This is a genomic window from Micromonospora sp. NPDC049060, assembly GCF_040649055.1.
GTDB lineage: Bacteria > Actinomycetota > Actinomycetes > Mycobacteriales > Micromonosporaceae > Micromonospora > Micromonospora reichwaldensis.
Genome location: NZ_JBEZEV010000051.1, coordinates 1 through 42391, shown reverse-complemented (window position 1 = coordinate 42391; position 42391 = coordinate 1). Strand labels below are relative to the sequence as shown.

Below are 42391 nucleotides of genomic sequence, written 5' to 3'. Positions count from 1 at the left end.
GGCGGCGGGCGGCGCGAGCAGGCCGGGCGGCCCGCGACGCCGGCCCCGACCCGTCAGCGCCGGGCCGACGCGGGCGTCTCGTCGGTGCCACCGGCCGGGACCGCCGGGGCATCGACGACCGGTTCCTCGGCCGCCGGGCGCACTCGGCGCAGCAGCAGCGCCGAGGCCACGGCCAGGCTCACCGCGATCACCGCGCTGACCAACCCGGCCATGTTGAACCCGCTGGTGAACGCCGCCCTGGCGGCCTCCAGCAGGGCGCTGCCGGTCTGCTCCGAGAGCTGCCCGGTCACCGCGCTCGCGCCGGCCAGCGAATCGCCGGCCGTCTCCCTGACCTGCGCGGGCAGGTCGGCGGAGAGGGCCGGGGCGATCTCGCTGCGGTAGACGGCGGTGCCGACGCTGCCCAGTACGGCGACGCCGAGCGCCACCCCCAGCTCGGTGCTCGTCTCCGACATCGACGACGCCGAGCCGGCCCGTTCGGGCGGCGCCGCCCCGATGATCAGGTCCGTGCCCAGCACGGCACCGGGACCGAAGCCGAGATAGACGATCACCAGACCGGTCACCGCGAGGCCGAGCCCACCGGCGGTGCCCACCTGGCTCAGCAGCGCGAAGCCGACCGCGGCGATCGCCATGCCGCCGGCGACCACGTAGCCCGGGGCGAACTTCTGCGCGATCATCGGCGCGAGCATCGAACCGACCAGCATGGACACCGCGTACGGCAGCATCCAGAGCCCGGCCCGCAGCGGGGAGAGGCCCTCGACCAGCTGGGCGTACTGGGCGAAGAGCAGCGCGATGCCGCCGATGGTCGACCCACCGAGCAGCATGATGCCCAGGGCCGCGCTGAAGGTCCGGTTGGCGAACAGCCGCACCTCGAGCAGCGGGCTGGTGAGGCGGCGCTGCCGCGCCACGAAGATCACGCCCATCACCACACCGGCGACCATCGCCAGGACCGGCCGGACGCCGAAGCCGTCCTTCGCCAGCTCCTTGAGACCGTAGACGAAGGGCAGGATGGTGGCCAGCGACAGCACCACGCTGAACAGGTCGAGCCGCCCGGCCTCCGGGTTGCGGTACTCGGGCAGCAGCAGCGGCGCGGCCACCAGCAGCACGACCATCACAGGTACGCCCAGCAGGAAGACCCCGCCCCACCAGAACGACTCGAGCAGCACGCCGCCGACCAGCGGTCCGATGATCGCGCCGATCATGAAGCAGCTCATCCAGAGGCCGATGGCCATGGTGCGCTGCTGCGGGTTGCGGAACATGTTGCTGATCAGCGACAGCGTGGAGGGCATCAGGGTCGCCCCGGCCACGCCCAGCAGCGCCCGGGTGGCGATCAACATCTCGGCGCTGCTCGAGTAGGCGGCGATCACCGACGCCACGCCGAAGGCCGCCGCGCCGATCATGAGCAGCCGGCGGCGGCCGATCCGGTCACCGAGGGTCCCCATGGTCACCAGGAATCCGGCGATCATGAAGCCGTAGATGTCCATGATCCAGAGCAGCTGGGCGGCGTCCGGCGCCAGGTCGGCGCTCAGCTGCGGTAGCGCCAGGTAGAGAACGTTGAGATCCAGCGACAGCAGCAGGGTGGGCAGCGTGAGCACGGCCAGGCCGATCCACTCGCGCCGGCCCGCTCTCGGTTCCGCCTCGCTCGCGTTCACATCCATCGTGGTCCTTCCTCCGTGTCGGTGCGGCGCCTAGTTGTCGTACTCGTCGTGCAGCCGCCACCAGCCGTACGGCTCCTCCTGCGGGCGTCCGTCCGGGGTGTCCTCCCAGGTCTCCTGGCGGCCGAGCGGGGTGAGGTCGAGCAGCGACCAGTTGCTGCCGAGCGCCTCGACGCCCCGCTCCGAGGTGAAGTAGGTGCGGTACACCTCGTCGCCGTCGCGCAGGAAGACGCTCAGCCCGAACGCCTCCCCCGCCTTCGTGGTGAGCCCGAGGTCGGTGTTGAAGTCGGTGCCGTGGGACGAGTACCAGGGCAGCGTCCAGCCCATCCGCTCCTTGAGCGGGGTGATCTCCGCCAGCGGCGCCCGCGAGATGAGCGCCAGGGTGGTGTCCCGGGCGTTCAGGTGGGCGGGGTGGCCGAGGTTGTCGACGAACATCGAGCACCCCTCGCAGTAGTGCGACTCGCCCGGCCTGAGCATGAAGTGGTAGACGATCAGCTGACGCCGGCCGTCGAAGATGTCGGCCAGGTTGGCCTTGCCGCCCGGGCCCTCGAAGACGTATTCCTTGTGGATCCGTGTCATGGGCTGCCTGCGGCGCTCCGCGGCCAGCGCGTCCCGGGCCCGGGTCGCCTCCTTCTCCTTGGCGAGCAGCCGCTCCCGGGCGGTGTCCCATTCCGACTGCGACACGATCGTCGGCAGGTTCATGCTGTCTCTCCATTCGTGGTCACGGACGCTCCCCTGTCCGGAAGCGGTGGCGACGGGCGCGGGCGTTCCGGCGTACCGAGGTGACGCGGGCCGTCGGCACGGACGCCGACCGGCGCCCTGGGCACGCTCCCGCGCCCGCGTCGCCAGCCCTTCCGGCCGCCTCACGGCGGTCGACCGTGACCGGCCGACCGGGGCGCGCATGCCGTCGCGTCGCGACACCCGGTGTGCCTCCCTCGCCTCGCCGGGCCGGATCCGTCGCCGGTCCCACTCTGCCGCCCACGGCTCCCGGTCCACTCCCGGTCTTCTCCCGGTGCGCTCCCGGTCGCCGCGCCGCCGCGCCGTGCCGTGACCGCCCGTCGTCGGTGCGCTGCGCTACGGTGACGCCATGCGTTTCGGGCTCCTCGGTCCGTTGGCGGTCTGGACGACGGACGGCGCACCGGTCACCGTGCCCGATCTGAAGGTTCGTGTCCTGCTCGCCGACCTGCTGGCGCACCAGGGCCGCCCCGTCCCCGTCGACCGGCTGGTCGAGGACCTGTGGGGCGAACGCCGGCCGGCCAATCCCAGCGGGGCACTACAGACCAAGGTCTGGCAGCTGCGGCGGGCGTTGAACGACGCGGAGGCCGGCGGCAGGGACGCGGTGGTGTCCCGACCGCCCGGATATCTGCTGCGCACCGCACCCGGGCAGACCGACGCCGACCGGTTCGGCGCGCTGGTCGAGCGGGCCACCGGCACGGCCGCCCCACCCGCCCGGGTCGCGCTGCTGGACGAGGCACTGGCCCTGTGGCGTGGCCCGGTGCTGGCCGACTTCGCCGACGAGCCGTTCACCCGCCCGCTGGCCGCCCGGCTCGAGGAGCAGCGCCTGGTGGCCGTCGAGGAGCGGGCCGAGGCCCGACTGCTTCTGGGCGAGCACCAACTGCTGGTCGGGGAGCTCGCCGACCTGGTGGCGCGGCACCCGTTTCGGGAACGGGCCCGCGCCCTCCAGCTGCGTGCCCTCTACCGGGCCGGACGACAGGGCGAGGCGCTGGAGAGCTACGCCCGCTTCCGCCGGCAGCTCGCCGAGGAGCTGGGCCTGGACCCGGGCCCGGAGCTGGTGGCGCTGCACCGGGCGATCCTGGCGCACGACCCGGCGCTGCTCGCCGACCAGCTCGGCTCGGGCGACCGGAGCGGCCCGAGCGGTGCAAGCGACCAGGGCGGCCCGAGCGGTGCAAGCGACCAGGGCGGCCCGAGCGGCGGGAGCGACCAGGGCGGCCCGAGCGGCGGGAGCGGCAGAAGCGGCGGGAGCGGCAGGAGCGGCCCGGGGGATCCGAGCGGCGCCGAGCCGAGCGGCGCGGACGATCCGCTGGCCCCGCCGCGCCCGGCGGGTGCGGGACGGGTGATGCCGAGGACCAACATGCCCGCCCCGCTGACCCCGCTGGTCGGGCGCGCGGAGGCCGTGCGGCACGTCCACGAACTGCTGCGCGTCGAACGGCTGCTCACCCTCGTCGGGCCGGGCGGAGTGGGCAAGACCCGGCTGGCGGTCGAGGCGGCGCACCAGCTCGTCGAGGCGTACCCGGACGGGGTGTGGCTGGTCGAGCTGGCCTCGCTGCGCCCGGACGACCCCGCCGCGCTGGCCGGGTCGCTGTTGGCGGTGCTCGGCATCCGCGAGGCCACCGGGGCCGACCGTGGGCCGACGGGCGCCCCGGCCACCCCCGCCGACCGCCTCGTCGACGTGCTGCGCGGCCGGTCCCTGCTGCTGGTCCTGGACAACTGCGAGCACGTCGTGGAGCCGGTCGCCGAGCTGGCCCAGCGGATGCTGCCCCACGCCCCGGGCGTACGCCTGCTCGCCACCAGCCAGGACCCGCTCGGCGTGGCGGGTGAGCGGGTCTGGCCGGTCCCCCCGTTGGAGCTGCCCGACCCGGAGGTCACCGAGCCCGAGGTGCTCGCCCGTTCCAGCGCGGTGCAGCTCTTCGTCGCCCGGGCAACCGCCGCCGCCCCCGGATTCGCCCTCGACGCGGCCAACGCCCGCGACGTCGCCGAGCTGTGCCGCCGCCTCGACGCGGTGCCGCTCGCGCTGGAGCTGGCCGCCACCCGGGTACGCGCGCTGGGCGTGCACGGGCTGGTCACCCGGCTGGACGATCGGTTCCGGCTGCTCTCCGGCGGCCACCGGGGCGCCCCGCCGCGCCAGCAGACCCTGCGCGCGATGATCGACTGGAGCTGGGAGCTGCTCTCCGACCCGGAGCGGGTGGTGCTGCGGCGGATCGCCGCGCACGCCGACGGCTGCACCCTGGAGGCCGCGGAGGCGGTCTGCGCCGACCCGGACCTGCCCGCCGACGAGGTGCTCGGGCTGCTCGTCCGGCTGGTCGACCGCTCGCTGGTGGTGATGACCGAGGGCGCCGGTGAGCCGCGCTACCGGCTGCTCGAGTCGGTCGCCGAGTACTGCCTGGCGCGGCTGCGCGAGGCCGACGAGGTGGCGGTGGTGCGCCGCCGGCACCGGCGCCACTACCTCGAGCTGGCGCGGCGGGCCGACGACGAACTGCGTGGGTCGGCGCAGCGGCGCTGGCTGGCGCGGCTGGACCAGGAGACGGCCAACCTGCGCCGCGCGCTCGACGGCGCGCTGGCCGACGACGACGCGGCCGGCGCGCTGGAGCTGGCGACCGCGCTGGCCTGGTACCGGTACCTGCGCGGCCGGCTGCGCGAGGCGCGCCGGTCGATCGAGGCGGCGCTCGCCGTGCCCGGTTCGGTGCCGGCCTCCGTACGGGCGGCGGCCACCTGTTGGCGGGCCGGGCTCGCCCTGCTGGAGGCCGGTGGCGACCACGCCCCGCTGGTGGCCCCGGCGTTGGCGGGCTGGCCGCCGGACGAGGACCCGGCGGGGCGGGCCCGGGCCACCTGCTTCCTCGGCCTCGCGCTGCTCAACACGGGGGACGTCACGACCAGCCAGGAGCTGGTCGACGACGCGCTGGCGCAGTTCGAGAAGCTCGGCGACCGGTGGGGGGTGGCGACGGCGCTGAGCCTGCGGGCCGGGCACGCGCAGTCCCGGGGCGACCTGGAGGCGGCCAGCCGGGACAGCGCGCGCAGCGTGGCGCTCTTCCGCGAGTTGGGCGACCGGTGGGGCCAGCTCCAGGCGTCCTTCGCGCTGACCACGCGGGCGGAGGCGACCGGCGACTACCCGGAGGCGGCCAGGCTGCACCGGGAGGGCCTGCGGATGGCCGAGGAACTCGGGCTGTGGCTGGAGGCCTCCGACCGGCTCTCCGGCCTGGGCCGCATCGCGCTGCTCAGCGGCGACTACGACCGGGCCCGGGAGTTCCACGAGCGGGCGCTGCGGCTGGCCGCCGAACAGAACTTCAAGCCCGGGGAGCTGTACGCGCAAATCGGCCTCGGGCTCGGGGCCCGCCGCGAGGGCCGGCTGGACGCCGCCGAGGAGCTGCTGCGCGGCGTCCTGGCGTGGACCCGCCAGCCGGGCCTGGACGCCGACGTGGTGCGGGCGCTGCTCCTGGCCGAGCTGGGCTTCGTCGCGGAGCAGCGCGGCGCCGCCCGCGACGCGCACGAGTTGCACGCCGAGGCGTTCGAGGTCGCCACCGCCATCGGCGATCCCCGGGCGCAGGCGCTCGCGCTGGAGGGGCTCGCCGGCACGGCGACGCTCGACGGCCGGCACGGCGACGCCGCCCGGCTGCTCGGCGCGGCGGCCATGGCGCGGGCCTCGGTGGGCGCGCCGCTGCCGGCCGGGGAACGGGGCGACGTCGACCGGATCACTCAGGCCGCGCGCGACGCGCTCGGCCCGACCGCGTTCACGGAGGAGTTCGACCGGGGCACCGTGCTGACCCCCGCCGAGGCCTACCGCTCGCTGGTGGCCGGCCTCCCCCGCCCCGCCTGAGCGGGCGGGGCTCAGCCCGGGCGGCGGTCACCCGGACGCACCCGACGCACCCCGCACCGCCCGGGGGCGGTGCGGGGTGCGGTCGGACGTCAGGCGACCCGCCGCCGCGTACGCGTCGTCAGCGGTTGGCCGTGCCCTTGGAGTTCTGGTAGGCGGCGATGCTCCACCCCCCGTCCACCCGGACCACCGTGGAGGTGGCGAGGAAGGCGCGCTCGGCGACGAACTCGGTCTCCCCCTCCAGGAGCACGCTGCCCTGGGTCACCAGCAGCGCGATGTCGTCGGTCAGGAAGCGGACGTCGAGCGGCTCGACGAGGACGTGGGTCCCCCCGTACGGCCCGGCGAACCCGGCGGCCATGTAGGAGCGGATCTCCTCCCGGCCCTTCATGTAGGCGTCACCGATGAGCGTGCCGTCCTCGACGAAGATCGCCGCGAACGCGTCGGCGTCGTTGGCCGCCCAGGCCGTCACGATGCGCCGCGCGACGTCCCGTACGGCCGTCTCGTCGCTCACGACAGCGGCATTGCCTGCGGACATGTCGTTCCTCCTCCTCGTGTCACCGGTACGCCGCGGGCGTCCGGACGTGCGGGCCGCGTGGGCGGGTCAGCAGGTGATGCGGACCTCGGGAGAGGTCACGTAGGCCATCATGTTCGGGTCCCAGACGACGGACCGGTAGCTCCGGGTGCCGCTGCCGTGGCACGGAAGTTCGAGCCGGGTCACCGACCCGGGTTCCATGTAGCGGTCCAGCACCGTCCGCCAGCCGGTGTCGGTGGATTCGTAGCGCATCAGCCAGAAGACCGCCAGGACCACGCAGTCGTTGGTCGCGACGCTCCGGACCATCACGCCGCTGGGGCTCTTCTCCGGGGTGCTCGGCGCGCTGATGCAGCTCGGCGGTTCCGCAGCCGCCGCCGCGGCGGCGACCGGGGCCGAGCCGACCGCGCCGACCGCGAGGACGACGGCCAGCGTCAGCGACAGCCATCTCGATATCGTTGCCATGTTCCTCCTCCTGTCCGGCCGGCCGGCTCCCGCACCGGGGCGCGGGAGCGGCGGCCGGCCTGCCCGTGTCGTACCGGATCACCTACTGAACCGGTACGCGTCGACGATGGTCTGGTCCAGCCGGTTGCCGTGCGAGTCGACCAGGGTGGCGCGCAGCGACACCGTCCGGGTCCCCTTGGGCGTGTGCACCACCGCGCGGTAGCCGCCGTCACGCGCCGGCACCACCGGGGCCTTGCGCCAGGTGCGGCCCCCGTCGACGGAGATCCGCACGGTGAGCTGCCGGACGCGACCCACGCGGGCCTCCGGCTGGGACATCACGGACACCGGCAGCAGGGTCACCGGCGCCCAGCGGGCGACGTTGTGGTCGTCGACCGTCGGCTTGTACCGGACGAGCCACAGCGGGAAGATCTCGTCGGCGGTGTCCGACCGGAACGTCCACGTCGCGTCCACCCGCGTCGACAGGGGGGAGTACGACGGACGGCTGGTCCGCTTCTCCACGCGGAACGTCGCGGGCCCCGGCGGCACCTCGCCCTCCAGGTTCCCGGCGCCGGAGGACGCCACCAGCCGGCCGTCGCGGTACATCCGGGTCGTCGCCGCGTCGGTCAGGGAGCCGGCCCGGTGCCCGTCCTGGTCGGAGTACATGGGGACGCCGAACCAGACGGTGTCGCCGCGCCGGCCGGCGTGACCGGCGAAGTCGAACATCGGCCCGAGCACCGACGCGTTCCACCGGTCGGCGTGCCGCTGCCCGACCTGGTACGACTGGTTCGCCTGGCCGAAGGCCGTGATCTCCTTCGGTAGCCCGTCCTCGCCCGGGACGTTCTCGCCGAAGGCGGCGCTCCACACGGTGGCACCGCCGTCCAGCAGGTGCGTCGTGCGCGCCGGCAGCCGGTACGGCAGCAGCGGAGTCAGCACGCCGACGACGCCGGGCACGGTGGGGAACATGGCCTTGGTCGCCGCGCGGCCGGTCACCTGGGCGACCATCCGGCTGTCCACCGTCGCCAGGTCGCGATCGGCCACCTTGCGCTGGAAGCCGGTGAAGAAGCCCCCCGGGCGGGTGTCGAGCAGCCCGTAGGTGTACGGGGTGTCACGGAAGTCGCCCGCCGGGCCGGGCACGGCCCAGGTGGAGTGCAGGTAGCCGGTCATCCGCTCGGCGGGCAGGTCGGGGCCGATCTGCCCGGAGCGCAGGCCGTCGAAGCCGTTGAGGGCCAGGGCGAGGGCGAACCCGGTGCCGTCCTCGGCGCGCCGGTCGAAGCCGAGGTCGACCACGGCTGTCCGCGCCTCGGGGCGGGGCACGGTGGTGCGTACCGGGGCGGTCCGCCGGGCGTCCACGGTCACCGTGGCGTCGGCGTCGAGGGCCAGTTCCGGCTGGACCAGGCGGTGCCAGGTCGAGCCGGTGTCGCCGAAGTCGACCACGTCGCCGACGAGGACGTAGCTGCCCTTCGGCAGCCGGGCGGTGGCGGTGCCGTCCTCGCCGTACAGCAACGCCCTCAGCTCGCCGGTGAGGTCCAGCACCATCGTCTCGGCCCGGCCGGTGGGCCGCCCGTCCGGCCCGAGGTGCCGGACGGTGAGCGTGTGGCTCTCGACCTCCTTCTCCACCTCGACGCGCGAGCGCACGGCCAGGTCGGGCGCGCCCGCCGGGGTGGCGGTGACGGTGCCCTTGTAGCGGCCGTCGGGCCCGTCGTGGCGGGTGTCGGCGGTGACGGTGACGCCGGCCGACCCGCCCGCCGGCACGGTCACCGTGGTCGCGTCGAGCCGCAGCGCCCCGGCGGGGGCGGGCGCGCCGTCGGGGCCGGTCAGCGCGACGTCGAGCCGCAGCTCGACGGGCCGGTCGCCGTGGTTGTGCCAGGTGAGCGTCCGCTGTTGCGGGCGGTCGTCGGCGTGTGGCCACTGCTGGACCCCGAAGGCGAGCGAGGCCGTGGCCGGGAGCACGTTGCGCCGGGCCAGCGCCGCCGCGTCGAGCGCACCGTCCACCGCGGAGGCGGCGAGGGCGGCGCGGAGCCGGTCCACGGACCAGTCCGGGTGACGCTGGGCGAGCAGTGCCGCGCCCGTCACCGTGCCGGCCGGCAGCCCGGTCGCACGCCCGGCGGCCCTGTCGTGGGTGGCGGTCGCTCCGGCAGCCCCGTCCGCTGCGGGGGCCAGCACGAGGGCCCCGGTGCGGTCGCCGATCCGTTCGATCGCCCGGCCGAGCGGGCCGGTGCCGAACTGCTCCGCGCCACCGACGCCGAGGTCGACGACGTCGGCCCGGCCGGCAGCCCACTCCAGGCCGGCCAGGATCGCCGACTCCGGGCACCGGCCGTCGTCGTCACAGACCTTGCCGTCGAGCAGCGTCGCACCGGGCACGGCGGCGGCGGTGCGGGTGCCGTGTCCGTGCCGGTCACCGGTGCTCGCGCCGGCGAAGACCTGCCGACGCGCCACCCGGGCGGCCGGCCTGGCCCGCTCGGCGTCGACGCCGGTGCTCAGCACGGCCACGGTCGGCGCGGCGCCACCCGCCGACAGAGCCGGGGGCAGGTCGGTGGGCGGCGCCGGCACGGGCGCCGGGGTCAACGGCCTGTCCAGCCAGATCCTCTCGATGCCTGCCCGCTGCTCGCGAATCGCCGACCAGGCCGAGGCGGCGTCCGTCTTGGCCACGGTCACCGCGCTCATCCCGGCTACGGCGAACCGGCCGGTCGTGCGCAGCCCCGGCCCGGTCAGACCGGCCGCGGGATCGGCGCCGCGTCGCGACACGATCAGCGGCAGCCCGGGGCTGCGGGCGTCGTCGTAGCCGGCCCGGACCAGCGCCGTGACGTCGAACAGGCGCCGGTCCAGCAGCCCGGCGGAGACCAGCGGGCGGGCGTCCTCCGGGAGGACCGTGCGGTGCCCGCCGGCGCGGTGGCTTGTGAAACGGGTGCCGGCGCGGCCCGGGGCGGCGGTCACGGTGACCCGCGCGCCGTCCGGGGAGACGGTGACCCGGTCACCGGTGATCAGGGTGACCCGATGGTCGGACTGGCTGGCGGGCGCCGGCGCGGGTTCCGCGTCTCCGCCCGCGACCGCGGGGGTCTGCTGCCCGGTGATCACCAGTACTGCCGCCAGGGCCGCCACGCCCCCGACCGCGACGGCCCTTCGGCCGCGCCCTCCGCTACCGGTTGCCGCACGTTTCTCGCCCACCCTGTGTCCCCTCCGCCGCTTCGGTCCGCCGCACGTGCGGCGGTCATCGGTGGTGCCTGGTCATCAGGGATCGTCGTCCGGCCCCTCCGGGCCCCGCATCTCCCGTCGTGCGCTCATCCCGTCGCCGGGCGCGGGGTTGCGCACGGTGGAAGGTGCGCCGGGTCCGGCGGAGCAGCACGATCCGACAGTGGAGCGGACGGACGCGCCGGGGCGCCCGGTTCTGCCGAGGCAAGGCTCAACAGATCCTTTTCGGACAGTACGGGCGCGTGAGGAGCGGACGATGACATCAGTGCGAGGGGACGCGCCGGGGGCGACATCCGCCACCGGCGAGCGGGCCCGACCGAGGATCTTCTTCCCCGAGCTGGAGGGCATGCGCGGGGTCGCCGCCGTGATGGTCATGCTGACCCACATCGCGCTGACCACGGGCTTGATCGCCTCCGACATGTACGGCGCGGCCGGCAACCCGGTCGTCGGACCGATCTTCAACACCATGGACGTCAGCGTGCCGATCTTCTTCGTCCTCTCCGGACTGGTGCTGTACCGGCCCTTCGCGCTGGCCACCCTCACCGACCGGCCGCCGATGGCGCTGAAGCCGTACTTCTGGCGGCGGGCCCTGCGGATCCTGCCGGCGTACTGGGTGCTGACCGTGACGGCGCTGCTCGTGCTCAACGCCGACGCCGTCACCGGGCTGTGGCACGTGCTGCGCTCGCTGCTCGTGCTGCACGTCTACCAGCCGAACGCGATGCCCACGGGCATGGAGCAGACGTGGAGCCTCGCGACCGAGGTCGCGTTCTACGTCACCCTGCCGCTGCTGGCCTGGGCGTTGCGCCGCTGGGCGGTACGCGCCGCCGACCCGGGGGCCCGCGCGAGGCGGCTGCTGGTGCCGCTGGGCGCCCTGGTGCTGACCGGCGCCGGCTTCGCCGCGTACCACCACCTGCCCTCGATGGGTGCCTTCCCGATTCAGCACCTCTGGCCGACCGAGTACGTGGGCTACCTGGCGGTCGGCATGATCCTGGCGATCCTCTCCGCCGTCGCCGAGGTGGCGCCCGAGCGGACGCCGGCCGCGTACCGGTTCCTCATCCGGCACCCGGGCGCCGCGTGGATCGGCGCGGCGCTGGCGTACGCGGCGGCCTGCTCCCCCCTGGGCGGCCCGAACGAGATGAACTACCCGCCGCTGGGCTCGGCGATGGTCGACCACGTCCTCTACCTGGCCATCGCCCTGCTGCTGGTGGCGCCGCTGACCCTGCCGGCGGGCCGTCCCGGCTACATGCGGGCGGCCCTGTCCAACCCCGTGCTGCGCTTCCTCGGCCGGATCTCCTACGGGGTCTTCCTCTGGCACGTGTTCTACCTGTGGATCTACTTCGGAACGACCGGCACGCCGCTGGGCACCGGCAACTTCTGGCTCGTCACCGCGGCGGTGGCCGGTGCCAGCGTGGTGACGGCGACGCTGAGCTTCTACCTGTTGGAGCGCCCGGCGATGGGGCTGCGGCCGTGGTTGGGTCGGGCGCCCGTGGACCCGGGGGCCCAGGCGCCGAGCACGGTACGCGAGCAGCTCCCGGCCGGCCGCGAGGCGGCGCAGCGGGAGCCGCGCGGCACCGAGCCGGCCGCCCCCGCAGTAGCGGCCGAGTGAGAGCGACCGCAGACCGGCACCCCCTGTACCGGGCGGGAGGTCCGCCCGGCGGCGAACCGAGAGGAACCACACGATGAGCGACACCGCGAGAGGCCGGGCCGTCGTCCTCGGCGCGAGCATGGCCGGGCTGTTCGCCGCCAAGGTGCTCGCCGAGGCGTACCGGGAGGTGGTCCTGGTGGACCGGGACCGGCTCGCCGACGCGACCGAGGTGCGCCGCGGGGCACCGCAGGGGCGGCACCTGCACGGCCTGCTCGCCCGGGGTCAGCAGGCCATCGAGGAGCTGCTGCCCGGCTTCACCGACGAGGCGACCGCGGCCGGCCTGCGCTCGGGCGACCTCGGCACCCGGATCCGCTGGTACTTCAACGGCCACCGGCTGAAGCCGGCGGAGACCGGCCTGCTGGTGGTCGGGGGTTACCGGCCGGGCATCGAGGCGCTGGTGCGGCGCCGGGTGCTGGCCCTGTCGGGGGTGCGGCTCGTCGAGGACGCCGACGTCGTCGCCCCGGTCGCCACCGCCGACGGCAGCCGGATCACCGGCGTACGGATCCACCACCGCGGCGCCGACGCCGCCGAGGTGATCGACGCCGACCTGGTGGTGGACGCCACCGGCCGCGGCTCCCGGACGCCCACCTGGCTGACCGAGCTCGGCCACGGCCCGGTGCCGGAGGAGCGGATCAAGATCGGGCTCACCTACACCAGCGCGCGCTTCCGCTTCTCCCACGACCCGTTCCACGGCGACGTCTCGATCAATCCGGTGGCCACCCCCGCCCACCCTCGCGGCGCGTTCCTCGCCACGCTGGGCGGCGACACCGGGCTGCTCTCGCTCACCGGCATCCTCGGCGACGAGCCGCCGACCGACCGGGAGGGCTTCCTGGCGTACGCGGCTTCGCTGCCCGTGCCCGACATCATCGACGCCATCCGGGACGCCGAATTCCTCGATGAGCCGGCCTCGTTCCGGTTCCCGGCCAGCGTCCGGCGCCGCTACGAGCGGGTGTCCCGGCTGCCGGAGGGGCTGCTCGTGGTCGGCGACGCGGTCTGCACGTTCAACCCGGTGTACGGCCAGGGCATGACCGTCGCCGCCCTGGAGGCGCTGATCCTGCGCCGGCACCTCGCCGGCGGTGGGGCGCCCCGGCCTCGGGCCTTCTTCGCCGACATCTCCCGGCAGCTCGACGCGCCGTGGGAGGTCGCGGCCGGCGGCGACCTGGCGCACCCGCGGGTGGAGGGTCCGCGCCCGTTCAAGGTGCGGATGGCCAACGCCTACATCGCCCGGGTGCACGCCGCCGCCACCCGGGACAGCCGGGTCACGGACGCCTTCCTGCGGGTGGCCGGGCTGATCGACCCGCCACAGGCGATCATGCGTCCCTCGGTGATGCTGCGCGTGCTGCGGGCGGGCGGGCAGCCGGCCGGCTCCGTCGCCACCCCGTCCGGCCCGGTGGCCCGTCCCCCGGCGCGCGACCGCGGCTGAGGCGGGTCCGCGCCCGCGGAGGCCGCTCCCCCACACGCACTACGGCCCGTCGTGCCATGCACGCACGACGGGCCGCATCCGGTGGACGGAGGTGGGGACGCCGCCGGTGGCGCACCTGACGGGGACGCAGCCGGCGCGCGCACGTGCCGGGAAGCGCGAGAGCAGGGCCCGGCGCGGGCACGCGCACATGGCCGCGAGCGGGCGCAGGCCTGGTGGCGGACAGGGTCACGCGGTGACCACGACGCATCGACGTCGTGGTCACCGCGTTCGCGTGCTGGCGGGTGGCGACCCCGGGGCGGGTCAGCGGGACGACGCCTTCCTCGCCGCGGCGACCGCCTCCTCGTAGCGCGGGTGCTCGCCGACCTCGCGCACGTACTCGACGTGCACGACGCGGTCCTCGGCGTCGACCACGAAGACCGCCCGGGCGAGCAGCCGGAACTCCGCGATCACCACGCCGTAGGCAAGCCCGAAGGACAGGTCGCGGTGGTCCGAGGCCGTCCGGACCCCCTCGATGCCGGCGTTGCCGCACCACCTGGCCTGCGCGAAGGGCAGGTCCACGGAGACGGTCAGCACGCTCACCCCCGGCAGGGCGGCGGCCTCCTCGTTGAACCGCCGCGTCTGCTGGTCGCAGACGCCGGTGTCGAGCGACGGCACCACGGACAGGATCCGCACCGTACCGGCCGACGAGGCCAGGTCGACCGGCGAGAAGTCGTTGGCCAGCGCGGTGAAGGCCGGCGCGGGATCGCCCACGCGCACCTCCGGCCCGAGCAGCGTGACCGGGCGACCCCGGAACGTCGTGACGCCGGCACGTTCCAACGCGACTGTCATCAGGTTCTCCTAGCGTCCAGCGGGAGGTGGCGGGTCGGCCGGCACCGGCGTGACCCAGCGGGTACCGGCGGCCCCAGGGGCGCGGCCGGTACCGGGCGGTACGCCGGCCCGCGCCGCACTCAGCATCGTCCGCCGCGCCCGACGGCCGCACCTTCGCACGTGCCGCCTCGCGCCGGGTCAGCGCACCGCGTCGGCGTGCTCGGGGGCGGTGGCCGACGCTTCGGCCGGCGGCCGGCGGCGCAGCATCGGCACCGGGATCAGCGAGACGACCCCGGCGGCGACCGACAGCACCACGTAGTTGGTGGTCGCCAGCACCACCCCGGCCACCACGCTGGCCACGGCCGAGGCGGCCCACACGAGGGCGTCCACCCGGCCCTGCACCGCCCGGCGCGCGGCCGGGGTCAGCGCCTGGGTGAGCAGGGCGCTACCGCCGACGAAGGTGAGGTTCCAGCCCCAACCGAGCAGGAAGAGCGAGACCACCAGGCGGGTGAGGCCGCTGCCGTGGGCCGCCGGCCACGACGCCACCACGACGGAGGTGACCAGCAGGCCGATGCCCATCAGGATCGCGGCCCGACCGCCGAACCGGTCCGAGAGGTAGCCGGAGAGCGGCGCCAGCGCGAACATGCCGATCATGTGGCCGCTGAGCACCACGCCCACCGCCGTGAGGCCGTGGTGGTTGCTGCTCATGTGCAGCGGCGTCATGGTCATCAGGGCGACCATGGCCAACTGCCCGGCGATCATGGACACCAACGCGACGGACACCACCGGGTGCCGCCACACCTGCGCCGGGGTCGGATCGTTGGCGCCCTGCCGGGCCGCCGTCCGCGACCGGGGCATGGCGGCGGAGGCGAGCACGCAGACGCCGGCCGCCAGCAGGGCCACGAGGAACGGCCCGGCCAGGTCCGGCAGCCCCAGCCGGTCGGCGACGTCGGCGCTCGGATCCATCAGGTTGGGCCCGAAGACCGCCCCGACGGTGCCCGCCCAGACGATGATCCCGACGGCCAGCCCCTGCCGGCGGGGCGGGTACAGGTCCGCCGCGCAGTACCGCGACAGCTGCGCCCCGCCGTTGCCCACCCCGAGCAGCACCATGCCGAAGATCAGCAGCAGCACCTGCCCGGAGGCCACGGCGGCGCCAGCCACCGCCGCGCCCACGATCGCGACCAGGTAGCCCAGCGACAGCGCGGAACGGGTGCCCCGACGCGCCATCAGCGCGGCCAGCCAGAGCGTGCCGGCGGCGGTGCCCAGCACGCCGGCCGCGTTCGGCACGCCGCTCCAGAGCTCGGTCAGTTCCTCCGCGCCGATAAGCGTGGACGCCGTGCTGGCCCCCACCATGGAGGTGTTGGTGGCGGCCACCCCACCGAGCAGGGCCGCCATCGACCGTCGCCGGCCGGTGGTTCCCACGTCGACGCTCATGATCCTCTTTTCTTGACGAGCAGTGCCACCGGCAGGCGGCCGAACAGGTCCTCGACGCGGGGCGCCGGCGTACGGACCGGCGCGCCGGTGAACACGTCCACCCAGCCGTCGGCGTCACCGGGCAGGGGCACCACGGTGTCGGCCCAGCCGCCCCGTTCGGCGAGCCCCACCGGCAGCCGGGTGGCCAGCGCCACGACGCCGTCGTCACCGCCGCGCGAGAAGCCGATGAGGTGCTCCGCCGCGCCACCCTCCGCACGGACCGGGCGGTAGCCGCGGAACAGCCCCGGACTGTCCCGGCGCAGCCGCAGCACCCGGGAGGTGACCAGCAGCTTGGCCGCCCCCGTGTCGTCGACCCGCGGCGTCCGCCCCGCGTCGATCTCCGCCAGCAACCGCCGGCGGGCCGCGAAGTCGACCGGACGGCGGTTGTCCGGGTCGACAAGCGAGTAGTCCCACAGCTCGGTGCCCTGGTAGACGTCGGGCACCCCGGGACCGGCGAGCTGGAGCAGCTTCTGGCCCAACGAGTTCGACCAGCCGGGCGGCGCGATCCGGTCGACGAAGGCACGGACCTCCGCCGTGAGGGCCGCGTCGGCGAGCACCCGGGCGGGCCAGCTCGTGACGCCGTCCTCGTAGGCGAGGTCGGGATCGTGCCAGTTCGTGCGCACCCGCGTCTCGCGGGCGACCTTTAGCAGGTAGGCGGAGAGCCGCTCGGGGCCGATCGGCCAGGCGCCGAGCAGGGTCTGCCACGCCAGCGGTTCGAGCAGGGGGTCGCCCAGCGGCTGCCGGGCGGACCAGCGGCGGAAGCGCTCGGCGTACGCCTCCGGCAGCTCGCTGAGCACCGCCAGGCGGGCCCGTACGTCCTCCGAGCGCTTGGTGTCGTGGGTGGACAGCGTGGTCATGGTGGCGGGCCAGCCGGCCTCCCGGGCCGCGTTCGCCGCGTGCAGCTCACCCGGCGACACCCCGAACCGGCCCGGGTCGACGCCCACCTCGTTGACCGCGACCAGGCTGTTGTGCCGGTAGATCGCGGTGTCCTCGACGCCCTTGGCCATCACCGGGCCGGTCGCCTGCTGCACCCGCACCGCGAGCGGGCCGGTCGGCCGGGCGACCATCTCGTCCCGGACGGCGGTGAGGATCCCCCGCAGCGCCGGCCGACGCCGGGCTGCCCGCTCGACCGCCTCGTCCAGCGCCCAGCGGTGCTGCGGGAGATAGGACCGGTAGACGGGAAACTCCACCAGCAGGGCCCGGACGGCGGCCGCGCGCTCGGCCGCCGGGCAGCGGGGCAGCAGCGCCGCGACGAGCGCCTCCACCCGTCGCGCCTCGGCGACCAGCATCGTCGCGACGACCTGCTCGCGCGCCTCGCGCACGACGTCGGCCAGCGCGGTGCCGGTCAGGCCGGCCGCCTCGGTCAGCCGCTGCCGGCCCGCCGGGGCCACGAAGACGCCCGAGATCTCGGCCAGCGCGTCGTAGCCCGTGGTGCCGTCCACCGGCCAGCCCGCCGGCAGCTCCTCGCCGGCGCCCAGCACCTTCTCCACGACGATCCACGCTCCGGGCGCCGCGGCCCGCAGCCGTCGCAGGTAGCCCGAGGGGTCCGCCAGGCCGTCCGGGTGGTCGACGCGCAGCCCGGTGACCTGCCCCTCCCGTACCCAGCGCAGCGTCTCGGCGTGCAGCGCCCCGAACACCTCCGGGTCCTCCGTGCGCAGGCAGGCCAGCGTGTCGATGTTGAAGAACCGGCGGTACGTCAGGTCGGCCGCCCCCCGGCGCCAGGACACCAGCCGGTAGTGCTGCCGGCCGTGCACCTGCGCCACCGTGCCGTGCCCGGTGCCGGGCGCCAGCGGGAAGCGGTGCTCGTGGTAGACCAGCGAGTCGTCGGCGAGCTTCAGCTCCCCCTCGGCCGCCGCGCCGCCGTCGCCGTCGTCGCCCAGCACGGGCAGCAACAGCGGCCCCGCCGACCAGTCGACGTCGAAGAACCGGGCGTAGCGGGACTCCGGCCCGTGCCGCAGCACGTCCCACCACCACGGGTTGGCCGCCGCGTCGGCGACGCCCATGTGGTTGCAGACCACGTCGACCACGAAGCCGAGCCCGGCCTCGGCGAGCCGGCGGGCGAGCGCGAGGCGCGCCCGCTCGCCGCCCCGGTCCGGGTCGGCGCGCGTGGGGTCGACCAGGTCGTAGCCGTGCGTCGAGCCCGGCGCCGCGGCGAGCAGCGGGGAGGCGTAGAGCGCGCCGGCACCGAGGTCGACCAGGTAGTCGGTCAGCGCGACGGCGTCGGAGAGGCCGAGATGGGGGCCGAACTGGAGCCGGTACGTGGAGCTCGGGCCCGCCATCAGCCGGTGAACCCCCTGGCCCGTCGCGTGGACGCCCGCCGGTCCCGGCCGTACGTCTCGGTCAGCCGGCGCAGCCGGAACTCCAGGCCCGGGGTCAGCGCCTCCGCCCGGAACCGCCACCGCCAGCTCCCCTCCGCCTGCCCCGGGACGTTCATCCGGGCCGCCGGGCCCAGCTCCAGCACGTCCTGCAACGGCAGGACGGCGAGCTCGGCCACCGACGCGAAGACCGCCCGCGCCATCGACCGGCAGATGCCGTCCGGCACGCCCCCGAGGTAGCGCTCCACCCGCAGCCGCTGGTCGGCGCTCGACTCCTCCCACCAGCCCAGTGTGGTGTCGTTGTCGTGGGTTCCCGTGTAGGCCACGCAGTCGGTCGGGTAGTGGTGCGGCAGATGCTGGTTCTCGTCGCCGGCGAAGGCGAACTGGAGCAGCCGCATGCCCGGGATGCCGGCGTCGATGCGCAGCTGCTGCACCTCCGCCGAGGCGGGCCCCAGGTCCTCGGCCAGCATCACCACCTCGCCGAGTTCCTTGCGGATGGCCTGGAACAGCGACGGGCCCGGCCCGTCGCGCCAGCGCCCCGCACTCGCCGGACGGCCCACCGGCACCGCCCAGTAGCGCAGGAAGCCCCGGAAGTGGTCGAGCCGGATCATGTCGTACAGCTGGGTCATCCGGCGGATCCGGTCGACCCACCAGGCGTACTGGTCCTGCGCCATCAGCTCCCAGCGGTAGAGCGCGTTGCCCCAGACCTGGCCGTCGGCGCTGAACTCGTCGGGCGGGAACCCGGCCACGGCGGTCGGGTGGCCCCCCGCGTCCAACTGGAACAGCTCCGGCGCCGCCCACGTCTCGCAGCTGTCCGTGCCGGCGAACATGGCCACGTCGCCGATCAGCTCGATGCCGAGCCGGCGGGCGTGGTCGCGGACGGCGGTGAAGTGCGAGGCGAACAGGTACTGCTCGAACCGGTAGTAGTCGAGGCGGTCCCGCTCGGTGTCGTCGAGCCGGGCCAGCGCGTCCGGGTCCCGCCGGGCCAGCGGCGCCGGCCAACTCGTCCACGGCCCGCCGTGCCGCTCCCGCAGGGTCATGTAGCGGGCGTAGTCGTCCAGCCACCACGCCTGTTCCCGGGCGAACGCCTCGCTGTCGGCAGTCGGCGTGAAGGCGGCGTACGCCCGGGCCAGCAGGTCGGCCTTGACAGCGCCCGCCGCCGGGTAGTCCACGGTGTCCGGCGGCAGCGCCGGCACGTCCGCGAGGTCGGCGGCGGTGAGCAGGCCCTCGTCGCGCAGCCGCTCGACGCTGACGTAGAGCGGGCTGCCGGCCAGCGTGGAGCTGGCCTGGTACGGGCAGCCGTCCGCGCCGACGGGGTTGAGCGGCAGCATCTGCCACACGCTCTGCTCGGCGGCCGCGAGGAAGTCCAGCCACTCGATCGCGGCCGGCCCGAACTCACCCACCCCGAACCGGCCCGGTAGTGAGCTGGGATGCAGCAGGATCCCGCTACGTCGGTTGACCGGCACCCGAGTCGTCCTCCCGTCCTGTCCCGTGCGCCGGCGCGCGCACGTACAACTGCTCGTACCGCTCGGCGGCCTCGTCCCACGAGAACCGGGCCCGCATGCCGCGCTCCCGCAACCGCGCCCACGCCTGCCGGTCGGCCCAACGCGCGACCACCTGCGCGATCAGGTCGACCAGGTCCGGCGCGCGGTAGCCGTCGAACGAGAAGCCGAGCCCCGTCGCGGCGACCGTCTCCGCCATGCCGCCGACCCGCCGCACCACGGGCACCGACCCGTAGCGCAGCGCGATCAGCGGCGCCAGCCCGCACGGCTCGAACCGGGAGGGCGCCAGGAAGGCGTCCGAGCCGGCGTACGCCAGCCGGGCGATCGCCTCCCCGCTGTCCGGGTGGTAGGCGACGTGCGGGTAGTAGCGGGCGGCGCGGCGGAACGACCGCTCGTACTCGGCCCCGACGCCGACGACGACGAGTTGCAGGCCGAGGGCGGCGATCTCGTCGATGCCCTCCAGCAGCAGGTCGACGCCCTTCTGGTCGACCAACCGGCCGACGAAGGCGAACAGCGGTATTTCCGGATCCGTCGCCAGGCCGCTGCGCTGCTGGAGCGCGCGCTTCGCCACCGCCTTGCCCGCGAGGTCGTGCACGTCGAAGCGGGCCGGCAGGTGCGGGTCCGTGGCGGGGTCGAAGTCGTCGTAGTCGACCCCGTTGCGGATCCCGTGGTAGTCCCCGCCCCGGGCCCGCAGCAGCCCTTGCAGCCCGACCCCGTGCGCGGGGGCGAGGGTCTCGTCCCGGTAGCGGGCGCTGACGGTGGTGACCGCGTCGGCGTACCGGATGCCCTGGGCCAGCAGGTTGCCGGTGCCGTAGCGGGTCAGGTCCAGCTCGTCGGCCTTGTCGTGCGGGAACAACCCCTGGTAGGCGAGGTTGTGGATGGTCATCACGGTCCGTGGCGACGCGTCGAGGGCGCGCAGGTACGCCGGGACGTGCCCGACGTGCCAGTCGTTGCAGTGCACCGCGTCGGGCGGGCTCGCCGACCGGGCCGCCAGCTCGGCGACCGCCCGGGAGAACAGCACGAAGGACGACAGGTGCTTCTCCACGTACCCCTCGGGCCGCTGCCAGTCGGGATGCTGCGGCGTCCGCAGGGTGAGGTACCGGACGCCGTCGTGGTCGCCGAGGTCGTCGACGGTGAACTCGGCGCGCGCCGAGCCCGCCGCGACCGCCACCGTGCCGACCCGGCGGCCGTCCGGCAGCCCCGCGTAGCCGGGCAGGAACAGCCGTACGTCGTGCCCCCGGCCGGCCAACGCCCGGGGCAGGGCCCGGGCGACGTCCCCGAGACCACCCACCTTGACCAGGGGCGCCACCTCGGAGGTGGCGAAGAAGACCCGCAGCGGGCGGCCGGCGCTCACGCCCGCGTCCCCGACAGCGTGGCCGGCCCCGCGACCGTGGACAGGCTCGCGATCGGGGCGCCGGCCAGGCGCAGCTCGACCGCGCCGGCGGCCCGGGCGACGCTCAGCGCGGCGAGGTCCGGCGCGGTCCAGGTCGCCCCGGCGGCCCGCAGGGCCGGCGCGTCGCCGACGCCGACGGTCACCGCCCCGGCGGACGAGGCCGCGCGGACGCCGCTGGGGGCGTCCTCGACGACCAGGCAGTCCGCCGGGGCCAGCCCGAGCCGGCGCGCCGCGAGCAGGTAGCAGTCCGGTGCCGGCTTGCCGCGCGCCGTCTCGCCCCAGGTGACCATGGCGTCGAAGGCCGCGGCGACGCCCAGGTGCGCCACCACCCGCCGGGCCCGGCGCGCGGAGGCGCCGGTGACCAGCGCCAGCCGGACACCGGCGCCGCCGAGCGTCGCCAGGATCTCCCGGGCGCCCGGCACCTCGACGAACGCGAGGTCGGTCTCGGCGACCCGCACCCGGCGCAGGATCTCCTCCCGCGTGTCGGGGTCGAGGTCGCCGAAGAGCGCCGAGACCGAGTGTTCCGGGGAACAGCCGAGCACGTCGTCGCGGATCGCCGACGCGGACAGCGCCCGATCGTGCTCGGCGGCCAGGCCCCGCCAGAGCGACAGGATGGCCTCGGTCGAGTCGATCAGGACGCCGTCCAGGTCGAACAGCACACCGGCGAAGACGGGGACCGGTCCGGACGCCATCAGCCCCCCGCCACGGCGGGCAGGATGGTCAGCGAGTCGCCGTCGCTCAGGCGGGAGTCGAGCATCCCGCTGGTGCGCACGTCGACGTCGTTGATGTAGAGGTTGACGAAGCGGCGCAGCTGCCCGTCCTCCCCCATCACGCGGCTGCCCAGCCCCGGGTGCCGGGCCTCGAGGTCGGCCAGCACCTCGGCGACGGTCGAGCCGTCCGCGGTCACGTACTTGCTGCCACTGGTGTAGTTGCGGAACACGGTCGGGATGCACACCTCGACGGCCATGGTCGGCTCCTCGGTCAGTAGGGGATCTCGTCGCCGGGCATGGCGCCGGCCAGGTACGACAGCCGACCGGCGTCCACGGCGTGCTTCATCGCCTGCGCCATCAGCATCGGCTCCCGGGCCTTCACCAGGGCGGTGTTGACCAGTACCGCCGCCGCCCCGAGCTCCATCGCCAGGGTGGCGTGCCGGGCGCTGCCCAGGCCGCCCTCGACGACCACCGGAATGTCGACCGTGTCGATGATCTGGCGGATCGGGCCGGGGTCGGGGATGCCGTGGCCGGAGGCCACGGGGGCGCTCATCACGCGCAGCGCCGAGCAGCCGAGCGCCGCCAGCTCCTTGGCGGTCGCGAGGTCGGGCAGGATGAACGGCATGACCTCCCAGCCCTGCTCGCGCAGCTGGGCGGCGACCTCGACGGTGGCCCGGTTGTCCGGCTCGTTGGTCCGGCCGCGGACGTCCAGCTTGAACACGGTGATGCCGTAGGCGTCGTGCAGGATGTTGACGGTCTTCCACGCGCTGTCGGCCGACCGGGCGAACGAGGTCGTGCCGATCCACAGGTACTGCTCGATGGGGATCTCGTCGGCCAGGTCGGACAGCAGGAGACTCGAACGGTTGTTGTCGGGGTCCACGGTGGTGATGAAGACCTGCGAACCGGTCGCCTCGAGCACCTGGCGGATCACCGACGGCGACGTGTACTGCTCGATACCGACGAGCAGGCGCGAGGTCAGCTCCGTGTCGCCGAGCCTGACCCACGCGTCCCGGAGGCCAGCGACCTCCATCGAATCCACGGACATGTACACCCTTTCTGGTCGAGCCGGGCACGACCGGCGGCGGGAGCGTCAGCCCGGGCCAGGGTGGGGCGGGGGCGGGGCCCCCGAAGCCCGCCAAGACCCGGACGCACCGCCGGCCGGCGAATCACCGATCGGTCCGTCACAGGAGTTGCGAAAAGAATCTTGGTTGCCACGGCGCAGCGCGGCATCTTCCAACGTGCGGCACTTCATGACACGCGGATCATTGATTGTTTACGACAACGGTGATATTCGGCCGGCCCGCGTCGGCGCGGAGAAGGGCCGTCACCGCCGGATCAGGACCTCCGGCAGCGGCTTGCGGACCAGGTCCGGCACCGTCGCGTCCGGCGCCGGATAGCCGACCGGCATGACCAGGTACGGGCGCTCCTCCGGCGGCCGTTCGCACACCTCGTTGAGGAAGCGCATCGGGCTCGGCGTGTGCGTCAGGGTGGCCAGGCCGGCGTGGTGCAGCGCCGTGATCAGCACGCCGACCGCGATGCCGACGGACTCCTTGACGTAGTAGGGCTTCGGGGACCGGGGGCCCTGGTGCACCTCGAACACCACGATCACGACCGGCGCCACCTCCAGGAAGGGCTTGTGCCAGTCCGTACCGATCGGGGCGATCGCCTCCAGCCACTGCGCCGACGCGCGCCGGGCGTAGAACTCGCGCTCCTCGGCCTCGGCGGCCTCCCGCAGCCGGCGCTTGCGGGCCGCGTCGGTGACCACGACGAACCGCCACGGTTGCAGGTTCGCGCCGCTCGGCGCGGTCGCCGCCGCGCGGATCGCCTCCTCGATCACCTCCATCGGCACCGGCTGCGGCGAGAAGTGCCGGATGGAGCGCCTGGCGGCCATCCGGTCGGCGAAGGTACGCGCGTTGTGCACCATGTCCCCCGCCGCCGCCAGCGGCGAGTCGGGTCCGGGGTCACCGGTCATTCCAGCCATGAACGCCTCCCGCGTGATCGACGGATCCAGCATCGCCCAACGGTGCCGGGCGCGTTTTCGCAACCGTGCGGAACTTCGACCGCCGGCCGCCGCCCGGGGCGGGTGGGCGGGACGCCGCGCGGGCGGGTGGGCGGCTCACCCGTCCGTCGACGAGCCCTGCCCGGCGGGTACCGCGCCGAGCGGCCGGTGCTCCTCGGCGGCTTCGGCCGGGCCGGGCGTGGCGAGGAGGCGGGCCGTCAGGGCGGCCAGCAGGGCGCTGCGCTCCGGCATCCGCGCGACGTCGACGTACTCGCCACGCGCGTGCGGCAGGCCCCCCACCCCACCCAGACCGTCCAGGGTGGGTACGCCGAGGGCGCCGGTGAAGTTGGCGTCGGAGGCGCCCGGGGCGGCGACGCCGCGGACGGCCGGCAGCCCGAGGTCCACCGCCACCGACTGCGCGACCCGCAGCAGCGGCGTCGACACGGAGGCCGGCAGCGGGTACCGGTTGATCCCGCCGCTGACGGCCAACCGCGCGTCGGGCAGTCGGGGGGTCAGCTCGCGGACCAGCCGGTCCACCCGGTGCAGTTCCTCGCGGGTCCAGGCGCGCACGTCGACGCAGAGGACCGCGGACTCCGGCACCACGTTCGTCATCGTGCCGGCGGTGAGGGCCGTCGGGGTCACGCTCGTCTCCCCCGCGGCGAAGGCCTGCACGGCGAGGACGTGGTGCGCGAGTTCGACCCCGGCGTTGACGCCCCGGTGCGGTTCGACGCCGGCGTGCGCCGCCCGGCCCCGCACCGTGATCCGGTAGACGGAGCCGCCCTTGCGCGCGACCTTCAGGTCGCCGCCCTCGGTGCTCGGCTCCCCGACCAGCACCGCCCCCGAGCGCCGGGCCTGCTCCTCGATCAGCGGCCGGGAGGTGGCCGACCCGCTCTCCTCGTCACAGGTGAGCAGCAGCCCCACCCGCGAGGTGTCCGGCAGCAGTTCCAGCGCGGTGAGCATCTGCACGATCCCGGCCTTCATGTCGCAGACCCCGGGCCCCGTCGCGGTGCTTCCGGTGATCGTGAACGGCCAGTCCCGGATGGTGCCCGCCGGCCAGACCGTGTCGTAGTGGCCCAGCAGCAGCACGCGTTGGTCGGGGGCCGCCCAGAGCAGGTGCGGCAGTCCGTCGAGGACCACACGACGCCCCCGCCGGCCCAGCGCGGCGTCGCCCCACGCCTCGAGCAGGTCGGCGCAGGCGGCCAGTTCCCGACCCCGCCCCGGCGGCGACTCGCAGGTCACCAACCGGCGCAACCGCGCCGTCATCACCGCTGCCCGGGCCTGCGCCCCACGCCGAAATACATCGACATCCACCATGGTCTGATGGTGGCATCGCCATCCCCGGCGACCACAGGGCACGACGCCGACACCGCACGGATGCGGTGGGTGCGGCGCCCAACACGGCAACCTGGAAGACAGGGCCACGATGCGGGGCCGGCCACCCGCACCGGAAACGGACTCGTCCGCCCCGCCGGGCACGGCGGGGCGGACGAGGACGGTACGTCGAGGCGGGTAACCGGACGGCTACGTGGCCGCACGCCGCGAGGGTGTCGTCAGCGGCTGCCCTCGAGCTGGCCGCGCAGCTTGCCCAGCGCGCGGGCGAGCAGGCGGGAGACGTGCATCTGGGAGACGCCGACCTGCGTGGCGATCTCGCTCTGGGTGAGGTTGCCGTAGAAGCGGAGGGTGAGGATCTTCTGCTCCCGCTCGTCGAGGGTGGCGAGCGCCGGGCCGAGGGCGACCCGCAGCTCGGCCAGCTCGAACTCGTTGTCCTCGGCGCCGAGGGTGTCGCCCAGCTCGGTGGCGCTGTCGCCGTCGCCGATGGGGGTGGACAGGGAGACCGCGTTGTAGGCGCGGGCGCCTTCGAGCCCCTCCAGGACCTCTTCCTCGGTGACGCCGAGGTGGACGGCGATGTCGGCGACCGTCGGCGCGCGGTTGAGCGTCTGGGTGAGGGTGCCGTTGGCCTCGGAGATGCGCAGCCGCAGCTCCTGCAGGCGGCGCGGCACGCGGATGTTCCAGGTGCGGTCGCGGAAGTGACGCTTGATCTCACCGAGGATCGTCGGGATGGCGAAGCCGGCGAAGTCCACGCCCCGGGAGGCGTCGAAGCGGTCCACGGCCTTGATCAGCCCGAGGGCGGCGGTCTGGGCCAGGTCACCGTTGGGCTCGCCGCGCCCGCTGTAGCGGAAGGCGAGGTGGTGGGCCAGCGGCAGCCACGCCTCGATCACCCGCGCCCGCAGCGCCGGCCGGTCGGGGTGCCCCTCCGGCAGGGCGGCGAGGGCGGCGGTCAGCTCACTCGCGCGGGTCTCGTCACCGGGGGCCGTGGTGGTGGCGTCGGTGGTGGTGGTCGGCGCGGTCGTCGTGGTGATCATGCTGCCCTTCCTGTCCTACAGATGCCGCGACGCCGGGAACCGGCGACCGCAGTGCCACCACACTAGACCAACGGCCGTCGCCATATCAACCGAACGGCCGATGGATAAAAGCGACACAAACTCCCGAACAAGGCGCTAACCATGTGGTCCCCGCCACGCGCGGCTGGTGCCGCCCGTGGTTCAGGAGGCCGCCGGCCCCACGTGGAGCCGGCTCACCGTCTCGGCGACGCAGACCGGCTTGCCGCCGGCGTCGCACTCCACGGTCGCGGCGGTGACCAGCTGCACCCCGCCGGCCACCGGCGACACCTCCGCGATGGTGGCGACGGCCCGGACCGCCGTGCCGACCCGCAACGGGGCGGGGAACCGCACCCGGTTCAGCCCGTAGTTGACCCCCATCCGCACGCCCCGCACCCGGTAGAGCCGCCCTACCAGCGCCGGCAGCAGCGACAGGGTCAGGAAGCCGTGCGCGATCGTGCCCCCGTACGGGCCGGCGGCGGCCCGCTCCGGGTCGAGGTGGATCCACTGGTGGTCGTCGGTGGCGTCGGCGAACAGGTCGACGCGCCCCTGCTCGATGCGCTGCCACGGCCCCGGGCCGAGGGTCTCCCCGACCGCGGCGGCCAGCTCGTCGACGGAGTCGAAGGTCCTCATGCCAGGTGCCCTCCCAGTCGGGTGTAGCCGCGCAGCAGGTCCCGGGCGATGATGAGCCGCTGCATCTCGTCGGTGCCCTCGAAGATCCGGTAGAGCCGGACCTGCCGGTACCACCGCTCGACGGGCAGCTCCCGGGTGTAGCCCATGCCGCCGTGGATCTGCAGCACCCGGTCGACCACCCGGTTGACCATGCCGGCGCCGTAGAGCTTCGCCATCGACGAGGCGTGCCGGGGGTCCATGCCCTGGTCCACCGTCCAGGCCGCCCGCAGGATGAGCCAGCGGGCCGCCTCCAGCTCGGTCTCGGAGTCGGCGATCATCCACTGGATCGCCTGGTTGTCGCCGATGGGCCGGCCGAACGTCTGCCGGGTGGTGGCGTGGTCGATCGCCATCCGCAGCGCCCGCTCGGCGATGCCGACCGCGTGCGAGGGGATGGTGTAGCGGCCCTTGCCGATCCACTCCATCGCGAGGGCGAAGCCCTGGCCGGGCTCGCCGAGGATGTTGCGCTCCGGCACCCGTACGTCGTCGAAGACCAGTGCGGCCGGCCCGCCCTCGCCCATGGTCTGGATGAACTCCGAGCGCCAGCCCATCGCCCGGTCCACCAGGAAGGCCGTGGCGCCGCCGTTGCGGGCGCCCTTCTCCCGGTCGGTGACCGCGATGACGATGGCGAAGTCGGCCTCGTTGCCGCCGGTGATGAAGGTCTTCTCGCCGTTGAGCACCCAGTCGCCGCCGTCGCGGCGGGCGCTGAGCCGGATGTTGGCCGCGTCGCTTCCGGCGCCCGGCTCGGTGATCGCGAAGCAGCTGCGCCGCTCCCCCTCGATCGTCGGGACCAGGAACTCCCGCTGCTGCTCCTCGTTGGCCCGGAACAGGATGTTGTCGGCCTCGCCGCCGAAGCGGAACGGCACGTACGAGCGGCCGATCTCGGTCCAGATCAGCGACTGGGTGACGGCCGGCAGGTCCATGCCGCCGTACGCCTCGGGGGTGGCCAGCCCCCAGAAGCCGAACGCCCGCGCCTTGAGCTGCAACTCGCGCAGCTCGTCGGGCTCCAGCCCGGGCCGGTGGGCGCGTTCGCGCCGCAGCAGCTCCGGCTCCAGCGGCATGACCTCCCTGGTGATGAAGTCGCGGGCCGTGTCGCGGATGGCCCGTTCGGTGTCCGAGAGCGCGAAGTCCATGTCCCCTCCGGGTCGGTGCGGTGCTACGCGCGGCTCAGCGCGCGCCGCCGTTGACGTACAGGGTCTGGCCGCTGACGTACGAGGCGTCGTCGCTGGCCAGGAAGGCGATCACCGAGGCGATCTCGGCGGGCTGGGCGACCCGGCGCAGCGGGGTGTGCTCGGCGACCGCCCGCTGGTGCTCCTCGGGGCTGCTGCCCACCCGCTCGGCGGTGGCCGCGGTCATCGCGGTCGCCACGTAGCCGGGGGCGACCGCGTTCACGGTCACGTTGAACGGGCCCAGCTCGACGGCCAGCGTGGCGGTCAGGCCCTGCACGCCGGCCTTGGCCGCCGCGTAGTTGACCTGACCCCGGTTGCCCAGCGCGGAGCGGCTGCTGAGGTTGACGATCCGGCCGTAGCGGGCCGCCACCATGTGCTGCTGCGCCGCCTGGCAGCAGAGGAACATGCTCGTCAGGTTGGTGGTCAGCACCGCCTCCCACTCGGGCAGCGCCATCCTGAACAGCAGGTTGTCGCGGGTGATCCCGGCGTTGTTGACGAGCACGTGCAGCCCCCCGTACGCCTGGACCACCTGGTCGGTCATGGCGGCGACCGCTCCGGCGTCGGTCACGTCGCAGCCGATGCCGACGGCCCGGCCACCGGCGGCGGCGATCTCGTCGGCGACGGCCCGGGCGCGCGCGGCGTCGAGGTCCACCACCGCGACGGCCGCGCCCTCGGCGGCGAGCCGGTGCGCGGTGGCCGCGCCGATGCCCTGCGCGGCGCCGGTGACGACGGCGACCCGGTCGGCGAATCTGGTCACGGTTCCTCCTGGCTCTAGAAGGCGTTGACGCCGGTGAGCGCGCGTCCGATGAGCAGCTGCTGGATCTGGCTGGTGCCCTCGTAGAGGGTGGCGACGCGGGCGTCGCGCAGGTACTTGCCGACGGGGTACTCGTCGATGTAGCCGTAGCCGCCGAAGACCTGCACCGCGTTGTTGGCCGCGCGCACGGCGGCCTCGCTGGCGAAGAGCTTGGCCATCGACGCCTCGGTGGCGAACGGCTCGCCCCGGTCGATCAGGTCGGCCACCCGCCACACCAGCAGGCGCGCGGCGTCGGTGTCGACGGCGATGGCCGCGAGCAGTTGCTGCACGAGCTGGTGGCCGGCGATGGACTTGCCGAACTGGGTGCGCTGCCCGGCGTAGCCGACGGCCGCGTCCAGGCAGCCCTGGGCGATGCCGACGCAGCCGGCGGCCACGGACATCCGGCCCTTGGCCAGGGTGGCGAGGGCGAGCCGGAAGCCGGCGCCCTCCTCGCCGAGGAGCGCGGATGCCGGCACCCGTACGCCGTCGAAGCGCAGCTCCCCGGTGGCCTGCCCGCGCAGGCCCAGCTTGCCGTGGATCTCCCGCCGGGTCAGGCCCGGCGCGTCGGTGGGCACCAGGAACGCGCTGATGCCCCGGTGTCCCGGGCCGCCGGTGCGGGCGAAGACCAGCGCGACGTCGGCCGTGGTGCCGTTGGTGATGAACATCTTCGCGCCGGTGATCAGCCAGTCGGCGCCGTCGCGGACCGCCCGGGTGGTCAGCGCGGCCGCGTCGGAGCCGCTGTCCGGCTCGGTCAGCGCGAAGCAGCCGAGCGCCGCGCCGGAGCAGAGCCGGGGCAACCACTGCTCCCGCTGCCCGGCCGAGCCGTGCGCGGCGATCGACTTGGCGACCAGGCCGAGGGAGACCGAGACGATGCCGCGCACGGCGGAGTCGCCCCGGCCCAGCTCCTCCAGCACGAGGCAGTAGGAGAGGTGGTCGCCGCCCGAACCGCCGTCGTCCTCGCCGATGGTGAGCCCCAGGAAGCCGAGGTCGCCGAGCTTGCCGACGATGTCGGGGTCGACGGACTCGCGGCGGTCCCAGGTGGCCGCGTGCGGCACCACCTCACGGTCGACGAAGTCCGCGGCGAGCCGACGGACCGCCGCCTGCTCGGCGGAGAGTTCCAGATCCATGAGGCTTAAACTAGCGGTGCAAGTTTAATTCCGTCCAGACCCGGTTGTGGCAGAGTTTGCGGCGCAGGACCCGAGCGAAGGAGGACCGGATGCCCCGGCCGCGGCAGGCGCTGCTCAGCCGGCAGCGGATCGTCGAGACCGCCGCCGCGCTGATCGACGCCGAAGGGCTGGAGGGCTTCTCCACCCGCCGGCTCGCCGCCGAGCTCGGGGTACGCGGGCCGTCGCTCTACAACCACTTCGCCACCAAGGACGAGATCCTCGACGCGGTCGCCGACAGCGTCACCGGCCAGGTGGACGTGTCGTTCTTCGGCAGCGTCGACTGGCGCGAGGCGCTGCGCCGGTGGGGGCACTCCTACCGGGCGGCGCTGGCCGCGCACCCGAACATCGTGCCGTACCTGGCCCGGGGGCCGGGGCGCCGGCCGGCAGCGCTGGCCATGGCCGACGCCGTCTACGGCGGGCTGGTCGCCGCCGGGTGGCCGCCGGCCCGGGCGACCCACGTCGGCGCGCTCATGCGCTACTTCGTGGCCGGCTCGGCGCTGGGCTCGTTCGCCCGGGGCTTCGTCGAGGACCCCGGGCTGTACGCGGAGCAGTACCCGCACCTGACCCAGGCCCACCGGCTGGCCGAGCACCAGCAGCGGGTGGACGAGGGCGCCTTCGCGCTGGGCCTCGACGCGCTGATCCACGGGCTGTCGCGCACCTACGAGGAGCACATCGGGCCACTGCCGCCCCTCCCGCCGGCCGACGAGGCGTACTAGAGTCAAAACTTGCGCTGCTAGTTTCGGCCGACGTAGGTGAGGGGCGCGATGGATCTCGCACGTACCGACTTCTACCTCGACGGGCGGTGGTCCGCCGCCGACTCCCGGGACACCGTCGCGGTGCGCAACCCGGCGACCGAGGACGTCATCGCGACCGTGCCGGCGGGCACCGCGGCCGACGTCGACCGCGCCGTCGCGGCGGCCCGGGCCGCGTTCCCCGGCTGGGCCGACGCCGCACCCGCCGAGCGGGCCGCCCGCCTGGACCGGCTGCACGCCGCGCTCTCCGCCCGGGCCGACGAGATCGCCCGCACCGTCGCCCTGGAACTCGGCACCCCGCTGAAGGTGGCCACCCGGGTCCAGACCGGCCTGCCGCTGACGGTCCTGCACAGCTACGTCGAGCTGGCCGCCCGTCCCCCGGCCGACGAGACGATCGGCAACTCGCTGGTGGTCCGGGAGCCGGTCGGCGTGGTCGGGGCGATCACCCCGTGGAACTACCCGCTGCACCAGGTCGTCGCGAAACTGGCCCCCGCCCTGGCCGCCGGCTGCACCCTGGTGCTCAAGCCGAGCGAGCTGACCCCGCTGACGGCGTACCTGCTCTTCGACGCCATCCACTCGGCCGGCTTCCCGCCCGGCGTGGTCAACCTGGTCACCGGCACCGGCCCGGTCGTCGGCGAGGCCATCGCCGCGCACCCGGACGTCGACATGGTCTCCTTCACCGGTTCGACGGCCACCGGCCGGCGGATCTCCCACCTCGCCGCCGACCGGATCGCCCGGGTCGCCCTGGAACTCGGCGGCAAGTCGGCAAACATCGTCCTCGACGACGCCGACCTGGCCACGGCCGTCAAGGTCGGGGTCGGCAACGCCTTCCTCAACTCCGGCCAGACCTGCGCCGCCTGGACCCGCCTGCTCGTGCACCGCGACCGCTACGACGAGGCCCTCGACCTGGCCGCCAAGGCTGCGGCGGGCTACCGGCTCGGCGACCCGTTCGACCTGGCCACCCGGCTCGGCCCGCTGGTCTCCGCGGCGCAGCGGGAACGGGTCCGCGAGCACGTCGCCCGGGGGCTGGCCGACGGGGGCCGACTCGTCGCCGGCGGGCCGGACGCCCCGCTGCCCGAGCGGGGCTACTTCGTCGCCCCGACGGTGATCGCCGACGTCGACCCCGACAGCGCCCTGGCCCAGGAGGAGGTCTTCGGCCCGGTGCTCGCGGTCATCGGGTTCGACGACGAGGACGAGGCCGTGCGCATCGCCAACAACTCCCGCTACGGGCTGGCCGGCGCGGTCTGGTCCGCAGACGAGGAGCGGGCGCTGCGGGTGGCCCGTCGACTGCGTACCGGCGCCGTCGACGTCAACGGCGCCCCGTTCAACCCGCTCGCCCCGTTCGGCGGCTACAAGCAGTCCGGCCTCGGCCGGGAGCTGGGCCGGCACGGGCTCGAGGAATTCCTCCAGGTCAAGGCCATCCAGCGATGAGGGCGCTGGTCGTACGGGCCGTCGACGCCCCGCTGCGGGTGGAGGAGATCGAGCTGCCCGCCCCCGGCCCGGACGAGGTACGCGTGAGCGTCCGCGCCGCTGGCGTCTGCCACTCCGACCTGTCCATGGTCGACGGGACGCTGGCGCCGCCGTACCCGCTGGTGCTGGGGCACGAGGCGGCCGGGGTGGTGCTCGCCGTCGGCGACGCCGTCACGCGGGTCGCGCCCGGCGCGCACGTGGTGCTGAACTGGGCCCCGCCGTGCCGCAGCTGCTGGTACTGCGGGCGGGACGAGCCGTGGCTGTGCGAGCGCACCGGGTCGCCCTCGGCCCCCCGGGGGCGCACGCCGGTCGGCGAAGCGCTGCACGTCACGCTCGGCCTCGGCGCCCTCGCCGAGGAGGTGGTGGTGCCGCAGGCCGCCGTCATCCCGGTGCCCGCGGAGCTGCCCTTCGAGGCGGCGGCGCTGCTCGGCTGCGCCGTGCTCACCGGCGTCGGCGCGGTACGCCGCACGGCGAAGGTGGCCCCCGGCGAGTCGGTGGCCGTGATCGGCCTCGGCGGGGTGGGGCTGTCGGTGGTCGCCGCCGCGCGGGCCGCCGGAGCCGGTCAGGTGCTCGCCGTCGACGTCTCCCCCGCCAAGGCGGAGCTGGCCGTCGCAGCCGGCGCCACCGACTTCCTGCTGGCCGACGACTCGCTCAACCGGGCGGTCCGCGAGCGCACCGGCGGCCGGGGCGTCGACCACGCGGTGGAGTGCGTCGGGCGGTCGGCCACTATCCGCACCGCCTGGCGCGCCACCCGCCGGGGCGGTCAGGTGACAGTCGTCGGCATGGGCGCCAAGGACGACATCGTCGGGCTGGGCGCGCTGGACATCTTCCACTCGGCCCGGACGCTGCGCTCCTCGGTCTACGGCTCCTCCGACCCGGACCGGGACGTGCCCGAGCTCGCCCGGGCCGTGCTCGACGGCACCCTCGACCTCGGCTACCTGATCACCGACCGGACCACCCTCGACGGCGCCCCGGAGGCCTTCGCCCGCATGTCCCGCGGCGAGGGCGCCCGCACCGTGATCCTCCCCACCCCCTGACACTCCCACCCCTTCCCCGGGCCCCGCCGCGTCGCGCCCCACCCCCGCTGTGTCGATCATGGGCTTGTGGTGGGCGGTCGATGCCGCTTCGCGGCTTTCGCGGGGCACCACAGCTGCATGATCGACGCCGGTGAGGGCCGGTGAGGGCCGGAGGGACGGGGGCGGGGCTGGTCAGGAGAGGGCGCGGGCCAGTTGCGTGCGGGAGCGGATGTTGAGGCGGTGGAAGATGTTGCGGAGGTGATGGTCGACCGTACGGGTGGAGAGGAACATCCGGGCGGCGATCTCCCGGTTGGTGGCGCCCTCGGCGACCAGCCGCGCGATCCGGAGCTGCTGGCCCGTCAGCAGTCGCGCCGCCGACTCCTCCGGCGGCCCTACCGACTCCCCGGCCGCCCGCAGCTCCGTGGTGGCCTGTTCCGCCCAGGTGGCCGCCCCGAGCAGGGTGAACGCCTCCCGGGCGGCGTGCAGGTGTTCGCGCGCCGCGCGGGGTCGACGGCTGCGGCGCAGTTCCCGGCCCAGGAGAAGCTCGGTGCGGGCCCGCTCGAACGCGCCGGCGTCCGTCGGGTGCAGCCGCAGGGCGGTGCGAAGCTCCCGCTCCGCCTCGGCGCTGCCCCGGGGCGCGAGCAGCCCGTGGCAGCGCGCGGAGAGGGCCCGGCGCGACGGGCTCGCCGTACTGCTGGCCCACCTGTCGAAGACGGCGAGGGCGGCGTTTGCCGCCGGCCGGTCCGCGACGGCGGCGGCTGCCTCCGCCAGGTACGGCGTGGCCATCACCAGGACCAGCACCTGCCCCCGGCCCGTGCCCGGGCAGGCCAGCGCGGCCAGTCGCGCGGCGGCGGCGGCCGGCCGGTTGTCGACCAGGTCGAGCACCGCCAGGGCCCACTGCGCGAGGGCGCGGGGCCGGCTGTGCGCGCCCGGGTCCTCGCCGATCTCCCGGATCCGGCGCAGGGCGGTGTCGCGGTCGGCCCGCACGGCGGCCAGCACCGCCAGCATGCCCAGGTGTACGCCGGCCCAGTTCTCCTGGCCGACGTCCCGGGCGATCCGCAGCCCCTCCCGGGAGGTGTCCGTCGCGGCGTCGTGCCGGCCCAGCCAGTACTCGGCGGCTGCCCGCAGCTCCAGGGCGCGCGGCAGGGCGGACAGTTCGCCCCGCTCGCGGGCCAGCTCGACGGCGCGCTCGGCGAGCCGGTGCGCCGCGCCGTCCACGGCCACCAGCAGCCCGGCCGCCGCCGCGCAGGTCAGCGCCGCGGGGGTCGACGCCGGCCCGGTCAGCTGCCCGCCGAGGACGACGGCCCGGCGCAGGGCGGGCCCGGCCTGCTCGTGGTGGCCGCGCAGGGTCGCCGCAGTCCCGGCGACGTAGGCGCTCAGCAGCTCGGTGGCGGGCGGGTCGTCGGGGCGGCGCAACAGCTCCGCCCGCCGGGCCACGTCGGCGTAGCGGTACTGGTCGCCGGTGAAGCAGGCGGCCTCGCCCGCTCGCACCAGCGCGCCGAGGGCCAGCGCGCGATCGGCTGCGCCACCCGTGCCGGTGGCCGCGCGGTCCGCTGCGCCACCCGTGCCGGTGGCCGCGCGGTCGGCGGCGGCCAGGGTGCCGGCGGCGGACAGCAGCGTGGTGAACGCGGACCGGGGCCGGCCGGTACGCAGTTCCAGCTCCCCGCGCAGCAGGTCGGCCCGGCCCGCCACGGCGGCTTCCGCGCCCGGCGGCAGCTCGCCCAGCAGCAGTCGGGCCCGGTGCGCCCGGCCGGCGGACCAGGCGTACCGGGCGGCGGCCACCAGCCGGGCGGCGGCGCGCGCCGGATCGTCGGTGAGTTCGGCGGCCCGTTGCAGCGCGGCCGAGGCCGCCATGCCCGCGCCCTCGCACTCGGTCACGGCCTGCTCCAGCTCGGCGGCCAGGGCCGGGTCGGGGCCCTGGGCGGCGGCGGCGAGGTGTCCCGCCCGGCGCAGCCGGTGCCCGGCCCCGTCGAGCACGCCGGCGAGCAGCAGGTGCGCGGCGCGCCGCTCGGCCAGCGGCGCGGCGGCCCGGACCACGGTCCGGACGAGGGGCTGCGGGAACGTGAGCCGTCGCGGGTCGACGCGGACCAGGCCGGCGAGTTCGGCCGGCGCGAGCGCCTCGACCGCCGCGCCGGCGACCCGGGCGGCCCGGACCAGGGTGGCCGGCTCCCCGTCCTCGTCGAGCGCGGCGAGCAGCAGGACCCGGCGGGTGACGGCCGGCAACCGGTCCAGGCGGGCCCGGTAGGCGCGGCCCAGCCCGCCGTCGGGCGGGGGCGTCTCGGGCACCGGCTCCTCCCCGCGGCACTGGCCAGGGGTGAGCACCTCGGCCAGGTCGACGAGGGCCTGCGGGTTGCCCCCGGCCGCGGCGGCGAGCGCGGCGGCCACGGGCGGCGCGGGTGGCCGGCCGGCCAGCCGGTCGGCGAGCAGCGCGGCGCTGTCCCGGTCGTCGAGCGGGCGGAGCCGGTGCCGGGCTATCCCGCCGAGGGGGACGTCCGCGGCCGTGGTGAGCAGGACGGCCACCGACGATCGGCGCAGGCGGCGGGCGACGAACGCCAGCACGTCGGCGGTGGGCTGGTCGCCCCGGTCCACGTCGTCCATCGTGCACAGCAGCGGGCGGTCCCGAGCGGCGGCGGCGAGCAGGCCGAGCACGGCCAGGGACAGCGCCAGGCGCCCGTGGGCGGGGCAGCCCGCGCCGGTCAGCGCCCGCAGCAGCACCCGCCGCTGCGGTCCGGGGAGCGCGCCGGCCCGGTCGAGCACCGGGTCCAGCAGCCGTTGCAACCCCGCGTACGGCAGGCCCGCCTCCTCGGGCAGCCCGGTGCCGGCCAGGACGGTGCAGCCTCCGGCGTGCCGGTGGGCGTAGTCGACGAGCGCGCTGCGGCCGGATCCGGGCTCGCCCTGGACCAGCAGCGCTCCCCCGCCGGCGGGCAGGTCACCCAGCAGGCGCCGGATCGCGGCGCACTCGTCGGCCCGGCCGCGCAACACGGTTAATTGCACTGAGGATGCAGTAACCATGCAATCGAGTGTCACCTATCGGTGGCCCGATGGAAAGACCGACGGCGCCGTCTTCCCACGTCGCGCGTCAGCGCGGGTCGACGTCGGCCAGCAGGGCGGCGACCGTCCGGGTCATCACCGCGCGGGCCTGGTCCACGCCCAGCCCCAGCCCGTCGCGCAGCATCGACCAGGCCGGCCACATGCTCGCGGCCACCAGGGCGTGCACCAGCTGGTCGCGGTCGGGACCGGCCTGTTCGAGCTCGGCGGCGAAGAGGTGCTCGACCTCGTCGCGGACGCGCGCGATGTGCTTGAGGCGGTTGCGGCGCAGCTGCCCGGAGACCGGCTCGCGCATCTGGGCGGCGCGCGCCGACGGGGCGATGAGCTGGAGCAGCCGGGCCCGCTGCCGGCAGTACGCGTCGACCCGTCGGGCCAGCGGCAGCGCTGGCGAGATCGGCCGGTGGGCGGCGTCCTGCTGCCGGAGCAGCTCCGCGCCGCTGGCCTCGAACAGCGTCTCCATGTCCTTGAAGTTGGTCCAGAGCGTCCGCAGCGAGATCCCGGCCCGCTCGGCGATGCGCTCGCCGGTCGGCCGCAGGTCGCCCTCGGAGATGAGCGCCAGGTGCGCCTCGACGATCGCCGCCCGGGTGCGTTCGGCCCGGGCGGTCCGGCCGTCGACCCGGACCGGCGCCTCGGCACCGCCCATCCGCGCCCGCCTCCTCATCGCCGCCACGTCCCCCGTACCGCCGCGCCGAGTCTAGCCGCGGGCCACACGGCGACCGCCCGGCCCCGGCCCGGGCCCGGCCCGGTCATCCGGCGGGCCGGTCGGCGAGGGCGGCCCCGCCGTCGGCGAGGAGGGTCCACCCGGCGATCCGGGCCGCGTCGTCGGAGGCGAGGAAGGCGACCGCCCCGGCCCGCGGCACCTTGAGGCTTCCCAGGGGGTACGCCCCGTCCCGGCCCTCCCGCCGCGCCACCGCGCAGCAGGTCCTTGCCACCGCCGCCAACCGGCCTGCGGGTCGCCCTGAATCTGCATCCACGATGCAGATACTATGAGGGCGGCTGAGACCCGTCAACGACGGCACGTCGGCGGACAGGGCACATCCCACCGACAGTCCTCCGGCGTAACAGCACTGTCGGTGCGGACAGTTCCGTATCCGGGAGAGGACGCGAAGCCTGAGCGTCCTCTCCCCCGAGACCAGGACCGGGCGCGGCGGGCCGGAAAGCCGACGCGCCACGCCCGGTGCGCCCGCTCAGGAGGCCGTGGGCACCCCGTTGGCCGGCGGCGCCACCGGCGCGACGGTGTGCTCGCGTACCGGCCCGTCGCCCTCGTCCGTCTCGTACGTCGGCCCGAAGTAGGACTGCGTCCCCCCGCTCACCCGGGTCAGCCGCTGCCCGCCGTAGCCGGAGTGGTCGGTGTCGGAGTAGCGCAGCGGGGCCAGGCCGGGCCCCTGGTAGCCGCCCTTGGCGACGGCCTCGGTCACCGCCTCGCGGGTGAGGTCCTTGCCGGCGGCGAGGAGCACCTGCACGAAGAGGTAGCCGACCGCCATGCCGTAGACGGTGTTGCCGTCGAACGGCGCGTCCCCGTTGTACTCCTTGTTGACCTTCGTGAAGAGCTGGATCCACGGGTCGGCGGCGTCGTTCTGCATCGGCAGGTAGTTGGCGCCGACCATGCCCTCCAACAGCCCGGCGTTGGCACCGAGCTGCTTGGCCAGCGTCGGGTGGTCGGCGCCGACGTTGGAGACGAGCCACTGCGGCCTGAAGTTCAGCCGGGCGGCGGTGCCGACGGCGAGGGCGGTGAAGCCGGGCACGGTGGCGAGGACGACCACCTGGCAGCCGGCCGCCTTGAACGCGCCGATCTGGGGTGCCACGTTGGTGTTGCTGGTGACGTACGTCTGCTTCGCCGCCACCGCGCCGGCGCCGAGCACCTTCTCCACGCCGACCAGGCTGTCCTGGCCGAAGTCGTCGTCCTGGCCGAGGAAGCAGACCTTGCGCCCCGGCAGGCTGGTCTTCACGTGCTGGGCCAGAATCTTGCCCTCCACCGTGTAGTCGGGGTTGAAGCCGAACGTGCCCGGATACCGGTCGGGCTGGTCCCAGCTGCGGCTGCCGGAGGCGACGAAGAGGTCGGGCACCCGGTTGCTCTTGAGGAAGTCGAGCACGCCGGTGTGCGTCGGCGTGCCGAGCCCGTTGAGGATGGCGAAGACCTTGTCCTGCAGGACGAGCTGGCGGACCACCTGCTGGGTGTTCGCCGGGTTGTAGCCGTCGTCCATGATCTTGTAGGTGATCTTCCGGCCGTGCACGCCCCCGTTGGCGTTGACGTGGTCGAAGTACGCCTTCGTGGCGGGCGCGATCTTGGAGTAGCCGGCGGACGCCGGACCGGTGAGCGGCATGTGCGTGCCGACCACGATCTCGGTGTCGGTGACGCCGGGGACCGCCCCCCGGCCGCCGCCGTCGTCCCCGGCGCAACTGGCGGAGGCGACGAGCAGGGTGATGGCGGTGGCGAGCGCGAGGCCGCGCCGTGCCGTTCGTGTCATGTCAGACACCGACCTTTCCTCGGTCCGGTTTGGTGGTGGGGTGCGGCGGTGGTGCCGTGCGGTGGTGGTGGGGTGCGGTGGCGATGGTGATCCGGTGTGGTGGTGGGGTGCGGGAGGTGTGGCACGGATGCGGGTGCCGGCCGGTCGGGACGGCTCAGGGCCGTCGTCGGCCCGGCCGGCGCGCGGAGAAGGCCCGGGCGAGCCGGGACAGCAGGCCCTGCACGCCGCCGGGAGCGGCGATCATGACGACGACCAGGGTGAGCCCGAAGATCGCCAGCGGAAGGTTGCCCTCGACCCGCTGCGCGACCGCCGGCGACAGGGTGAGTTGCTCGGTGACGGCGTGCGTCAGGTCGGGCAGGGCCACCAGCAGGACGGCGCCCCAGGCTGCGCCGGCGAGGCTGCCCAGCCCGCCGATGACGACCGCCATCAGCAGGAACAGCGACAGCGTCAGCGAGAAGGCCCCGGGCGAGACGCTCTGCGCGAGGACCGCGAGCAGGGCGCCGCCGAGCCCGGCGCCGGCCGCGCTGACCACGAAGGCGAGGACCTGGGTGCGGGCGACGTGGATGCCGGCGAGGCGGGCGGCGACCTCGTCGTCGCGGACCGCCCGGAAGGTGCGGCCGTACCGGCTGCGGACCAGGTTGGCCAGCAGCAGCAGGGCCAGCAGGGTGGCCGCCGCGGTCACCCAGAGCTGCCACCGCTCGTAGGGGAAGTAGACACCGAGGGCCGCCGGCGGGGGCTCGACCGGCACCGCCAGCCCCTGCTCGCCGTTGAACACGCCGTCGAAGGTGACGGTCAGCGCCGGCACCACGACCGCCACGGCCAGGGTGACGCCGGCCAGGTACGGGCCGCGCAGCCGGGCGGCGGCCACCCCGACCACGGCGCCCACCGCGAGGGCGGCCAGGACGGCCGCGCCCAGCGAGACCGGGAGCAGCCAGCCGCCGGTCATGCCGGCGTCGGCGAACGCGTTCTGGCACAGCGCCACGGTGTACGCGCCGGTCGCCATCAGCGCGCCGTGCCCCAGCGAGAGCTGACCGTTGAGCCCGGTGAGGACGGTCAGCCCGGCGGTGGCGCACAGGTAGGCGGCCACGGTGGCGAGCTGGAAGTTGCGGAACGGCTCCAGCCCGTAGCTGGCGGCCACCAGCAGCAGCGCGGCGACGACCGCGAGGCCGAGGTGGCGCAGCAGGGTCGAGCCGCGGCGGGGACCGGCGGGGCCGGTGCGGCCGACCCGGGCCTGCGTGTCCGGCGGGGTCACCGCCCGGGTGGCGCTCACACCCGCCTCGCCGCGACCGGGGCGAACAGCCCGGCGGGACGGACCAGCAGCACGGTCAGCAGCAGCACCAGCACCGCGAGCGGGGTGACGTCGCTGCCGGCGTAGCCGCTGACGTAGGAGAGCAGCAGCCCGACCGCGAGGCCGCCGACCACCGCCCCCGGTGGACTGTCCAGGCCGCCCACCACGGCGGCGGTGAACGCCGAGACGAAGACCAGGTCCATCGCGTGCGGGTGCAGGCCCAGCTCGGTGGGGATGACCAGCATGCCGGCAAGCGCGCCGACCCCGGAGGCCAGCGCCCAGCCGAGGGTGAGCATGCCGCCGACGTTCACCCCGAGCAGCCGCGACACCTCGGGCGCGAACGCCGCCGCGCGCATCCGCAGGCCCACCGCCGTGCGGGTGAAGGTCCAGGCGAGCCCCACGACCACCACCGCGACCGCCGCGAAGACGAACAGGTCGTACGGCGACAGGACGGCGACGCCGCCCACGGTCAGCGGGTTGCGGGAGAAGGGCGTGCCGGCGGGCAGGAACTCGCTGCCGTACACCATGCCGAGGACGGCCTGGATCAGCAGCACCAGCCCGAGCGCGACGATCACCGGGTTGAGCGGCGACGCGTGGTCGACGAAGCGCATGACGACCACGTCCACCGCCGCGCCGAGCAGCAGCCCGGCGGCCAGCGCGGCCAGGAACCCCAGCCAGTACGAGCCGGTCGCGGCGGAGACGCTGTAGGCGACGTACGCGGTGGCGACGGCCATCGCGCCCTGGGCGAAGTTGACGATCCGGGCCGCCCGCCAGATGAGCACCAGGGCCAGGGCGAACGCGGCGAGGACCGCGCCCCTGGACAGTCCGTCGAGGGTGAGGAAGACGAAGCGGTCCAACGGTCCTCCCTTGCGGGGACGAGGGGGGTCAGAAGCCGAGGTAGGCGTGCCGCAGGTCGGCGTCGTCGCGCAGCCGGGCGGCCGGGGCGGTGGTGACGACCCGGCCCAGGGACATCACCACGCCCTGGTCGGCGATCCAGAGCGCGCTGCGCACGTTCTGCTCGACCAGCAGCACGGTCAGCCCGGTGTCGTCGCGCAGCCGGCGCAGCAGGGCCATGGTCTGGGCGACCACCCGCGGCGCCAGGCCGAGCGACGGCTCGTCGAGCAGCAGCAGGCGGGGCCGGCCGACGAGGGCCCGGCCGAGGGCGAGCATCTGCCGCTCGCCGCCGGAGAGCTGGTGCCCGAGGTGTCGCCGCCGCCGGGCCAGCGGCGCGAAAAGCTGGTAGACCTCGTCGAGGGCGCGGGCGGCGTCGGCCCGGTCGCGCCGCCACAGCCCGCCGAGGCGCAGGTTCTCGTCGACCGTCAGCTCGCCGACCACCCCGCGGCCCTCCGGCACGTGGGCCATGCCGCGGCGCACGAGCTGCTCGACCGCGACGCCGCGCAGGTCCTCCCCGGCCAGCGCGACCCGGCCGGCCGCCGGGCGGAGCATGCCGGAGAGGGCGCGCAGCAGGGTGGTCTTGCCGGCGCCGTTGGCACCGACCACCGCCGCGATGGCGCCCCGCGCCACGGTGAGGTCGATCCCGTGCAGCACCGGCGCGCCGCCGTAGCCGGCCACCAGGCCGCGCACCTCGAGCAGCCCTTCGCCGGTCATGCCGCGGCCTCGTCGACCGCCGCGCCGAGGTAGGCGTCGGCGACGGCCGGGTCGTCGCGCACCTCGTCGGGGGTGCCGGCGGCGATCACCCGCCCGAAGTCGAGCACCACGATCTCGTCGCAGACGGACATCACCAGGTCCATGTGGTGCTCCACCAGCAGCACCGCGCAGGGGTCGGTGTCGCGTCGGGGCAGTCCCCGGATCAGCTCCGCCAGCTCGGCGATGTCGTCGGCGCCCAGGCCCCCGGCGGGTTCGTCGAGCAGCAGCAGCCGGGGCCGCGCGGCCAGCGCGCGGGCCAGGGCGACCCGCTGGCGTACGGCGAAGGGCAGCGTGCCCGGCGCGGCGTCGGCGTGCCCGGCGATGCCCAGGGTGTCGAGGACGTCGAGGGCGTGCCGGCGCAGCCGGCGCTCGTCGCGGTCGCTGCGGGGCAGGCCGAGCAGGGCGGCGAGGAAGCCGGCGCGGGCTGTGTGGGTGGCCCCGGTCATCACGTTCTCCACCACGCTGAGCCCGGCGAAGAGCCCGGTGCCCTGCAACGTGCGGGCGATGCCGAGCCGGGTCAGCCGGTGCGGGCGCGGGCGCAGCGGCCGGCCGTCGAGGGTCAGGGATCCCTCGTCCGGCGGGACGAAGCCGCAGACGACGTTGAACAGCGTGGTCTTGCCGGCCCCGTTGGGACCGATCACGCCGACCACCCGGCCGGGCGGCACCCGCAGCGAGACGTCGTCGAGGGCGGTGAGGCCGCCGAAGCGGACCCCGATGTGGTGCAGTGCGAGCCCTTGCTCCATCACCCGTCCCCCCGGCAGCCGCCAGTATTTACACTGGGAGTGTACGTTTCTGAGGTGGGCCGTCAATACCTTCGACGCTCGCGCCCACACCTGAACACATAGGGTGTGTGGGGGGAACGCGGGGAAGTGAAACATCTCAGTACCCGTAGGAAGA

At 75.1% G+C, this 42391-nt stretch carries 34 protein-coding genes; 6 read left to right on the top strand and 28 right to left on the bottom strand.

Annotated features, from left to right (window positions below; all coding sequences use genetic code 11):
- Nucleotides 1–53: 53 nt before the first annotated feature.
- Together AB0B83_RS18915 and AB0B83_RS18910 are read right to left on the bottom strand one after the other, a co-directional pair.
- Complete coding sequence (locus AB0B83_RS18915) at nucleotides 54–1655, bottom strand: MFS transporter (RefSeq protein WP_357579286.1); 1602 nt, start codon at nucleotides 1653–1655, stop codon at nucleotides 54–56.
- Nucleotides 1656–1685: 30 nt separating this feature from the next.
- Nucleotides 1686–2354 (bottom strand): DUF899 domain-containing protein, encoded by a 669-nt coding sequence (locus AB0B83_RS18910; protein WP_132238236.1) that lies wholly within the window; start codon nucleotides 2352–2354, stop codon nucleotides 1686–1688.
- 385 nt (nucleotides 2355–2739) lie between these two features.
- On the opposite strand from AB0B83_RS18910, the gene AB0B83_RS18905 reads away from it, so the two are divergent.
- Nucleotides 2740–6204, top strand: coding sequence for a BTAD domain-containing putative transcriptional regulator (locus AB0B83_RS18905; protein ID WP_357579285.1), 3465 nt, complete (start codon nucleotides 2740–2742; stop codon nucleotides 6202–6204).
- A 118-nt stretch (nucleotides 6205–6322) separates the two neighbouring features.
- Here the strand turns inward: AB0B83_RS18905 and AB0B83_RS18900 are convergent, their stop codons facing one another.
- The 3 genes from AB0B83_RS18900 to AB0B83_RS18890 all read right to left on the bottom strand — a co-directional run bounded on the left by AB0B83_RS18900 (nucleotide 6323) and on the right by AB0B83_RS18890 (nucleotide 10273).
- Nucleotides 6323–6736, bottom strand: coding sequence for an SgcJ/EcaC family oxidoreductase (locus AB0B83_RS18900; RefSeq protein WP_132238240.1), 414 nt, complete (start codon nucleotides 6734–6736; stop codon nucleotides 6323–6325).
- Nucleotides 6737–6802: 66 nt separating this feature from the next.
- Nucleotides 6803–7195 (bottom strand): hypothetical protein, encoded by a 393-nt coding sequence (locus tag AB0B83_RS18895; RefSeq protein WP_357579284.1) that lies wholly within the window; start codon nucleotides 7193–7195, stop codon nucleotides 6803–6805.
- A 78-nt stretch (nucleotides 7196–7273) separates the two neighbouring features.
- Nucleotides 7274–10273: a hypothetical protein gene (locus AB0B83_RS18890; protein WP_357579283.1), complete on the bottom strand. Its 3000-nt coding sequence runs from the start codon at nucleotides 10271–10273 to the stop codon at nucleotides 7274–7276.
- A gap of 346 nt (nucleotides 10274–10619) precedes the next feature.
- Here AB0B83_RS18890 and AB0B83_RS18885 point away from each other — a divergent pair, with 346 nt between their 5' ends.
- Nucleotides 10620–11969, top strand: coding sequence for an acyltransferase (locus tag AB0B83_RS18885; RefSeq protein ID WP_357579282.1), 1350 nt, complete (start codon nucleotides 10620–10622; stop codon nucleotides 11967–11969).
- Between the two features lie 73 nt (nucleotides 11970–12042).
- Complete coding sequence (locus AB0B83_RS18880) at nucleotides 12043–13431, top strand: FAD-dependent oxidoreductase (protein ID WP_357579281.1); 1389 nt, start codon at nucleotides 12043–12045, stop codon at nucleotides 13429–13431.
- Between the two features lie 300 nt (nucleotides 13432–13731).
- On the opposite strand, the gene tpx is transcribed toward AB0B83_RS18880, so the two are convergent.
- The 15 genes from tpx to AB0B83_RS18805 all read right to left on the bottom strand — a co-directional run bounded on the left by tpx (nucleotide 13732) and on the right by AB0B83_RS18805 (nucleotide 29766).
- Entirely contained in the window at nucleotides 13732–14259 is a 528-nt protein-coding gene (gene tpx, locus AB0B83_RS18875) for a thiol peroxidase (protein ID WP_357579280.1), read from the bottom strand.
- Nucleotides 14260–14436: 177 nt separating this feature from the next.
- Nucleotides 14437–15672 (bottom strand): MFS transporter, encoded by a 1236-nt coding sequence (locus tag AB0B83_RS18870; protein WP_357579279.1) that lies wholly within the window; start codon nucleotides 15670–15672, stop codon nucleotides 14437–14439.
- The gene (treY, locus tag AB0B83_RS18865) at nucleotides 15669–17990 is read right to left on the bottom strand and encodes a malto-oligosyltrehalose synthase (protein WP_357579278.1); all 2322 of its coding nucleotides are present in this window, start codon (nucleotides 17988–17990) and stop codon (nucleotides 15669–15671) included. The genes AB0B83_RS18870 and treY overlap by 4 nt, the downstream gene beginning before the upstream one ends.
- Nucleotides 17990–19492, bottom strand: a complete 1503-nt coding sequence (gene malQ / locus AB0B83_RS18860; protein ID WP_357579277.1) for a 4-alpha-glucanotransferase — start codon at nucleotides 19490–19492, stop codon at nucleotides 17990–17992. Before malQ ends, treY begins: the two co-directional genes overlap by 1 nt.
- Nucleotides 19473–20882, bottom strand: a complete 1410-nt coding sequence (locus AB0B83_RS18855) for a glycogen synthase (RefSeq protein ID WP_357579276.1) — start codon at nucleotides 20880–20882, stop codon at nucleotides 19473–19475. Before AB0B83_RS18855 ends, malQ begins: the two co-directional genes overlap by 20 nt.
- On the bottom strand, nucleotides 20879–21613 hold the full coding sequence (locus AB0B83_RS18850) for an HAD family phosphatase (RefSeq protein WP_357579275.1): 735 nt from the start codon (nucleotides 21611–21613) through the stop codon (nucleotides 20879–20881). The genes AB0B83_RS18855 and AB0B83_RS18850 overlap by 4 nt, the downstream gene beginning before the upstream one ends.
- Complete coding sequence (locus tag AB0B83_RS18845) at nucleotides 21613–21888, bottom strand: MoaD/ThiS family protein (RefSeq protein ID WP_357579274.1); 276 nt, start codon at nucleotides 21886–21888, stop codon at nucleotides 21613–21615. The genes AB0B83_RS18850 and AB0B83_RS18845 overlap by 1 nt, the downstream gene beginning before the upstream one ends.
- A 14-nt stretch (nucleotides 21889–21902) precedes the next feature.
- The gene (locus tag AB0B83_RS18840; RefSeq protein ID WP_357579273.1) at nucleotides 21903–22676 is read right to left on the bottom strand and encodes a thiamine biosynthesis protein ThiG; all 774 of its coding nucleotides are present in this window, start codon (nucleotides 22674–22676) and stop codon (nucleotides 21903–21905) included.
- Between the two features lie 279 nt (nucleotides 22677–22955).
- On the bottom strand, nucleotides 22956–23555 hold the full coding sequence (locus tag AB0B83_RS18835) for a nitroreductase family protein (protein WP_311413408.1): 600 nt from the start codon (nucleotides 23553–23555) through the stop codon (nucleotides 22956–22958).
- Nucleotides 23556–23747: 192 nt separating this feature from the next.
- Entirely contained in the window at nucleotides 23748–24944 is a 1197-nt protein-coding gene (locus tag AB0B83_RS18830; protein ID WP_357579272.1) for a M20/M25/M40 family metallo-hydrolase, read from the bottom strand.
- A gap of 236 nt (nucleotides 24945–25180) precedes the next feature.
- Complete coding sequence (locus AB0B83_RS18825) at nucleotides 25181–25993, bottom strand: SigB/SigF/SigG family RNA polymerase sigma factor (RefSeq protein WP_357579271.1); 813 nt, start codon at nucleotides 25991–25993, stop codon at nucleotides 25181–25183.
- Nucleotides 25994–26173: 180 nt separating this feature from the next.
- Nucleotides 26174–26641 carry a MaoC family dehydratase gene (locus tag AB0B83_RS18820; RefSeq protein ID WP_151456678.1) on the bottom strand — a complete coding sequence of 156 codons (468 nt, stop codon included), beginning with the start codon at nucleotides 26639–26641 and terminating at the stop codon, nucleotides 26174–26176.
- Entirely contained in the window at nucleotides 26638–27810 is a 1173-nt protein-coding gene (locus AB0B83_RS18815) for an acyl-CoA dehydrogenase family protein (RefSeq protein ID WP_357579270.1), read from the bottom strand. Before AB0B83_RS18815 ends, AB0B83_RS18820 begins: the two co-directional genes overlap by 4 nt.
- 34 nt (nucleotides 27811–27844) lie before the next feature.
- Entirely contained in the window at nucleotides 27845–28603 is a 759-nt protein-coding gene (fabG, locus tag AB0B83_RS18810) for a 3-oxoacyl-ACP reductase FabG (RefSeq protein ID WP_357579269.1), read from the bottom strand.
- 14 nt (nucleotides 28604–28617) lie between these two features.
- A complete protein-coding gene (locus AB0B83_RS18805) occupies nucleotides 28618–29766 on the bottom strand; it encodes an acyl-CoA dehydrogenase family protein (RefSeq protein ID WP_357579268.1) in 1149 nt (382 codons plus the stop codon).
- 89 nt (nucleotides 29767–29855) lie between these two features.
- Here AB0B83_RS18805 and AB0B83_RS18800 point away from each other — a divergent pair, with 89 nt between their 5' ends.
- Genes AB0B83_RS18800 through AB0B83_RS18790 form a run of 3 tightly spaced genes read left to right on the top strand, consistent with a single transcriptional unit; the run spans nucleotide 29856 to nucleotide 33064 of the window.
- Nucleotides 29856–30521: a TetR/AcrR family transcriptional regulator C-terminal domain-containing protein gene (locus AB0B83_RS18800; RefSeq protein WP_357579267.1), complete on the top strand. Its 666-nt coding sequence runs from the start codon at nucleotides 29856–29858 to the stop codon at nucleotides 30519–30521.
- A 48-nt stretch (nucleotides 30522–30569) separates the two neighbouring features.
- Nucleotides 30570–31988, top strand: coding sequence for an aldehyde dehydrogenase family protein (locus tag AB0B83_RS18795; RefSeq protein ID WP_357579266.1), 1419 nt, complete (start codon nucleotides 30570–30572; stop codon nucleotides 31986–31988).
- A complete protein-coding gene (locus tag AB0B83_RS18790; protein WP_357579265.1) occupies nucleotides 31985–33064 on the top strand; it encodes a Zn-dependent alcohol dehydrogenase in 1080 nt (359 codons plus the stop codon). Before AB0B83_RS18795 ends, AB0B83_RS18790 begins: the two co-directional genes overlap by 4 nt.
- A gap of 171 nt (nucleotides 33065–33235) precedes the next feature.
- On the opposite strand, the gene AB0B83_RS18785 is transcribed toward AB0B83_RS18790, so the two are convergent.
- The 8 genes from AB0B83_RS18785 to AB0B83_RS18750 form a co-directional block, all read right to left on the bottom strand.
- Nucleotides 33236–36025 carry a LuxR C-terminal-related transcriptional regulator gene (locus AB0B83_RS18785; RefSeq protein WP_357579264.1) on the bottom strand — a complete coding sequence of 930 codons (2790 nt, stop codon included), beginning with the start codon at nucleotides 36023–36025 and terminating at the stop codon, nucleotides 33236–33238.
- A 97-nt stretch (nucleotides 36026–36122) separates the two neighbouring features.
- Nucleotides 36123–36734, bottom strand: coding sequence for a TetR/AcrR family transcriptional regulator (locus tag AB0B83_RS18780; RefSeq protein ID WP_357579288.1), 612 nt, complete (start codon nucleotides 36732–36734; stop codon nucleotides 36123–36125).
- Nucleotides 36735–36837: 103 nt separating this feature from the next.
- The gene (locus tag AB0B83_RS18775; protein WP_357579263.1) at nucleotides 36838–37065 is read right to left on the bottom strand and encodes a hypothetical protein; all 228 of its coding nucleotides are present in this window, start codon (nucleotides 37063–37065) and stop codon (nucleotides 36838–36840) included.
- 213 nt (nucleotides 37066–37278) lie between these two features.
- On the bottom strand, nucleotides 37279–38559 hold the full coding sequence (locus AB0B83_RS18770; protein ID WP_357579262.1) for an ABC transporter substrate-binding protein: 1281 nt from the start codon (nucleotides 38557–38559) through the stop codon (nucleotides 37279–37281).
- A 154-nt stretch (nucleotides 38560–38713) separates the two neighbouring features.
- Nucleotides 38714–39742, bottom strand: a complete 1029-nt coding sequence (locus AB0B83_RS18765) for a branched-chain amino acid ABC transporter permease (protein WP_357579287.1) — start codon at nucleotides 39740–39742, stop codon at nucleotides 38714–38716.
- A gap of 83 nt (nucleotides 39743–39825) precedes the next feature.
- On the bottom strand, nucleotides 39826–40704 hold the full coding sequence (locus AB0B83_RS18760) for a branched-chain amino acid ABC transporter permease (RefSeq protein ID WP_357579261.1): 879 nt from the start codon (nucleotides 40702–40704) through the stop codon (nucleotides 39826–39828).
- 28 nt (nucleotides 40705–40732) lie between these two features.
- Entirely contained in the window at nucleotides 40733–41455 is a 723-nt protein-coding gene (locus AB0B83_RS18755) for an ABC transporter ATP-binding protein (RefSeq protein WP_357579260.1), read from the bottom strand.
- The gene (locus AB0B83_RS18750) at nucleotides 41452–42237 is read right to left on the bottom strand and encodes an ATP-binding cassette domain-containing protein (protein ID WP_357579259.1); all 786 of its coding nucleotides are present in this window, start codon (nucleotides 42235–42237) and stop codon (nucleotides 41452–41454) included. The genes AB0B83_RS18755 and AB0B83_RS18750 overlap by 4 nt, the downstream gene beginning before the upstream one ends.
- Nucleotides 42238–42391: the final 154 nt, after the last annotated feature.

Excerpts from the sequence above, each read along its gene's own strand:
- treY (WP_357579278.1), bottom strand. The coding sequence starts at position 17,990 with ATGGCGGGCCCGAGCTCCACGTACCGGCTCCAGTTCGGCCCCCATCTC.
- AB0B83_RS18770 (WP_357579262.1), bottom strand. The coding sequence starts at position 38,559 with ATGACACGAACGGCACGGCGCGGCCTCGCGCTCGCCACCGCCATCACC.
- AB0B83_RS18830 (WP_357579272.1), bottom strand. The coding sequence starts at position 24,944 with ATGGTGGATGTCGATGTATTTCGGCGTGGGGCGCAGGCCCGGGCAGCG.
- AB0B83_RS18905 (WP_357579285.1), top strand. The coding sequence starts at position 2,740 with ATGCGTTTCGGGCTCCTCGGTCCGTTGGCGGTCTGGACGACGGACGGC.
- AB0B83_RS18900 (WP_132238240.1), bottom strand. The coding sequence starts at position 6,736 with ATGTCCGCAGGCAATGCCGCTGTCGTGAGCGACGAGACGGCCGTACGG.
- AB0B83_RS18835 (WP_311413408.1), bottom strand. The coding sequence starts at position 23,555 with ATGGTGCACAACGCGCGTACCTTCGCCGACCGGATGGCCGCCAGGCGC.
- AB0B83_RS18870 (WP_357579279.1), bottom strand. The coding sequence starts at position 15,672 with ATGAGCGTCGACGTGGGAACCACCGGCCGGCGACGGTCGATGGCGGCC.
- AB0B83_RS18755 (WP_357579260.1), bottom strand. The coding sequence starts at position 41,455 with ATGACCGGCGAAGGGCTGCTCGAGGTGCGCGGCCTGGTGGCCGGCTAC.
- AB0B83_RS18895 (WP_357579284.1), bottom strand. The coding sequence starts at position 7,195 with ATGGCAACGATATCGAGATGGCTGTCGCTGACGCTGGCCGTCGTCCTC.
- AB0B83_RS18880 (WP_357579281.1), top strand. The coding sequence starts at position 12,043 with ATGAGCGACACCGCGAGAGGCCGGGCCGTCGTCCTCGGCGCGAGCATG.
- AB0B83_RS18800 (WP_357579267.1), top strand. The coding sequence starts at position 29,856 with ATGCCCCGGCCGCGGCAGGCGCTGCTCAGCCGGCAGCGGATCGTCGAG.
- AB0B83_RS18850 (WP_357579275.1), bottom strand. The coding sequence starts at position 21,613 with ATGGCGTCCGGACCGGTCCCCGTCTTCGCCGGTGTGCTGTTCGACCTG.
- AB0B83_RS18840 (WP_357579273.1), bottom strand. The coding sequence starts at position 22,676 with ATGTCCGTGGATTCGATGGAGGTCGCTGGCCTCCGGGACGCGTGGGTC.
- AB0B83_RS18915 (WP_357579286.1), bottom strand. The coding sequence starts at position 1,655 with ATGGATGTGAACGCGAGCGAGGCGGAACCGAGAGCGGGCCGGCGCGAG.
- AB0B83_RS18910 (WP_132238236.1), bottom strand. The coding sequence starts at position 2,354 with ATGAACCTGCCGACGATCGTGTCGCAGTCGGAATGGGACACCGCCCGG.
- AB0B83_RS18845 (WP_357579274.1), bottom strand. The coding sequence starts at position 21,888 with ATGGCCGTCGAGGTGTGCATCCCGACCGTGTTCCGCAACTACACCAGT.
- AB0B83_RS18750 (WP_357579259.1), bottom strand. The coding sequence starts at position 42,237 with ATGGAGCAAGGGCTCGCACTGCACCACATCGGGGTCCGCTTCGGCGGC.
- AB0B83_RS18795 (WP_357579266.1), top strand. The coding sequence starts at position 30,570 with ATGGATCTCGCACGTACCGACTTCTACCTCGACGGGCGGTGGTCCGCC.
- AB0B83_RS18815 (WP_357579270.1), bottom strand. The coding sequence starts at position 27,810 with ATGGACTTCGCGCTCTCGGACACCGAACGGGCCATCCGCGACACGGCC.
- tpx (WP_357579280.1), bottom strand. The coding sequence starts at position 14,259 with ATGACAGTCGCGTTGGAACGTGCCGGCGTCACGACGTTCCGGGGTCGC.
- AB0B83_RS18805 (WP_357579268.1), bottom strand. The coding sequence starts at position 29,766 with ATGGATCTGGAACTCTCCGCCGAGCAGGCGGCGGTCCGTCGGCTCGCC.
- AB0B83_RS18790 (WP_357579265.1), top strand. The coding sequence starts at position 31,985 with ATGAGGGCGCTGGTCGTACGGGCCGTCGACGCCCCGCTGCGGGTGGAG.
- AB0B83_RS18825 (WP_357579271.1), bottom strand. The coding sequence starts at position 25,993 with ATGATCACCACGACGACCGCGCCGACCACCACCACCGACGCCACCACC.
- AB0B83_RS18780 (WP_357579288.1), bottom strand. The coding sequence starts at position 36,734 with ATGGGCGGTGCCGAGGCGCCGGTCCGGGTCGACGGCCGGACCGCCCGG.
- AB0B83_RS18885 (WP_357579282.1), top strand. The coding sequence starts at position 10,620 with ATGACATCAGTGCGAGGGGACGCGCCGGGGGCGACATCCGCCACCGGC.
- AB0B83_RS18820 (WP_151456678.1), bottom strand. The coding sequence starts at position 26,641 with ATGAGGACCTTCGACTCCGTCGACGAGCTGGCCGCCGCGGTCGGGGAG.